43 protein-coding genes (1 of these 43 cut by a window edge) are annotated in these 57,671 nt (G+C 71.1%); 18 read left to right on the forward strand and 25 right to left on the reverse strand.

The annotated features are described in order from the left end of the window. Positions 1-79 precede the first annotated feature (79 nt). Positions 80-271, forward strand: coding sequence for a putative ATP-grasp-modified RiPP (gene tgmA / locus ACZ7M7_RS16915; RefSeq protein ID WP_369275309.1), 192 nt, complete (start codon positions 80-82; stop codon positions 269-271). Between the two features lie 16 nt (positions 272-287). Further along, positions 288-1,262: an ATP-grasp ribosomal peptide maturase gene (tgmB, locus tag ACZ7M7_RS16920; RefSeq protein WP_472117276.1), complete on the forward strand. Its 975-nt coding sequence runs from the start codon at positions 288-290 to the stop codon at positions 1,260-1,262. A gap of 24 nt (positions 1,263-1,286) precedes the next feature. Here tgmB and ACZ7M7_RS16925 read toward each other — a convergent pair whose 3' ends face one another. Together ACZ7M7_RS16925 and ACZ7M7_RS16930 are read right to left on the reverse strand one after the other, a co-directional pair. Beyond that, positions 1,287-1,505 carry a hypothetical protein gene (locus ACZ7M7_RS16925; protein WP_383601868.1) on the reverse strand — a complete coding sequence of 73 codons (219 nt, stop codon included), beginning with the start codon at positions 1,503-1,505 and terminating at the stop codon, positions 1,287-1,289. A 178-nt stretch (positions 1,506-1,683) separates the two neighbouring features. Further along, a complete protein-coding gene (locus ACZ7M7_RS16930) occupies positions 1,684-2,145 on the reverse strand; it encodes a DUF2269 family protein (protein WP_383601865.1) in 462 nt (153 codons plus the stop codon). A 156-nt stretch (positions 2,146-2,301) separates the two neighbouring features. Here ACZ7M7_RS16930 and ACZ7M7_RS16935 point away from each other — a divergent pair, with 156 nt between their 5' ends. Beyond that, positions 2,302-3,264: a GlxA family transcriptional regulator gene (locus ACZ7M7_RS16935; RefSeq protein ID WP_451168509.1), complete on the forward strand. Its 963-nt coding sequence runs from the start codon at positions 2,302-2,304 to the stop codon at positions 3,262-3,264. A gap of 109 nt (positions 3,265-3,373) precedes the next feature. Then, positions 3,374-3,721, forward strand: a complete 348-nt coding sequence (locus ACZ7M7_RS16940; RefSeq protein WP_383601859.1) for a hypothetical protein — start codon at positions 3,374-3,376, stop codon at positions 3,719-3,721. A 58-nt stretch (positions 3,722-3,779) separates the two neighbouring features. Here ACZ7M7_RS16940 and ACZ7M7_RS16945 read toward each other — a convergent pair whose 3' ends face one another. The 6 genes from ACZ7M7_RS16945 to ACZ7M7_RS16970 all read right to left on the reverse strand — a co-directional run bounded on the left by ACZ7M7_RS16945 (position 3,780) and on the right by ACZ7M7_RS16970 (position 20,298). Continuing rightward, positions 3,780-11,084 (reverse strand): MupA/Atu3671 family FMN-dependent luciferase-like monooxygenase, encoded by a 7,305-nt coding sequence (locus ACZ7M7_RS16945; RefSeq protein ID WP_472118011.1) that lies wholly within the window; start codon positions 11,082-11,084, stop codon positions 3,780-3,782. Positions 11,085-11,131: 47 nt separating this feature from the next. Then, the gene (locus tag ACZ7M7_RS16950) at positions 11,132-14,470 is read right to left on the reverse strand and encodes a type I polyketide synthase (protein WP_472117281.1); all 3,339 of its coding nucleotides are present in this window, start codon (positions 14,468-14,470) and stop codon (positions 11,132-11,134) included. Further along, positions 14,470-15,729, reverse strand: coding sequence for an MFS transporter (locus tag ACZ7M7_RS16955; RefSeq protein WP_451168507.1), 1,260 nt, complete (start codon positions 15,727-15,729; stop codon positions 14,470-14,472). The genes ACZ7M7_RS16950 and ACZ7M7_RS16955 overlap by 1 nt, the downstream gene beginning before the upstream one ends. Positions 15,730-16,310: 581 nt before the next feature. Next, a complete protein-coding gene (locus tag ACZ7M7_RS16960) occupies positions 16,311-18,218 on the reverse strand; it encodes an acyl-CoA synthetase (protein WP_472117284.1) in 1,908 nt (635 codons plus the stop codon). Continuing rightward, entirely contained in the window at positions 18,215-19,174 is a 960-nt protein-coding gene (locus tag ACZ7M7_RS16965; RefSeq protein ID WP_472117287.1) for a fumarylacetoacetate hydrolase family protein, read from the reverse strand. Before ACZ7M7_RS16965 ends, ACZ7M7_RS16960 begins: the two co-directional genes overlap by 4 nt. Further along, positions 19,171-20,298, reverse strand: coding sequence for a VOC family protein (locus tag ACZ7M7_RS16970; protein WP_472117290.1), 1,128 nt, complete (start codon positions 20,296-20,298; stop codon positions 19,171-19,173). The genes ACZ7M7_RS16965 and ACZ7M7_RS16970 overlap by 4 nt, the downstream gene beginning before the upstream one ends. A gap of 137 nt (positions 20,299-20,435) precedes the next feature. Here ACZ7M7_RS16970 and ACZ7M7_RS16975 point away from each other — a divergent pair, with 137 nt between their 5' ends. Together ACZ7M7_RS16975 and ACZ7M7_RS16980 are read left to right on the forward strand one after the other, a co-directional pair. Next, positions 20,436-21,086 carry a TetR/AcrR family transcriptional regulator gene (locus ACZ7M7_RS16975; protein ID WP_472117293.1) on the forward strand — a complete coding sequence of 217 codons (651 nt, stop codon included), beginning with the start codon at positions 20,436-20,438 and terminating at the stop codon, positions 21,084-21,086. 125 nt (positions 21,087-21,211) lie between these two features. Further along, positions 21,212-21,838 carry a TetR/AcrR family transcriptional regulator gene (locus ACZ7M7_RS16980; RefSeq protein WP_451168502.1) on the forward strand — a complete coding sequence of 209 codons (627 nt, stop codon included), beginning with the start codon at positions 21,212-21,214 and terminating at the stop codon, positions 21,836-21,838. A gap of 15 nt (positions 21,839-21,853) precedes the next feature. On the opposite strand, the gene ACZ7M7_RS16985 is transcribed toward ACZ7M7_RS16980, so the two are convergent. Genes ACZ7M7_RS16985 through ACZ7M7_RS16995 form a run of 3 tightly spaced genes read right to left on the reverse strand, consistent with a single transcriptional unit; the run spans position 21,854 to position 24,868 of the window. Then, positions 21,854-22,711: an NmrA family NAD(P)-binding protein gene (locus ACZ7M7_RS16985; protein WP_472117296.1), complete on the reverse strand. Its 858-nt coding sequence runs from the start codon at positions 22,709-22,711 to the stop codon at positions 21,854-21,856. Positions 22,712-22,736: 25 nt separating this feature from the next. Beyond that, the gene (locus tag ACZ7M7_RS16990) at positions 22,737-23,591 is read right to left on the reverse strand and encodes a transferase (RefSeq protein ID WP_472117299.1); all 855 of its coding nucleotides are present in this window, start codon (positions 23,589-23,591) and stop codon (positions 22,737-22,739) included. Then, positions 23,591-24,868, reverse strand: a complete 1,278-nt coding sequence (locus ACZ7M7_RS16995; protein ID WP_472117302.1) for a glycosyltransferase family 4 protein — start codon at positions 24,866-24,868, stop codon at positions 23,591-23,593. The genes ACZ7M7_RS16990 and ACZ7M7_RS16995 overlap by 1 nt, the downstream gene beginning before the upstream one ends. A 582-nt stretch (positions 24,869-25,450) precedes the next feature. Between ACZ7M7_RS16995 and ACZ7M7_RS17000 the strand changes: the two genes are divergently transcribed. Beyond that, positions 25,451-27,928 (forward strand): CBM35 domain-containing protein, encoded by a 2,478-nt coding sequence (locus tag ACZ7M7_RS17000; protein ID WP_472117305.1) that lies wholly within the window; start codon positions 25,451-25,453, stop codon positions 27,926-27,928. Between the two features lie 22 nt (positions 27,929-27,950). On the opposite strand, the gene ACZ7M7_RS17005 is transcribed toward ACZ7M7_RS17000, so the two are convergent. Both ACZ7M7_RS17005 and ACZ7M7_RS17010 read right to left on the reverse strand, forming a co-directional pair. Beyond that, the gene (locus ACZ7M7_RS17005; RefSeq protein WP_472117308.1) at positions 27,951-29,720 is read right to left on the reverse strand and encodes an ABC transporter ATP-binding protein; all 1,770 of its coding nucleotides are present in this window, start codon (positions 29,718-29,720) and stop codon (positions 27,951-27,953) included. A 116-nt stretch (positions 29,721-29,836) separates the two neighbouring features. After that, positions 29,837-30,694 carry an aldo/keto reductase gene (locus ACZ7M7_RS17010; protein WP_383601825.1) on the reverse strand — a complete coding sequence of 286 codons (858 nt, stop codon included), beginning with the start codon at positions 30,692-30,694 and terminating at the stop codon, positions 29,837-29,839. A gap of 256 nt (positions 30,695-30,950) precedes the next feature. Here ACZ7M7_RS17010 and ACZ7M7_RS17015 point away from each other — a divergent pair, with 256 nt between their 5' ends. Then, on the forward strand, positions 30,951-31,838 hold the full coding sequence (locus ACZ7M7_RS17015; RefSeq protein WP_472117311.1) for a Gfo/Idh/MocA family protein: 888 nt from the start codon (positions 30,951-30,953) through the stop codon (positions 31,836-31,838). Positions 31,839-31,925: 87 nt separating this feature from the next. Here ACZ7M7_RS17015 and ACZ7M7_RS17020 read toward each other — a convergent pair whose 3' ends face one another. Next, positions 31,926-32,687 (reverse strand): SDR family NAD(P)-dependent oxidoreductase, encoded by a 762-nt coding sequence (locus tag ACZ7M7_RS17020; protein WP_472117314.1) that lies wholly within the window; start codon positions 32,685-32,687, stop codon positions 31,926-31,928. A 148-nt stretch (positions 32,688-32,835) separates the two neighbouring features. Here ACZ7M7_RS17020 and ACZ7M7_RS17025 point away from each other — a divergent pair, with 148 nt between their 5' ends. After that, on the forward strand, positions 32,836-33,741 hold the full coding sequence (locus tag ACZ7M7_RS17025) for an AraC family transcriptional regulator (protein WP_472117317.1): 906 nt from the start codon (positions 32,836-32,838) through the stop codon (positions 33,739-33,741). Positions 33,742-33,941: 200 nt separating this feature from the next. On the opposite strand, the gene ACZ7M7_RS17030 is transcribed toward ACZ7M7_RS17025, so the two are convergent. Then, positions 33,942-34,847 (reverse strand): GNAT family N-acetyltransferase, encoded by a 906-nt coding sequence (locus ACZ7M7_RS17030; protein WP_472117320.1) that lies wholly within the window; start codon positions 34,845-34,847, stop codon positions 33,942-33,944. A gap of 476 nt (positions 34,848-35,323) precedes the next feature. On the opposite strand from ACZ7M7_RS17030, the gene ACZ7M7_RS17035 reads away from it, so the two are divergent. Then, positions 35,324-36,532: a beta-1,3-glucanase family protein gene (locus tag ACZ7M7_RS17035; RefSeq protein ID WP_472117323.1), complete on the forward strand. Its 1,209-nt coding sequence runs from the start codon at positions 35,324-35,326 to the stop codon at positions 36,530-36,532. Positions 36,533-36,663: 131 nt separating this feature from the next. Further along, on the forward strand, positions 36,664-36,870 hold the full coding sequence (locus ACZ7M7_RS17040; RefSeq protein WP_328430330.1) for a hypothetical protein: 207 nt from the start codon (positions 36,664-36,666) through the stop codon (positions 36,868-36,870). Positions 36,871-36,956: 86 nt separating this feature from the next. Here the strand turns inward: ACZ7M7_RS17040 and ACZ7M7_RS17045 are convergent, their stop codons facing one another. Then, entirely contained in the window at positions 36,957-38,090 is a 1,134-nt protein-coding gene (locus ACZ7M7_RS17045) for a sulfite oxidase (RefSeq protein WP_472117326.1), read from the reverse strand. A 211-nt stretch (positions 38,091-38,301) separates the two neighbouring features. Here ACZ7M7_RS17045 and sthA point away from each other — a divergent pair, with 211 nt between their 5' ends. After that, the gene (sthA, locus tag ACZ7M7_RS17050) at positions 38,302-39,705 is read left to right on the forward strand and encodes a Si-specific NAD(P)(+) transhydrogenase (protein ID WP_472117330.1); all 1,404 of its coding nucleotides are present in this window, start codon (positions 38,302-38,304) and stop codon (positions 39,703-39,705) included. A 15-nt stretch (positions 39,706-39,720) separates the two neighbouring features. Here sthA and ACZ7M7_RS17055 read toward each other — a convergent pair whose 3' ends face one another. Further along, positions 39,721-40,224, reverse strand: a complete 504-nt coding sequence (locus ACZ7M7_RS17055; protein ID WP_472117333.1) for a DUF5709 domain-containing protein — start codon at positions 40,222-40,224, stop codon at positions 39,721-39,723. Positions 40,225-40,537: 313 nt separating this feature from the next. On the opposite strand from ACZ7M7_RS17055, the gene ACZ7M7_RS17060 reads away from it, so the two are divergent. Together ACZ7M7_RS17060 and ACZ7M7_RS17065 are read left to right on the forward strand one after the other, a co-directional pair. Beyond that, positions 40,538-42,022, forward strand: coding sequence for an APC family permease (locus ACZ7M7_RS17060; RefSeq protein WP_383627418.1), 1,485 nt, complete (start codon positions 40,538-40,540; stop codon positions 42,020-42,022). An 11-nt stretch (positions 42,023-42,033) separates the two neighbouring features. Further along, positions 42,034-42,993, forward strand: coding sequence for a hypothetical protein (locus ACZ7M7_RS17065; protein ID WP_472117336.1), 960 nt, complete (start codon positions 42,034-42,036; stop codon positions 42,991-42,993). A gap of 79 nt (positions 42,994-43,072) precedes the next feature. Here the strand turns inward: ACZ7M7_RS17065 and ACZ7M7_RS17070 are convergent, their stop codons facing one another. From ACZ7M7_RS17070 to ACZ7M7_RS17080, 3 genes are all read right to left on the reverse strand, one after another. Next, complete coding sequence (locus ACZ7M7_RS17070) at positions 43,073-44,017, reverse strand: lysylphosphatidylglycerol synthase domain-containing protein (protein WP_472117339.1); 945 nt, start codon at positions 44,015-44,017, stop codon at positions 43,073-43,075. Next, positions 44,014-45,510, reverse strand: coding sequence for a hypothetical protein (locus ACZ7M7_RS17075; protein ID WP_383601793.1), 1,497 nt, complete (start codon positions 45,508-45,510; stop codon positions 44,014-44,016). The genes ACZ7M7_RS17070 and ACZ7M7_RS17075 overlap by 4 nt, the downstream gene beginning before the upstream one ends. Before the next feature lie 170 nt (positions 45,511-45,680). Then, complete coding sequence (locus ACZ7M7_RS17080; protein WP_472117342.1) at positions 45,681-46,079, reverse strand: YybH family protein; 399 nt, start codon at positions 46,077-46,079, stop codon at positions 45,681-45,683. 124 nt (positions 46,080-46,203) lie between these two features. On the opposite strand from ACZ7M7_RS17080, the gene ACZ7M7_RS17085 reads away from it, so the two are divergent. Beyond that, entirely contained in the window at positions 46,204-46,884 is a 681-nt protein-coding gene (locus ACZ7M7_RS17085; protein ID WP_472117345.1) for a nucleoside/nucleotide kinase family protein, read from the forward strand. Positions 46,885-46,913: 29 nt separating this feature from the next. Here the strand turns inward: ACZ7M7_RS17085 and ACZ7M7_RS17090 are convergent, their stop codons facing one another. The 5 genes from ACZ7M7_RS17090 to ACZ7M7_RS17110 form a co-directional block, all read right to left on the reverse strand. After that, positions 46,914-48,761, reverse strand: coding sequence for a hypothetical protein (locus ACZ7M7_RS17090; protein ID WP_472117348.1), 1,848 nt, complete (start codon positions 48,759-48,761; stop codon positions 46,914-46,916). 5 nt (positions 48,762-48,766) lie between these two features. Next, on the reverse strand, positions 48,767-49,654 hold the full coding sequence (locus ACZ7M7_RS17095) for a carbohydrate ABC transporter permease (RefSeq protein ID WP_383601783.1): 888 nt from the start codon (positions 49,652-49,654) through the stop codon (positions 48,767-48,769). Positions 49,655-49,672: 18 nt separating this feature from the next. After that, positions 49,673-50,653 (reverse strand): carbohydrate ABC transporter permease, encoded by a 981-nt coding sequence (locus ACZ7M7_RS17100; RefSeq protein WP_472118014.1) that lies wholly within the window; start codon positions 50,651-50,653, stop codon positions 49,673-49,675. Between the two features lie 197 nt (positions 50,654-50,850). Continuing rightward, positions 50,851-52,182 (reverse strand): ABC transporter substrate-binding protein, encoded by a 1,332-nt coding sequence (locus ACZ7M7_RS17105; RefSeq protein WP_472117350.1) that lies wholly within the window; start codon positions 52,180-52,182, stop codon positions 50,851-50,853. A gap of 270 nt (positions 52,183-52,452) precedes the next feature. Beyond that, positions 52,453-53,574: an ROK family protein gene (locus tag ACZ7M7_RS17110; RefSeq protein WP_472117353.1), complete on the reverse strand. Its 1,122-nt coding sequence runs from the start codon at positions 53,572-53,574 to the stop codon at positions 52,453-52,455. A 269-nt stretch (positions 53,575-53,843) separates the two neighbouring features. Between ACZ7M7_RS17110 and ACZ7M7_RS17115 the strand changes: the two genes are divergently transcribed. The 3 genes from ACZ7M7_RS17115 to ACZ7M7_RS17125 form a co-directional block, all read left to right on the forward strand. Further along, on the forward strand, positions 53,844-54,752 hold the full coding sequence (locus ACZ7M7_RS17115) for an N-acetylglucosamine kinase (protein ID WP_472117355.1): 909 nt from the start codon (positions 53,844-53,846) through the stop codon (positions 54,750-54,752). Between the two features lie 169 nt (positions 54,753-54,921). Then, a complete protein-coding gene (locus ACZ7M7_RS17120) occupies positions 54,922-56,844 on the forward strand; it encodes a phosphatase PAP2 family protein (RefSeq protein ID WP_472117358.1) in 1,923 nt (640 codons plus the stop codon). A gap of 37 nt (positions 56,845-56,881) precedes the next feature. Next, positions 56,882-57,671, forward strand: partial view of an ArnT family glycosyltransferase gene (locus ACZ7M7_RS17125; protein WP_472117361.1) — the beginning only. It continues 998 nt past the right edge of the window; the window shows 790 of its 1,788 coding nt (coding positions 1-790); its start codon is at positions 56,882-56,884; its stop codon lies off the right edge, out of view.

Consider the following 57,671-nt stretch of genomic DNA (forward strand, 5'->3'; position numbering starts at 1 on the left):
AACCGAAGGGCGTCGGCGGGCCGAGGGGCGCCCCTGGGTGACCAAGCTCGATCGGAGCGGCACCTGTGAGGGAGAGACGATGCAACCGTTCGCGCTCAACTATGCACGGCCGGCAGCGGAGTTGGAGGTCACCGCTGCGTATGCTTACGACTCCGGTCTGCAGTTGAACGTGCTGCGTGACGGGCGAATAGCCGCTTGTGATCACGCGCTCTTGCGGGAGTTGGGGACCACTACCTCCACGGCGGGCTCGAAGACCCACTTCGACGACTGAACGCAGGTCGCCGACGATGACGGTCTTGATTGTGACCAACGAAGAGGACGTGACGGCCGACATGGTGGTCGTGCACCTGAACGCGTCCGGTGTTCCGGTGGTCCGGCTCGATCCCGCCGACGTGACCGGCGGGGTCGCGCTGTCGGGTGAGTATGTGCACGGCTCGTTCCGTGGCCATCTGTCGTCCGCGGGACGCCTGGTGAGCGTCAACGGCCTGCGGTCGATCTGGATGCGCAGGCCGGGGGCCGCGGCGGCGCGGGCGGCGGCGCCCTCCGCCTGGCTGACCCAGGAGGCGGAGCAGGCGCTGTACGGCATGCTGCGCGGCTGCGACGTGCGCTGGATGAACCACCCCGACGCGGCGCGCCGGGCTCGCTACAAGCCCTGGCAGCTGCGGCTGGCACAGCGCTGCGGTCTGCCCGTTCCGGCCACGTTGATCACGACTTTCCCGCAGGCCGCCCGCGAGTTCGCCGAGCGCTATCCGGATCTGGTGGTCAAGCCGGTGTCCGGCGCGCATCCGCAGGATCCGCCCCGTGCTGTGCCGACCAGCAGGGTGGGGCCGGACGCGGACTTCTCCGCCGTCGCGTTCGGGCCGACCCTGCTGCAGCGACGCGTGGCCAAGCGTGCCGACATCCGCCTCACGGCGGTGGGTGAGCAGCTGCTGGCGGCCCGCAAGGCGACCGGCGCCGAGGCCGAGGTGGACGTCCGGTTCGCCGCGTCCGACGCGCCGTGGTGTCCCGTCGAGGTCGCGCCGCGCGTCGCCGAGGGCGTCCGCGCCTATCTGCGGGACGCGGAACTCGCCTACGGCGCCTTCGACTTCGTCGAGGACGCCGACGGGACATGGTGGTTCCTGGAGTGCAACCAGTCGGGGCAGTTCGGGTTCATCGAGGTGGACACGGGCCAGCCGATCGCCCGCACCCTCGCCGAGTGGCTCGCGCAGCCGGCCTCCGGGGAGCACACGCACGCCAACGGGGCGAGCGCGAAGGTGCCGTGACCGGTCCGCCCGGCCGTCCGGGGCTCAGCGCGACTGCGGCCCCGGCGGCAGGGCGCTGCGCTGCCAGGTCGGGGCGGGGGGTGCGGGGCGTCCGGGAGGGGGTACGTGGCCGCCGGACTGCAGCAGGGGCTGCATGGCGAACTCGACTTCCCTGCTGACGCGTTCGGCCTCCCTACGCACCTGGGTGGGGATGTCGCCGCGCTCCGCGATGAGCCGGTCGTAGATGGGGGAATCCTGGAACACCCGTCAACGCGCCTTTCATGTCGTGGCCCTGTGTGCAGATGGGCACGGCTGTCGAGTCTAGGCGCCGACGCACACTGAAGTACGAATTCTGCCAGAGCGCTTGACGTGCGACGAACGGGCGGTTCCTCCCCGACGCATGGTCGCGGTGCCGCCCGTTCCCCGCCGGCTCCACCGGGTGTCAGGCGCCCGTCGTGGAACCGGGCCGGACGATCATCAGCACCGTGACGGTCGCCCACAGCAGGTTGAAGATGCCGGTGAACATGGCGAGTTGAACCGTGGCCGAGTGCTCGACGGGCTTCTCGGCGCTCAGTTGGCCGACGAGTTCCTCCTGGCGGGGCAGGACGAAGGCGATCAGGATGCCGGCGGCCGCGGCGGTCAGGGCGATGGAGGTGATGAGCCATCCGCTGCCCAGCACTCCCATCGCCAGGCCGGTGGCCAGGCCGAGGACGGGGACCGAGACCCCGACGGCGCCGTAGACGCGGCAGATGCGGTGCAGGAGCCGGACGGTGCCCACCGCCACCGCCCCGTCGGTCGCCGGGACGCGGCGCGCGGCCGGGGGGAACATGCTGGCCGCGACGGTGACGGGGCCGACCGCGACGATGGCGGCCAGGACGTGAAGAGTGAGGAGGATCTTGGTCACCCGCCCCACGCTAGGGATCTCCGGGGTGATCGCACAGGGGCTGAAACGACAGCTTCCAACGGATTCCCGCCAACCGATCTGCCCGCTCCATCACCGCAGTCCACCTGAGCCACCTGCGCTTATGTCCGTGGCGGGAATCCGCCTAGGGTGTCACTCATGCACACCGTGGCGATCCTGGTTCTCGACAACGTGGTGCCGTTCGACATGGCGACACCGTTCCAGATGTTCGGCTGGACACGGCTGCCGGACGGCCGCCGCCCCTACCGCGTCCGGCTGTGCGCCGAGTCGCCGGAGGTACGCACGGAGGGCTTCGCCCTGCGGATCGACCGGGGGCTCGACGGGCTGGAGGACGCGGACACGATCATCGTGCCGGGCTGCGACGAGACCGGACCGCCCTCCCCCGGCGTGACGGCGGCCCTTCGCGAGGCGGCACGGGCCGGCACCCGGATCGCGTCCGTCTGCGTGGGCGCCTTCGTCCTGGCCGAGGCCGGGCTGCTGGACGGACTGCGCGCCACCACCCACTGGATGGCGACCGACGAGCTCGCACGGCGCTTCCCGGACGTCCATGTGGAACCGGACGTGCTGTACGTCGACAACGGGCGGATCCTCACCTCCGCCGGGGCCGCCGCGGGGATGGACATGTGCCTGCACATGATCCGGCGCGACCTGGGCTCGGCCGTGGCCGCGCACACCGCCCGCATGTCCGTCGTACCGCTGGAACGGGAGGGCGGACAGGCGCAGTTCATCGTGCACGAGTATCCGCCCGTGCCGCGCGGCTCGGCGCTCGAACCGCTGCTGGCGTGGATCGAGGACAACCTGGCCGGGGAGATCACCCTGGGGGCACTGGCGGGGCGCTCGGGGATGAGCGAGCGCACCTTCAGCCGGCGGTTCCGTGAGCAGACCGGCACCACGCCGCTGCAGTGGCTGCTGCGGGCGCGTGTGCGGCGGGCCCAGTATCTGCTGGAGAACAGCGACCATCCGATCGAACGGATCGCGCGGCAGGCGGGGTTCGGGTCGCCCACCGCGTTCCGTGAACGCTTCCGCCGGGTGGTGGGCACCACGCCGCACGCCTATCGGGCCGCGTTCCAGGCAAAGGCCGTGGTCGGCGCCCCGTCATGACCGTGCCGGACCTGCTGTCAGGTCACGGTGGGATAAATCACCCGAGTCCACGCGGGCCGTCAGCAGTTGGACAAGGGTATCGATCCCGCCCCAAGGACGGTGTACGCCCATGAACTGCTCCAGCCGCCTGCTCTGCGTCCTCTACATCGCCACGAGCGCGGGGCTCGCCTGGACCTCGATCCTGGAAATCCGGTACGGGCCCGCGTGGGCGGCGTGTCTGTTCGCCGCCGCCAGCCTCGTGCCGGTCATCGCCGTGGTGCGGGAGACCGTGATCGGCGAACAGCGCCGGTGGCTCCTGGAGTTGGTCGCACGGGCCGGGCGTGCCGGCGATGCCGCCGAGGCGATCGTCCGTGCGGAGCTGGACTCCGCGTGCTGCGAGCGCTGGTGGACGAGCCTCGGCAGTGAGCACGAGCTGACGTGCCGGCACTGGATGCCGCGGAGCAGCAGCGCCGCGTGAACGTCCGTGACGCCGTCCCACGCACCGAGCCGGCGCGGGGCGGCGTCACGGACGGGCGTCACCGCCCGAGCGCCCGGTCGACCTCCTCGCTCAGGAGGGCGACGTAGTCGCGGGTCCAGCCCTCGATCGTGCTGCGGTCCCACAGATCGGCCGAATACTCGACGAAGCCCTTCAGTTCGTCGCCGGCCGGGACGAGCCCGAAGGTGAGTTCCGTGCGGGCCGCGGCGGGCGCGAGGTCCTCGATGGCCGTGGTCAGACCGGGCAGTTCGACCTCCGCCTCCAGCGAGCTCTGGTAGGCGAAGCCGACGTCCAGCCGGTCCGGCACGTCCACGCCCGTGCGCTCCCTCATCGCGGGGGCGATCCGGCGCACCGGCAGGGCCCGGTCCATGCACTCCACGGTCGTACGGGCGACCTGGTCCGTCAGAGTGGCGAAGGAACCGCCGACGCCCTGCCGCACCGGCAGCGCGAAGCCGGTGACCGTGCAGGCCAGCAGGGATTCGAACGCGCGGCGCTCGCGGTTGGCGTAGGAGACGTTGAACACGACGTCGGACTGCCCGGACTTCCGCGCGAGCATCCGGCCCAGGGCCGCGGCCGTGACCACGAACGGCGTCGTCCCCCGCTCTCTGGCCAGCCGCTCCACGGCGGCCCGTGCCCCGGCCGGCACGGTGAACATCACGGCGCCGCCCCGCCCGCTCGCGCTCTGCGGCCGGGGCCGGTCCAGCGGCAGGTCGACGGTGAACGGCATCCCGTCGAGCTCGCGCAGCCAGAACTGCACCTTCCGCTCCTCGGCGGCGTCGTCCACCTGGTCCTGCTGCCACCGGGCGTACGCCACGGGCTGGCACTGCACCGGCGGCAGGGCGTGGGGCTCGCCCGCCGCGGCCGAGCCGTAGAGCGCGGCGAGTTCCTTCAGCAGCAGGCTGACGGACCATCCGTCGCAGGCGGAGTGGTGCAGGACGAGGAGCAGCGACCAGGTGTTCTCACCGGTACGCAGCAGGCGCAGCGCCACCGGAATCCCGCCGGTGGGGTCGACAGGCGTCTCCGCCGCCTCGGAACTGGCCCGGTCCAGGGCCGCCTGCCGTTCCGGCGCGGGCAGCCCGGTGAGGTCCTCCACCGGCAGTTCGACCGGGCGGGGCCGCAGCACCTGCTGCTCCCAGCCGTCGCCGCTGCGCGCCAGCCGGGTCCGCAACCCCTCGTGCCGCTCCACGAGCCCGGTCAGGGCGGTGCGCAGGGCTGCCACGTCCAGGTCACCGGTGAGGGTGAATCGCAGGGCGACGTTGAAGACCTGCGGGAGGCGGTGGTCGGCGTGCACGGTGGCGAAGCGGGACTGCTGCACGGTGGCGGGGGCCCGCTGCTCCACCGTGCCGGGTCCGTCGTCGTCGGCCTCGAGCGAGGGACTTGCGGAACCCGGCTCCACCGTCCCGCGCGCCGCCGCGGCCAGTTGGGCCGTCATGGCCCGCAGCGTCGGCTCCTGGTAGAAGCTCAGCATCGGGTACTCGGTGCCGAAGTCCTCCCGGACCCGGTTGACCAGCCGCATCGCGGTGATCGAGTGGCCGCCCAGGTCGAAGAAGGAGGCGTCGGCCGCGATGCCGTCGGCGTCGACGCCGAACTCCTCGGCCCACAGCTCCCGAACCCGTCGCTCGATGCCCGTCAGGTGCCCGGCGGCGGGTGCTTCGCCGACGGCACCCGTCGTGCGGGTGGGGGCGGAGGTGACGAGGTCGGGTGCCGGCAGCGCGGAGCGGTCCAGCTTGCCGTTGCCGCTCACCGGCAGGGCGGTCAGGACGCGCCACGCACGCGGTACGAGGTACTCCGGGAGCCGGGCCGCCAGTTCCTCGGCCAGCAGGTCGGCGTACGCCTGCCGGTCGTCGGCTCCTTCGCCGATTGGGTCGGCGGGGACGGCATAGGCCGCGAGGTACGCGTCACCGCGGTCGTTGCGCCGCGCCAGCACGGCCGCCTCGCGCACGCCGTCCAGAGCGTTGAGCGTGCGGGAGACCTCCTCCGGCTCGACCCGGAAGCCCCGGATCTTCACCTGGTCGTCGGCCCGGCCGCAGAACTCCAGCGTCCCGTCCCCGGTCCAGCGGACCAGGTCGCCGGTTCGGTACCTGCGCGCGTCCGGGCCGCCGTCCGGGTCCGGCAGGAACCGCTCGGCGGTGAGTTCGGGGCGGTGGAGATAGCCGAGGGCCACGCCCGGTCCGCCGACGTACAACTCCCCGACCGTGCCGACGGGTACCGGGCATCCCGACGCGTCGAGCACGCTCAGCCGTACGTTGTCCGCCGGGCGTCCGATCGCGATCGGCCGAGTGGGGTCGTCGCTGTGCGCGGCGACGGTTTCCGTCGTGCACAGCACGGTGGTCTCGGTGGGCCCGTAGACGTTCACCGTCTCGTACGGCGCCTCGGGGCGCGGCCTGGTGCGCAGTACGTCTCCGCCCAGCAGGAGGTGACGCAGGGGCGGCTGCTCGTGCGAGGGCAGCCCCAACAGCTGTTCGCCCAGGGCGGTGGGGAGGATGGAGAAGGTCACGTGCTCGCGGGCGTACCAGCGGGCCAGGGTCAGTGGATCCCTGCGGACGTCCTCTTCGGCGATGGTGACCGACGCGCCCGCGGTCAGTGCCGGCCAGATCTCCAGGATCGAGGCGTCGAAGCTCTGGCTGCACACGACTGCGCTGCGGTCGGCCGACGTGAACGCGAAGCGCCGGTGGTGCCACTCGCACAGGTCGAGGACAGCACGGTGCGCCAGCACGACGCCCTTGGGTGTGCCGGTGCTGCCCGAGGTGTAGAGGACACAGCACGGGGCCTGATTGTCGGTGGCGTGCGCGGAGCACGGCGGGTGCGCTGCGGTCGCGTCGGGGGATACGACGGTCACGTCCGGCGGCAGCTTCAGAACGGCCGCCTCACCGGGCGCCGACACCACCGTCCGCGCCCCGCACTCGGCGATGACCTGCTCGGCGCGCACCCGGCCGAGCGACGGATCCAGCGGAACGTAGGCGCGGCCCGCTCCGAGTGCGGCGAGCATGGCGACGACGAGGTCGGCGGAGCGCGGCAGCCACAGCGCCACGACCTCGGCACCGCCGTCCGTGGCGGGCTGTTCCCGCAGGACGGCGGCCAACTGCTCGGCGCGGTCGTGCAGTTCGCGGTACGTCAGCCGGGTGTCGCCGCTGATCACGGCGGTGCTGTTCGGTCGGGCAGCCGCCTGCCGGGCGACCAGGTCGTGAACGGTGATGTCCGCGAGCGGGCGGGACGGGCCGTGCTGCCAGGAGCTCGGTACGGGCTCACCGTCGGCGGCGGTGTCGACGGGCGCCGGGGCGAGCCGGGACAGCGGCGTGTCAGGAGTGTCGACCGCCGCGGCGAGCAGGTCCCGGAAGGTGGCGAAGAACCCGTCGACCGTCTCCTGGTCGAAGAGGTCGGTGTTGTACTCCAGGTGGCAGCGGATGCCCTCGGGCTGGTCCGTGAAGTAGACCGTGAGGTCCGTCAGGGACTTGTCCGGGCCGGCGTCCAGCGGTGTGGCCTCGATGCCGGGCAGGTCGAAGCGGAACGGTTCGGCGCGCTGGAACTCCGCGAACGCCTGGAACACCGGTGTCCGGTCGACGGCCCGGGGCGGGGCGAGCTCGCGCACCACGGTTTCGAAGGGCACGCGCGCGTGGTCGTAGGCGTCGAGAGCGACCGTGCGCACGCGGTCCAGCAGTGTGCCGAACGCCGGGTCGCCGGACAGGTCGAGGCGCAGCGCGAGGGTGTTCACGAAGAACCCGAGCAGGTGCTCGGCCCGCTCGGGCCGGTCCGAGATCGGGGTGCCGACGACGAGGTCCGTCTGCCCGGTGACCCGGCGCAGCATGGCGCCGTATCCGGCGAGCAGGGTCATGAACAGGGTGCTGCGGCGGGCCCGACTCAACTCCCGTAGCTGTGCGGAGAGTTGGGAGTCGAGGGTGTGGAAGACCGCCCGGCCGTTCGAGGTCATCGTCGACGGGCGGGGCCGGTCGGTGGGCAGGGCGAGGACGGGCAGGTCGCCGCCGAGGGTGCGGCGCCAGTAGGCCAGGTCCTCGCCGGCCTCGGGGCTGTCCGCGGAGGCCGCCTGCTCCCTGGCGTGGTCGGCGTAGCTCCAGGTGAGCTCGGGCAGGTCGGGGGTGGTGCCGGCGCGTTCGGCGCGGTAGAGCGCGGAGAGGTCGCGGGCGAGGACGGTGGCGGAGGCCGCGTCGACCACGATGTGGTGGAGGGACAGCACGAGGACGTGCTCCGCGTCGGCGAGCCTGACCAGCCGGGTGACGAACAGCGGGCCGCCCGCCAGGTCGAAGCGGCGTGCGCTCTCCGCGGCCAGGACGTCCCGCAGGGCGGTCCGCGGGTTGCCGGTGCCGTCGACGACCTCGAAATCGGGCTCGACCGGCGCCGCTTGCACCACCTGGCGTGGCTCGCCTCCGCTCTCGCGGAAGACGGTACGGAGCCCCTCGTGCCGTACGACGAGGCCGCGCAGTGCCGCGCGCAGAGCTGGTACGTCGACGGGGCCTTCGAGGCGGATCGCCTTGACCTCGTTGTAGGCGGTACGGCCCGGGAGCAGGCGCTCCAGGAACCAGATCCGTTCCTGGCCGGGCGACAGGGGCGCGTCGGCGGGGGCGGAAACGGGTGCGGGCCGGTACGTGCGGCGCAGTGCGTCCAGGTGGGGCAGGCCCTCGCGCAGTTCGTCCGGGGCGACACCGAAGTCGACGAGGGCGACGATCTCGTCGGCGCCCGCCGCGGTGACCGCGTCCACCACCGGGCGGACGCTGTCCACGGTGCCGATCAGCGCGCGCTGATCGCAGTAACGGCCGTAGGCCCGGCGGAACACCGCGTCCAGGTCGTCCTCGCTGAGCTCGGCCAGGTCGACGTTGTGCCCGAGGCTGTTGGTGACGCCGCTGAACACGGACAGGGACGCGCGCATGTAGCGGGACAGCGGTTCGTAGGCCTCGGTGCGCGCGGTGTCGTGGTCGTCGGCGAGGTAGGTGTGCAGCAGGACGGCCACCCGCCCGGCGTCCGGGTCCAGGCCGTGCTGAGCCCGGGTACGCCGGTAGCGGGCGATGTTCTCCCCCAGCTGTTCGACGCTCTGGGTCATCAGGTTGGTGACGATGCCGAGGTCGTGGCGGGCGGCGAGTTCGAAGGAGGCGGGGTTGCCGACCACTGCGGTGTACATGGGCGGGGTGTCCTGCACGGGACGCGGGAAGAGGCGTACCTCGGCCTCGCCGTCACCGCTGGCCCGGCGCACGGCGTCGCCACGCCAGAACTTCCTTACCTGCTCCAGCTGTTCGTACATCAGCTCCTTGTGCCGGCCGAAACGGTCGGGGAAGAACACGAAGTCCTTGGCGCTCCAGCCGCTGGCGACGCCGATGCCGACGCGTCCGCCGGAGAGGTTGTCCACCATCGACCACTCCTCGGCGACCCGGATGGGGTCGTGGAGCGGCAGGACGACGGAGCCCGCGTTGAGCCGGATGCGCTCGGTCTCCCGGGACAGCGCGGCGGCGAGCACGGCCGGGTTGGGGAAGAGACCGCCGAAGGAGTGGAAGTGGCGCTCGGGCATCCACAGCGCGTGAAAGCCCTGCTTGTCGGCGAACCGGGCCACGTCCATGAGGAGTTCGTACTGACCGCCCTGCCTCGGCGTGGAGGAGTCCTGGGGATAGTCGCCGAAGAAGTAGACGCTGAAGTCGGTGGTGCGGGCGGCGGGTTCGCTCGCGGATCGCGTGCGGGAGTCCGTGACGGCTGCGGCGTTCCAGGCCATGGCGGCGACCGGGGCGGGCGCCGCCGCGGGGACGGCAGGGTCCGGTGTCGGTTCCGCTGCCTGGCTCGGTGCCGGTGCCGGTGCGGGTGCCGGTGCGGGTGCCGGTTGCGGTGTGGGCGGCGCAGCCTTCGGCGCCACCGGCCGCCCGCCCGGGAAGAAGCCCGCCGTCCGCAGCTCGCGCAGCGAGTCCCGTACGGCGTCCGCCACGAACTCGAGGTCGCCGTCCGTGTGGGCGGTGGACAGGAAGAAGTTGCGCCACTCCCAGACATGCACGCCGCGCAGCATCAGGTGGTGGTAGAGGAGTTCCATGTCGGCCCGGTGCTCGAAGCGGAACTGGGAGCCGAAGTGGCTCATCCGCAGCGGGAATTCCTCGGCCTCGAAGAAGCCGTTGAGCGACGCGGCAAGTTCGGCGGTACGCGCGTTGAGCCGTTCCTGGAGGCGCGGGCTGTGCTCCTTGAGGTGGGTCAGCACGGCGCGCGCGGCGACCATCGACACCGGGTGCTGGATGTACGTACCGCCGAAGAACGTGGTGTCGGCAGGCGGATAGCTGTCGTCGCCGTAGGACCAGTGGCCGCCGTCGACGCCGTCCATGATGTCGGCGCGGCCGGCGATGGCCCCGATGGGGAAGCCACCGCCGAGCAGCTTGCCGTACGTGGCGAGGTCCGGCGTGACGCCGTACAGGTCCTGCGCGCCGCGCAGCGCCGGGCGGAAGCCGGTCAGCATCTCGTCGAAGAGCAGCACGATGCCGTGGCGGCGGGTCAGCTCACGCAGCTTTCGTACGAACTCGACGGGTCGCAGGGAGGGGTGCCTGCTCTGCACCGGCTCCACGACGACCGCGGCGATGTCGTCCGCGTTCCGGGCGATCGCCTCCAGGGCGGCGTCGGTGCCGTAGTCGAGGACCAGCAGATCGGAGACCGAAGCCTGCGGGATGCCTCGGGAGACGGGCACCGTGACCTGATCGGTGCCGCTGCCCGAGGTGCGGCCGAGGACGTTGTCGGCGTGGCCGTGGTACGCGCCCAGGAAGGTGACGATCTTGTCGCGGCCGGTCGCGGCGCGGGCGAGACGGATGGCCGCGGAGTTCGCCTCCGTACCGGAGTTGGCGAAGGCGACCCGTTCCAGACCGGTCAGTTCGGCGAGGAGTTCCGCTGCCTCGCCGGTCTCGACGTTGCGCGGGCCGAGCTGGATGCCCCGGGACAGGTGCTCGCGCACGGCCTCGGTGACGAAGTCGGGTTCGTGGCCGAAGAGGAGGACGCCGAAGCCCATCGTGATGTCGACGTACTCGTTGCCGTCGACGTCCTGGAGCCGCGCGCCACTGGCCCGGTGGCCCGCGATCGGGTAGAGCATCTCCTTCGTACCGCTGCGGAAGCCCACGACGGCACGGCTGTCGGCCAGGACGCGGCGATAGCGCTGGGCGATGCTCTTGGAGGTCGGGGTTTTTGCGGTGTAGCGGCGTACGAGGTCGGCCAGGTGCTCCTGCTGGGAGTCCGGTGAGACGTCCTGCACCATGCCGGAGGTCCTCGCGACCGTCACCCGTGGGCCGTGCACGCGTGGTGCCTGCGGCGACCGCTGCTCCGGGACGGCGGCGTCGGCTCCGCCCATCTGCTCGGCGATGCGCTGCGAGAGTTCCGCCATCGCCGCCAGGTCCTGGTCCAGTGCGGCGGATATGCCGTGCAGCCCGGTCACTTGGCCACCTTGCCGTTGAGCCGCTCGGTCACCGAGGCCGTCTGGAGGGCCAGCAACTGGGAGAGCTGGGACATCATCTGCAGCTGTATCTGCGATATCTGCTGGAGTTTGCGGGCGAGGTCCTCCAGTTCCTCGCGGGTGGCGTACTCGGGGGCGGCTGCGGGGGTGATGGGCGCGGGTGCGGGAACCGGTGCGGGTGCGGGTGCGGGTGCGGGTGCGGCAACCCTGGGCGGCGCGAGGGGCTCGGGAGCGACGGGCTCCGGAGCAGCGCGCGGCGCGGGAGCTGCGGGCGCGGGGGCAGGAGGCTCGGGAGCGACCGGCTGCGCCAACCCCGCCGCCCCCGGCATGCGGGCGACGATGAACTCCGCGAGCCGCCGTGGCGTACCCGTCTCCTCGAACAGCTGCCGCATCGTCACCTTGACCCGATGTTCCTGCTCCAGCTCCCGCAGCACGCTGATCATCTGCAGCGAGTCGGCGCCGAGGTCGAAGAAGGACGCGTCACCGACGATCGCCGACGGCTCCTCGCCGAGGTGCCGCGACGTCGCCTCGACGATGCTGTGAAGTACGCGCGCCACCGCTGCCTCTTGCTGAACCACTTCGGCTCCTTCTCTCGCTGGTGTTTCTGTGCTGAGGGCCGTCAACTCCGGCCCTGTCCAGTGGTCCTTGTGCTGGAACCGGTATCCGGGCAGCGGGATACGCCTGCCGCCGCTGCCGGCCAGCAGCACCCGCCAGCCGACGTCCGCCCCGGCACAGTGCAGGCCCGCCGCCGCACCCCAGAGGGCGCCGAGCGCGGTGCCGCGCCGCAGGGACGGCAGCGACCGCGCGGCGGGCAGTGCCCGGCGGGCCAGACCACTGAGGGTGGTGTGCGGCCCGATCTCCAGCAGGACGTCGGGCTGCCCGGCTCCGATGCCGCGCAGTGCCTCGTCGTAGCGGACGGGCTCGCGGGTGTGCCGGAGGAAGTAGTCGGCGTCCGGGGTCCAGCCGGGCGCGCGGGGCATGCCGTCCAGGGCGCTGACGAACGGGATTCGTACCGGCTGGAAGTCGACGTCGTCGAGGATTTTCCGGAACTCCTCCAACATGGGTTCCATCAGCGCGGTGTGGAAGGCCCGGGTCACTTTCAGCCGCTGCCCCGGCGTGCCGCGCTCGTCCAGCAGGGCACACGCCCGTTCCACGGCCTCGACCGGCCCGGCGAGCACCTGTGCGCGTTCTGCGTTGATCACGGCGAGCTCCAGGCCGGGCACTTCGGCGGCCAGGGCGAGGGCGGCCTCCCGGTCCAGCGCAGCGGCCACCATCGCGCCGGGGGCACAGCGTTGCTGCATCAGCCGGCCGCGCTCGATGGTCAGACGCAGACCGTCGTCGAGCGACAGGGCTCCGGCCGCGTACAGCGCGGCGTACTCCCCGACGCTGTGCCCGGTCACGGCGTACGGTTCGATGCCGGCGTCACGCCAGAGCCGGACCAGGGCGCACTGCAGGGCGTACAGCGCGGGCTGCGCGGTGTCCGTGCCTGGGAGCGGCCCGTCGGGCGTTCGGTCCGGCGCCTCTTCCCCCGATGCGTCTGACGCCCGCGGCGCCGCGAGCAATGAGTCGCCGGTGAGGTCGCGGTAGTGGTCGTCGCAGGCGTCGAGCACCTCGCGTACGACGGGAAAGCGCTCGTGGAGGGCGTCGGCCATACCCGCGTACTGGCTGCCCTGCCCCGTGAACTGGAACGCCACCCGCGTGGGGCCCTCCGCCGGCGTGGTCCCCGCCGTCACCGTCGCCCCGGCCGTTCCTGCGAGCCAGGCGTCGAGGGCGTCGGCGAGGGCGGCCGGGGTGGTACCACGGACTGCCAGCCGGTGGCGGCCGTGGACGCGGCCGAGGGCGGCGGTGGTGACCAGGTCCGCCGGTCGGGGTGCCGGCGGCTGCCGTAACCGGTCGCGGAAGGCGCGGGCGTTGTCCGCGAGGGCGGCCTCGCTGCTCGCGGAGACCAGCAGCACGTCCGCGGGGGCGGCGGCGTCGGTCCGGGGAGCGGGCTCGGGGGCCTGTTCCAGGACCAGGTGGACGTTGGTGCCGCCGACGCCGAGCGAGGTGAGGCCCGCGCGGCGGGGCACGTCGCTCTCGGGCCAGGGCCGGGCGGTGCCGGGGATGTAGAAGGGGCTGTGGTCGAGGTCGAGGCCGGGGTTGGGCTCGCTGAAGTTCGCCATCGGGGGGATGACGCCGTGCTTCAGGACCAGCAGGGTCTTGACGAGTCCTGCGAGGCCGGAGGCAGCGTCGAGGTGGCCGATGTTGGCCTTGGCCGAGCCGAGGGCGCAGTAGCCGACGCGGTCGGTGTCCTCGCGGTAGGCGCCGGTGGCACCGTCGAACTCGATCGGGTCGCCCTTGAGTGTGCCGGTGCCGTGGGTCTCCAGGTAGCCGATGCTCTCCGCGCCGACGCCGGCGCGCCGCAGGGCCTGGCGGACGGCCACGCGCTGGCCCCGTGCGCTCGGGGCGGTGAACGCCTTCTTGTCTGCGCCGTCGTTGCTGATCCCCCAGCCGCGGACGACCCCGTGGATCGTGTCGCCGTCGGCGACCGCCCGGCCCAGCCTCTTCAGTACGACGGCCAGGACGCCCGTTCCTCCGACGGTGCCGTCGGCTCCGGCATCGAAGGCGCGCAGGCGGCCGGACTTGGAGAGGATCGAGCCCTTGACGTAGCGGTAGCCGACGACCTGCGGCACGTGGACGGCGGTGGCGCCGACGAGGGCGATGTCGCAGTCGCCCATGAGCAGGGACTGCGCGGCGGCCTGCACGCCGACCAGCGAACTGGAGCAGCCCGTCTGGATGTTGACCGCGGGGCCGGTCAGGCCCAGCCGGTAGGCGACCCGGGTGGCGGTGAAGTCGGCGTAGTTGCCGACCGTGATCTGCATGCCGGCCATCCAGTCGGAGGCGGCGTGGCTGGGCAGGACGTTGTTGAGGAGGTAGTTCTGCAGGGTGTAGAGGTGATATCCGGTGCTGGCGTAGACGCCGACGCGGCTGCCGTCCCGTTCGTCGGGGTAGCCGGCGTTCTCCAGGGCGTGCTGGGCGCACTCCAGGAGCATGCGGTGCTGGGGGTCGGTGAGCCTGGCCTCGCGGGCGCTCATGGCGAAGTGCTGGGCGTCGAAGCCGGCGATGTCGTCCAGCACCCCGGAGGCGCCGACGAAGTCGGCCGCCCGGTACTCCTCGGCGGGTACACCGGCGGCGTCCAGCTCCTCGTCCGTGAACCGGGTGACGCAGTCCGTGCCGTCATGGATGACCCGCCAGAACTCCTCGGGCGTGTTCGCGCCGGGCAGCCGGAAGGCCATGCCGATGACGGCCATCCGCGGGTCGGGGTCGCTCATGGTCATCAGCTGCGTCCCTCCGTCACCGTCGGCTTGTCCTGACTGACCGTTTCTTCAAGGCCTTGGTCACCTGTGCGTCCCCGGCGCAGAAGCAGCAGGAGCAGCGCGCCGCACAGGACGATCGCGAGGCCGTGGAAGGAGGCGACGACCTGCAGCGGCGAGAACGTCTCCAGCAGGGCGCCGCTCACGAGCATGCCGAGGCCGAAGCCGGTGTTCTCGGCCGAGGCGGAGAGTCCGAAGAGGCGGCCGCGCTGCTCGTCCGGGGCGGCCTGCAGCCGCGACACGTAGACGATCTCCGTGAACCCGTCGGCGGCACCGGCGACGAGCGCGGCGATGACCGCGGGCACCGTCGGCAGCCCGCTGAAGACGACGATGAACCCGGCCGACATCACACAGGCGCCGAGCGCGAACGCCCGCTCCCCGGGTGTGCGCCCGGTCTTCTTGGTGACCCGTCCGATCACCTGCTGGACGACGATGTTGCCGATGGCCCAGGTGGCCCAGAACTGGCTGATGAACGTGGCCGGATGGTCGGGGTCCAGGCCGCTGGAGTAGATGGGCAGGGCGACGTTGTGGGAGGAGGAACCCAGCCCGTCCACCGCCCGGATGGCGATCATCGCCATCAGCAGCGGAGCCGTGGCCAGCAGCATCCGCGCCGTCCAGCGCGCGGCGCCCGAGGTCTCCGCGGAGCCGCCGCCCGCGGCGTCCTTCACCGCCCTGGTGCGTACGGGCAACAGGAACAGCACCGTCGCGGAGACCAGGAAGGACGCGGCGTCCAGGGCGAACGCCGCGGAGTAGCCGAGCTGCGCGACCACCACACCCGACGAGGCGAACCCGGCGATCATCGCGAGCGAACGCCCGGTGACCAGCAGCCCGTTGGCACGCACGCGGTGCTCGGCGCCGACAATCTCCGGGATGCTGCTGCGCAGGGCGACCTGGGAGAGCGTCGAACAGCCGCCGGTGACCACGGCAAGGACGTAGAGCAGCCCCACGCGGGTGGCGTCCGGTGCGATCAGCAGTGTCAGCAGCGCCACGGCCTGGCACAGGTCGGCGCCGACCATCAGGCGCTTGCGGTCGTAGACCGAGACGAGACGACCGCTCACCCAGCCCGACACGACACTCGTCGCCAGGCGTACGGCCATGAAGAGGCCGGCGGCCAGCGCGCTGTCCGTGGCGTCGTAGACGAAGACGTTCAGCGCCACCATGTTCAGGTAACTGCCGTACGCCGAGATGCCGTTGCCCAGGACGAGCAGCCGGAAGTACCTCATGCACCTTCCTCTGGTCTGCAAGAAGCGTGTGAGTGGTGTGCGAGGCCGGGGTGCGGCGCCCGCGCGCTCAGCGGCGGGGCGGAGTCGATGCGGACGGCAGGCACCGGGACGTTCGCCCGTCGCGTCCGCCGCGCGGGAAGCGATGCCGCGGTGTCCGATACCCGTTCATCGGCCCCGGCCGCTGTCGACCCGGCAGGGCGCACACCGTTGACGCAGGGCACGTCCATGCCCCCTTGCCGGCCCAGCACAAAAACCATTCCCCCTATGCGCCGCCGGTCGGCGGCCAATGGTCCGTCAGCCAAGCAGACCCGGACACGGGGGTTCAAGGCTCCGGGGGAGGTCTAGACGACTTCAGGTCCAGATTTGGCGAGTTCGGGCATCAGATTGCGCCAAATCTTCGGGGCGTCGCGCCTCGGCACGGCGATCGTACGGTTCAGGACAGACCTTGACCGTGAGTGGAACGCCCGTGTCGGACGATGGAGCCGCCGACCGGCCGTCCCCGCCGGCACCCTCGTCAAGGTCGACTCGTCAAGGTCGAATGAGGGCACTCCGGAAACGGCCGGTGCGCGCGAGGAAGTGCCTCAGCCCTCTCCCCGCTGCCGTCCGGCGATGCGGCAGGGCACCGCGAAGTGGGCGACCCGGCGCTCGACTTCGGCCCTGGTGGCGGCGGGCGCCGAGGCGCGCAGCGTGACGGTGACCGTCACCGATCCGGAGTCGGCGTCGGAGCTGACGCCCGCCACGTCGTCGATACCGGTGAGGGCGTCGGTCAGTACGCGGCGGGCGGCGTCGGCTCGCAGGGGAAGCTTGTACGGCTTGCCGACCGCGGTGACGGGGAGCGCGTCGAGGACGTGGACGGCCTTGGGCGCGGCGGCTGCCTCACCGACGCGCTCGGCGGCCCAGGCACGGAGGTCGTCCTCGGTCACCGTGGGGTCGGCCAGCGTCACGTACGCCACGGGCACCTCCCCCGCCCGCCGGTCCGGCTGTCCGACGGCCTGGGCCCCGGTGACCGCGGGGTGCGTGAGCAGGGCGTCCTCGACGATCCGCGGGTCGATGTTGTGTCCGCCCCGGATGATCAGGTCCTTCGCGCGCCCGGTGAGGTGGAGGAAGCCGTCCTCGTCGAGGTAGCCGAGATCGCCCGTGTCCAACCAGCCGTCAACCAGCCTGCCCTGACCGCTGATCAGGTAGCCGTCCCCGTCGCGGCCCTGGACGTACCCGGGGAAGACCGTGGGGCCGCTGATGAGGATGGCGCCCACCGCACCGCTCGGCCGCTTCTCGGCCGTGGCCGGGTCGACGATCCGGATGCCCTGGTACGGCAGCCGCCTGCCGACCGAACCGGGCCGGCGGACCTCCAGGAAACCGCGGACGCTGGCGCAGGTCGCCTCGGTCAGGCCGTATCCCTCCAGCAGCGGAATTCCGGTCGCCGTCTCGAAGTCGGTGCGCACGCCGTCGGGCAGCGCGGAGGCGCCGACCATCGCGCACCGCATCGAGCCGATGTCGGCCCCGTCGACCGGACACGTGGCGAGGACCGCGTACACCGTGGGGACGGCGCTCATGGCGGCGATCCGGTAGTGCTCGACGATGCGCCAGAACTCCGCGTACAGCGTGAGGTCGCGGTAGCCCAGCGGTCCGGCCCACACGACCTGCTGGCCGCGCAGCAGCGGGGCGAGCAGGGTGACGACGAGTGCGTTGACGTGGAACAGCGGCAGGGCGGCGAAGACGACCGAGTCCTCGTCCAGCACGGAGTTGGCCGCGATCATCCACGCGTCGCTGACCTCGTTGGTGTGCGTGTGCGCGGCGAGTTTGGGCGCCCCGGTCGTGCCGCCGGTGTGGAAGAAGGCGGCGAGGTCGGTGGCGGTGGGCGGCTCGCCGACGAACCGGTCGCGCGGGCGGTCGGCCGCGACGTCGGCGAGGCGGGCCACGGTGGCGTTCTGCGCGGTGGGCGGTGCGGCGGGCTCCTGCCGCTCGCCGGTGGGGCGCAGGACGAGCACGTGGTCCACCAGTCCCTGGCGGGCGAGTTCGGCGCTGGTGGCGAATGCCTCGGGGTCCAGCTCCGGCGAGGCGGTGATGATCACCCGGGCGCCGGCCCGGCGGACCAGTTCGGCCACGTGGTCGCGGGCGAGCGCCGGGTTGACGGGGGTGGCGATGCCGGCGAGTTGGGCGGCCAGGAGCGCGGTGACGAGCTCGTCGCAGTTCGGGGAGAGCAGCGCGACGGTGTCGTGGCGGCGGACGCCGAGGCGGTGCAGGGCGTTGGCCGCCTGGTGCACGTCGGCGAGGAGGTCCGCGTAGCTGCGGTTCCTGGGCGTGCGCCAGGACGCCGCGTCGGGCAGGACCGTGAGCGCGGTCCGCTCGGGCCACTGCTCGGCCGCTCGCCGCAGCACGTCGTACGAGGTGCCGGGCAGCCCGCGTGCGGCGAGCGGCGTCGCCTCGATGACGGCCAGGTCGTCGGGGTGGTCGTAGCGCGGCCACGCCATGGGGGTCTCGGTGGTCACGCGTACCTCACCTTGTTCTGCTGGGTGCCGAGGCTGACGGCGCCGTCGGGGGTTCCGATGGACAGCTCGAGTACGTCGCCGTCGTGGAGGTATTTCGGGTTCTTCGCCTGGGAGTTGAAGAACGCCTTCCACTTCATCGCCGGCGGCAGGAGAGCGCCGATGATCTCCACCGGCTTGGGCGGCGCCTTGAGGGCGGTGCCGCCCGGGGTGCCGGTGAGGACGAGGTCGCCCGGTGCGAGGGCCTGGAAGCGGGAGAGCTCCTGCAGGGCCTGCAGGGGGCTGTAGATCATGTCGGTGAGGTCGCTGTTCTGGCGGATCTCGCCGTTGACCTTGAGGACGAGCCTCAGCTCGGACAGACGGTCGAGTTCCGCGGCGTCGAGCAGGACCAGGGCGGGGCCGACCGGGGTGAAGGTCGGGTAGGACTTGGCCTCGTAGAACTGGGTCTTGGGCAGCTGTACGTCGCGTGCGGAGACGTCGTTGGTGATGACGAGGCCGGCGATGTGGTCCTTCCAGTTGGCGTCGCTCACGGTGGCGCCGACCTCGAGTGGACGTCCGATGACCAGGCCGAGCTCGATCTCGTAGTCGAGGAACCGGACGTGGGCCGGCTTCACGATCTCGTCGAACGGCCCGCTGATCGACCCGGAGGTCTTGCGGAAGAAGGTCAGCGGGACGGTCTCGGGGTTCATGCCCGAGTCGCGTACGTGGGAGACGTAGTTGGTCATCTGCGCGACCACCCGGCACGGCGCGCTGACCGGGGAGACGAGCGGGAGTTCGGCGATGCGGCGCGGCTGCGCCGACCCGTTGCCCGAGCGGGCCTCGGCCAGGGCCATGTGGACGGTGACCACGTCGTCGAGGAGTTCGGCGGTCGTCGTCGCGGAGGTCTCGACCGGGACGGCACGGTGCTCGTCGAGCGCGACCCACCAGGCGTCGGAGGTACGGAGGACGGAGAGGGTCATGAGGAAGCAACTTTCAGCAGGCCGCGCAGGCGTTCGAGGTCGAACTCGTTGTCGTCGTTCCGGAGGGCGGTGATGATCGAGCGGAGCTCGGCGAGGGATTCGCGGCCGGGGGCCATGCCCATGAAGTCCTTGGTGGCCGGCGGCCCCCACTGCGCGAGGCCGGAGGCCGTCATGGGCGCCCAGCCGGGCTCCAGGGTGTTGTCGAACATGTCGCTGTCGGTGAAGTGCTCGACGAGGAGGCCGTCGGGGTCGCGCCAGTAGTCGAAGATCTGGCTGCCCTGGATGTGCCGGCCGATGCCCCACGAGCGCCGGTAGCCCGCGCCGAGCAGGTGCTCGCCGCCGGCGGCCAGCGCGTCGAGGTCGGTCACCTCGTAGGCCGAGTGCACATACCGGTTGGAGGGGCCCAGCGTCAGGGCCAGGGTGTGGTGGTCGGTCAGGGTCCGGCCGCGGTCGCAGCGGATGAAGCTCATGGTCGGGCCCCTCTCGCGCTGGCCCTCGTAGTAGAGGAAGTCACTGACGATCAGGCCGAGGTGCTCCAGGTACCAGTTCAGCGTGCGCAGGTAGGTGGTCGTCTGGAGGACGACGTGCCCGAGGCGCCGTACGCCGGCCGGTTCGCGCGGCGGCCGCTGGGTGGTGTTGGTCCGGTCGAGGCCGCCGCCGAAGTTGAACGACTGCGACCGCTGCCCGGGCACCGCGGGCAGCTCGTCCGCGTCGGTGACGACGCGGACCCGCAGGCCGCTCGGGTCGAGCAGGTCCACGACCGACCCGCCCAGGGGCTCGGGCAGCGGGTGCACCCGGGTGCCGGCGGCGTCGGCCAGCCGCAGCAGGTCGCGGGTGTCGGCCGCGCGGAAGGCAGGGCCGAGGAACCGTGACTTCCGGCCTCTGCGGACGATCACGCAGGGGGCTCCTGCCCGGGTGCCCCGCAGGTGCAGCTCGCCGCCGTCGCGGTACGACGTGACGAAGCCGAACGCCCGGGCGAAGGCCTCTGCACGGTCCAGGTCGGGCTTGCAGAACTCCAGCCACGCGATGTCGTGGACCTTGATCACCGGGTTCGCCGCCCGGCCCGGATGCTCTCCGGGGAGCGCGCCCTGCTCGGAGTGCAGGTCGTTGTGCGTGCCACCCACGGTCACCACTCCTGAAGAAATATTCACTTCCGAACTTGCCGTCAGTCAATAGAACTGAAGAAATCTTCAGGAAACAAGTGCGGGGCGGCTAGAGTGCGAGGTGAAGCGAGTGACGGGGTGGCATGGAGGATGGTGTGATGGCCGAGCGGACCGCATCCGGGCGCGTCGACCGACGCAGGGCACGGACGCGCACGGCACTGGTGGGCGCGGCGCAGCGACTGCTGGCCGAAGGGCGGACGGACGTTCCGATCCTGGAGATCACCGAGCTCGCCGACATCGGGGTCGGCTCCTTCTACAACCACTTCGACAGCAAGGAAGAGCTCTTCCGCGTCGCGGTCGAGGAGGCCCTGGAGTGGTGGGGATCGCTCATGGACCGCCTCACCGCGGACATCGAGGACCCCGCGGTCGCCTTCGCCCAGAGCTTTCGGCTGACCGGCCGGCTGCACCGCCGCCACCCGGAGCTGAGCCGCGTCCTGCTGAGCCAGGGGCTCGAACTGGCCCACTCCCGGCGCGGTCTGGCGCCCCGCGCGTTCCACGACATCCGGGTCGCGGTGGACGCGGGGCGGTTCGAGGTGGAGGACCTGGACCTCGCCCTGACGATGACGGCGGCCGCGGTACTGGCGCTGGGCTCCTTGCTGCACGCCCAGCCGGACCGCGACGACGCCCGGTCCGCGGACCTGGTCGCCCGAGGCCTGCTGCGGCAGTTCGGGATCCCCGACGCCGAGGCCGCGCGGATCTGCTCACTCGACCTGCCGGACCTCGATGTGGTGGACACCCTGGTCGGCTGACCCGGCACCACTCCTGCTTCACCGGCACCAGCCCTGCTGTAGGGGATGCTCCAATTAGAGTGGACGCTTCAGGACATGATCGTTCACAGGGGTCCGTCGGCCCTGTACGACCGGAGGGGCACCCCATGACCAGGCCGGAGACGGCGCGCAAGAAGCGCGCCAACGGGGTGGAGTCACGTCAGCGCATCCTCGACGCCGCCGTGGAGATCGCCGGTGAGCGCGGCTACGACGGCACGTCCATCGCGGCCGTCAGCGCCAAGTGCGGGCTGCCGGCCAGTTCCATCTACTGGCACTTCAAGGACAAGGACGACCTGATCGCGGCGGTCATCGAGCGCAGCTTCGAGGCCTGGCTCACGGCCGTCGAACTGCCGGGCGAGGAGAGCGGTACGCCCCTGGAGCGAGTGACCGCCATGGCCGCCAACGTGGCCAAGTCACTCGTCGACGCACCGGACTTCCTCCGCCTCGGCCTGATGCTCGCCCTGGAGCGACGCCCCACCGAACCCCGGGGCCGCACGGCGTTCCTCCAGGTCCGGGATATCACCCACCGGAAGATCGCCGAGGTCGCCGCCACCCTGTTCCCCGACCTGGACGAGCACGCCGTGGACACGCTCACCACGTACGCCATCGCCGGCGCCGACGGCCTGTTCGTGCACCGCGAGGTCAAGGGCGAGACCGTCGACCTCGTGGCGTTGTTCGAGCTGCACGCACAGGTCGTCCACGACGCGGCGACCCGGATGTCGGCGGGGCGATAGCAACCTGCGCGAGGCCTACGACACGGCCCCGCCGGAGCCGGCCGTGAACGCGCGGGCGTGTTCCGCCGCCCACTGTCCGAAGGTGCGGGCCGGTCGGCCGGTGACCTTCTCGACCGTGTCGGCGACCGTGCGGCCCACCTCCGGGGTGTTGCCGTACGCCTCCAGCAGGAAGCCGATCACGTCCTCCGGGTGACCCGCCGCCCGCCACTGGGCGACGGCCTGCTCCTCCGTCAGCTCGACGAGAGCGATCTCCCGGCCGCGGGCGGCGGCGACGGCGGCCACCTTGTCGGTGACGGTGAGCAGTTCGGGCCCGGTGATCACGTACTCCTGGCCCCCGTGCCCCTCCTCGGTGAGCGCGACGGCGGCCACGGCGCCGATGTCGCCCTCGTGGACCATGGCGCTGAGCCGGGAGACGAACGGCTCGCGGACCTCGTCCGAAGCCACGATCCCGTCCGCCCACTCAAGGGCGTTGGCCATGAATTCGACCGGCATGAGGACGGTCCAGTCCACCCCGTCGTCCGCCCGTACGGCGTCCTCCAGCAGGGACGGCCCGCCGCCGTGCAGCACGGTGACCCGGCGCACGCCGGCCGCGCACGCGAGCTCCAGGATGCGCGGACCGGTCTCCAGCGGGGCGAAGTAGGCCCCGCCGAAGGTGATCAGATGGAGGCCGGTGACGCCGTCCAGGGCCGGGACCAGGCTGTCGGGCTCGGTCAGGTCGCCCTGGACGACCTCGACGCCGGCCGGGAAGTCCGACCTCGCCGGATCCCGGGTGAGCGCCCGGACCAGGTGGCCGCGGGCGAGCAGCTCGGCGACGACCTGACGGCCGACGGTTCCGGTGGCACCGGTGACAAGGATCTTCTGCGTCTCAGTCATGGAACGACCGTACGGAGGCTTGCGGTCAGGTTCTGTCCGCAAGTACGGAGAGGTCGTTGTCGACCGTGTAGTAGGGGCGCACCACCGAACCACCGACGTCGGTCGCGGGAAGGACGAAGATCTCTTTGCGGTCCGCCACGTCGTCCAGCAGGCGACCGATCCGGACGCTCGCCGTCCCCTCGGCGGGTCCGGCCTGGACGAACAGGTCCCAGACACGATTCCAGGTGCCGCCGTCGGCGACCAACTCGCCGAACGCCACGGTGAACCGGAACCCGTTGCCGTCGTCCTCGACCTGCGGCACAAGGTTCAGCACGGTGCCGCCACCACCCCGCAACCGGAGTCGCACAGAGGCTCCCTCGGCGAGCGAGACGCCGTGCAGCCTGGCCCTGACGGTCATCGACCGGTCCCTCATGTCGATGCCCTCGACCTCCGCGTGAGCGGCCCGCAGCCACGCCCGCACCGCGAGGTAGCCGTCCTTGGTGGCGTACGGAATCCGCACGGCGACCGGCGCCTGCCGGTCACTGCGGTGGCCGTCGACCAGGGTCCGCAGGTCACGCAGCCCGGGGCGCAGGCGCTGCCGTGGTGCACCGGGCTCGGGGAGCAGGTAGACGTCCCAACGGCCCTCGGCGAGCGCGGGCTGCGGATGCAGTACGGCACGAAGTCGCCCGTCCTCCGCAGGTTCCAGGTCGAGGGCATGGAGGGTCTTCTCGGGCTGTCCCTTCTTGGGGCGAAGCCTCAGAAGCAGGTGGGCGGTGGCCGACGATGACTGGAGGGCGGCGGTCGACGACGGCTGGAGGGCGAAGGTGATCCGGCCGTCGGCGTCGACCGTGCAGTCGGCGCGCAGGTTCGTGCCACTCGCCGTCCCGAGTTCCATGATCATCACTGCCCCTTCCGTACCGTACGCAGCGCGCGTGAGGCCACGGCATACGCGGAGTCACGCGCGGCGAAGCCCTGACTGACCAGGGCCCGCTCTATTCGGCGCCCTATCGGGCCGCCTTCCGGTGCCGGGGCCGCTCGCCCGGTCCCGCGCGCCGCCATGGCCTCGTCGATCAGGCGCTCGGCCTGCTCGAGGACGGGGACCGGGGCGAACCGGCCCGCGTTCCGGACGGCGGTACGGCCCATCCGCCGGCGCCCTTCGTCGTCGCGGACGAGGTCGAGCAGTGCGGCGGCCAGCGCGTCGGGGTCGCCGACCGGGACCAGCCGGCCGTCGACGCCGTCCTTGATGATCTCGCCGGGCCCGTAGGGGCAGTCGGTACTCACCACGGGCAGGCCGCAGCGCATGGCCTCGACGATGGTCATGCCGAACGGTTCGAAGTTGGACGCGCTCGCGGCGATCGAGCCCTTGACCCACTCCGCTTCCATGGGGGCTGCCGCCCCCATCAGAAAGGCCTTGTCGTACAGGCCGAGACTCTCGATGAGCTGCCGGAGCCGCGCGTGTTCCTCCCCTTTGCCGTAGATGCGCAGGCGCCAGTCCGGGTGTGCGGCGGCGACCTGGGCGAACGCCTCGATGAGCAGGTCGTAGCGCTTCACCGGGACCAGCCGGCCGGCCGCGACCACCACCTTCGCGGTGCCGTCCGCAGCGGGCAGCACGGGATCGGGGACGCTGTTGGGCAGTGCCTCGACCCGGACGCCGGGCAGCCGCATCTTGCGCCGGTAGGCGGCGGCGTCCGCCTCCGTGACCGTGGTCAGCACGTCGAGCCGGCGGTAGGCGCGGCGCAGTGTGGTGCGCAGCCGGGGCGGGTGGTTGTCGAGGGTGAGGTGCTCCTGCCCGATGCGGATCACGTGCTCCGGTGCCTGGCGGGCGAGGTGCACGTTGAGTCCCGGGCGGGTGCCGATGACGACCTCGGCGTCGGTCGCCGCCAGGCTCTCGCCGATCCGCCGGTCGGTCAGCTCGCTGTACTGCCGGTAGCGGTACTCGGCGACCGGGAACACCTTCGCGGGTCTGAGATGCAGGGGGTGTTCCTTCTCGTGCCGCAGGTCCACCAGTGGCTTTAAGGACACTCTCGGGTCCAGGGCGAAGTTGGGGCGTTCCCGGTGCCGCAGCACCGAGACGATCTCCACCTCGTGACGGTCGGCCAGGGCGTGGGCCAGGTTGAAGGTGGTGGCGATCGTGCCTCCGATCCCGTAGGCGTTGTGCAGCAGGAATGAGATCTTCATGGCGGACTAGACCGCGGCAAACCCCCTTTAGTTGCCTGTTGTTATATCTCCGTTGCCTTGCAGATCATCGCGGTGCCGCCGGCCACACGCCGAGACGGACCAGCACGACGGCGGGCGTGCGCGGCAGCGACACCCGCGGCGCGTCCCCGCTCCGGACGACCGAGCCGGCCGCCGCGGACGACGCGTGCAGGATCTCCACGCGAGCGTCTCGGCCCGCCAAGTGGCCCGCAGGCAGGCGCAGTTCCGGGTTGCCGCCGCGACGCCACACCCGGCCGAGCAGGCCCCCCGAGCATGAAGGCGATCGGATCGTCGTCGAGGCGGGCTGCGGGTACGCCCGTACGGCGCCTGGTGCCCACGCCCCAGTCACCGACGAGGCGATTCCACCGTCTTGTCGAGGTGCGCGCGGGCCGCCGCATGGCGCAGGTCGAGCTGGTGGCACAGTGCGCTGGAGGAGGCTGCGCAGATCGCCCGCATCCCGTGTCCGCCACCGCCTGCCACAGTCTGAACACCCCACGCGGGCACAGCTGTTCTGGTACCTACAAGAGAACGACCGTGCCATCAGCCGCACTTGGAGCAGCCACCATGGCAGCCACTCTCCCCACCACGGGCCCCGCGACCGCTGCCGATGCCGACCCGCAGCGCCTCATCGTCGACCTGTCCGCCTCCGAGGGGCCGGTGATGCTCGGCGCCAACGGCGCGCTGTACGGGCTCAGCGACGACGGTGTGCCCAGCGACGCCGCACTGGAGCCCCTGAAGGTCACCAGCGTCTCGCAGAAGCCGGAGGGCGGTGCGCAGCATCCGAACGGCGACGCGCTCACCGTCTCCAGGTCGTTCTTCCGCAACGGCGGCGGTGAGGTCCTGGTGATGATGCAGGACATCTATGCCCGGTGGCCGTACGAGGATCTCGGCATCGACGACTATCTCCTCAAGGTCGACGAGATCGTCAAAGGGGTGGCGGCGGATCCGAACCGCGACCGGTTCGTCCATATCCCGTTCAACGAGCCCGACCAGATCTGGTACCAGCTCGGCGTCTCCGACCAGGTCCGGTACGAGGCCGGCCGAGACCGGTTCTTCAAGGACTGGAAGACCGTGCACCAGCGCATCCGCGCCATCGACCCGGACGCGCGGATCGCGGGCCCGAACGAAGCCGCCTACGACAGCCGCCTGATGCGGGACTTCCTCGCCTTCGCCAAGCGGGAGGACGTCCTGCCGCAGGTGCTGACCTGGCACGAGCTGGACTCCGGCTCGCTGCGCGACTTCCAGGCGCACCACGACGACTACCGCGCGCTGGAGCGGGAGTTGGGCATCCCACCCTTGAAGATCAACATCGATGAGTACGCCAACCGCCGCGATCTGTCCGTGCCCGGCCAACTCGTGCAGTGGGTCTCCATGTTCGAGCGGAACAAGGTGTACGCGAACCTGGCCTACTGGGACGCGGCCGGCAACCTCGGCGGGCATGTCGTACGCTCCAACATCCCCAACGGCGGCTGGTGGTTCTTCCGCTGGTACGCCGGGCTGACCGGCGAGACGGTGAAGGTGACCCCGCCTCGACCCGACACCATCGACACCTTGCAGGGCCTGGCTTCCCTGGACACCTCACGGCGCCAGGCACAGGTGCTGCTCGGCGGCGCGGCTGGTGACTCCGACGTCGTACTGGAGAACGTGCCCCGTTCCGTCTTCGGCCGCACGGTCACCTCGACTGTCGCCGAAGCCGCCTGGTCCGGCTACGAGGGGCGGCATGCGACCCCGCGGGTCCACGCCCGTACGAAGGTGAAGGTGGCGGACGACGGCTCGGTGACCGTCCCACTGCGCGGCATGCAGAAGATGTCCGCGTACCGGATCGTCCTGACGCCCGGCGGTTCGGGCACCCCCTCCCCCGCCGCCGTCCCCTGGTCGGCGTCGTACGAGGCCGAGGCCGCGGCCGTCACCGACGGCGAGGTCCGCACCCAGGGCACGGTCGACCACGCCAACGGCTATGCGGCCTCCGGCACCAAGGACGTCGGTTCGCTCAACTCGGCCGGCAGCAAGGTCGACTTCACGGTGACGGTCCCGGCGGACGGGACGTACGACCTGGCGATCCTGTACGGCAACCAGTCCGGCGGCCCCGCCACCCAGAAGCTGTCGGTCGACGGCGCCGAGACCTGGACGGTCACCTATCCGTCCACCGAGAACTGGACCTACCGCGCCAAGAAGGACCTCACCCTCCGGCTCGAGGCCGGGACACACACGCTGACCCTGGCCAAGGGCGACGCCGAGGTCACCCTCGACCGTATCGACCTCACCGCCCGCGGTGGCGTGCCCTCCGCGTCGTACGAAGCCACGCTCGCGGACATCAGCGGGCATCCGGCGTACGACTACTCCTCCTCGGCGGGGGTGGGCACGGGCGACCTCGTGCTGCGCGCCGGCGACAAGGCGGTATTCGACGTGTACGCCAGGCGCGACGGCTACTTCACGGTGGTGCCGCAGGCGACGGCGCCGGTGGAACTCGCCCTGCACGGTGAGACGGCGACGGCGGCGCCGGGCCGGCCGCTGCGGTTGTACCTCGTCGCGGGCAACAACCGCGTCACCGTGACCTCACAGCACGCCGCAGTCCGCTCCCTGGAGGTCTCGGGCTCCGGATCGAGCTCCGGCACACTGTCGTACGATGCCGCGTCCGCCGTCCTCAAGGGCGGGGCCGAGCTCGTCGACTCCGTCCACGCCTCCGGCGGCTCGTACATCGGCCGACTCGGCAACAGCCCCGAGAGCACCGCCGAGTTCACCGTGCGGGCGGCGAGCGCGGGCCGCTATCTGCTGGTCGTGCACTACGCGCACAACGACCGGCGGGACAACGGCCACGCCTACAACACGGACATCATGTCCCGCACGGCAGACGTCGCCGTGGGGAACGCCGAACCGGTGAAGGTCACCTTCAAGAACACCTGGAGCTCGGACGACTACTGGACGGTGGGCATCCCCGTCGTACTGAGGAAGGGTTCGAACCAGGTGACGTTAGGCAATGCCGCGGCGTGGGCGCCGGACATCGACCGGATCGAACTCGGCCGGGTGGTGGACGGCCGGTAGTCCGGCCCTCCGAGCGGGTGCGTCAGGCGACCTGCCCGCTGTGCAGGGCGGCATACGCCCCGTTCCGGCGCAGGAGTTCCTCGTGGGTGCCGATCTCCTGGATCCGGCCGTCCTCCATGACCACGATCCGGTCGGCGCCGCGCACCGTGGACAGCCGGTGTGCCACCACGAAGGTGGTGCGGCCGTGCAGCAGACGGGCGAGGGCCTGCTGCACGAGCGCCTCCGAGTGGGTGTCCAGGGCCGAGGTCGCCTCGTCGAGCACCAGCACCCTCGGATCCCGGATCAGGGCCCGCGCGATGGCCAAACGCTGGCGCTGTCCGCCGGACAGCCGTGCCCCGCGCTCGCCGACCACGGTGTCGAGGCCCTGCGGCATCCGGTCGACGAACTCCAGCGCGTTGGCGTCGCGCAGCGCCGCACGCACCGACTCCTCGTCGGCGTCGTCCATGCCGTAGGCGACGTTCTCGCGGATGGTGCCGTCGAAGAGGATCGACTCCTGCGGCACGACCGAGAGGAAGCGGCGGTACGTGCGCAGGTCGAGGGTGTTCATGTCCGTGCCGTCGAGCAGGAGTTGGCCGGATGTCGGGCGGATGAAGCCGATGACGAGGTTCAGCACGGTGGACTTGCCCGCACCGGACGCGCCGACGAGGGCGATGGTCTCCCCCGGCGCGACGGTCAGGCTGAAGTCCCCTACGGCGGGCCGGCCACTGTCCTCGTACGCGTACCCGACCTTGTCGAAGGTCACGGCGCCGTGCAGTGAGGCGAGTTCGGCCTTGCCCTCGTTGTCCTCCAGTTCGGGCGCCTGGAGCACCTCTCCGACGGAGCGGACGGACTCCAGGCCCTTGGTGATGACCGGGGCCAGTCCCGCCAGCGTGGTCGTGGAATTGGTGAGGGTGGTCAGGAACGCGCTCAGCATGACGACGTCGCCGGCGGTGACGCCCCAGACGTCGTAGTACGAGATCAGCGCCGCGCCGGCGAGCACGAGCACGCCGACCACGTTCAGCACGACCCAGGCGAGCGAGCCGAAGCGGCCGTTGACGAGGTCGAGGCGCATGCCGGAGGTCAGCAGCCGGTGCAGGGTGCCGTCCATGCGGCGCAGCGCCTTGCCCTCCAGGCCGTGGGCGCGGGTGACCGGGATGAGGCGGGTCATCTCCGTCACCCGGGACGACAGGGTTTCGACCTCGTGGCGGAAGTGCTCGTTATGGGTGCGCAGCCGCGCCCTGAGGCGGGCGACGACCAGTGCGGCGGCGGGCACGACGACGAGGAAGACGGGCACGAACTCCGGTGTCCGTACGGCGATGATGACGAGGCCGCCGATCAGCACGGTGCCCGCGCCGAGCCCCGTCTCAGCCGTCTGCTGCACCATCTGCTCGACGGTCTCCACGTCGCGCACGACCTTGGCCTGCAGCACTCCGGCGCTGACGCGCGAGTGGTAGCCGATGGAGAGCTGCTGCATGCGCGTGCACAGCGAGGAACGCAGGCTGGTGCCCATCCGGCGCACGCTGCCGTACAACAGACGGACGTACAGCACGTGCAGGGGGTAGTTGACCAGCAGGATGAACATGATCACGCCGGTGCTCAGCCAGAGCCTGCTGATCGGCTGGTGCTGGACGACGGTGTCGATGATGGACGCGGTGATCAGCGGCAGCAGCCAGACCGGGCTGTGCTTGACGGTGAAGACGCCGACCGCCGCCGCGAGGCGGTGGCGGTCGGCGCGGAACAGATAGGCGAGGGTGTGTACCGGGTGTTCGCCGCGGTAGCGGTGGTCGAGCGGTCTCTCGTGCGACGACGCCATCGGCGTTGTCCTTCCCAGGGTTCCGGATGACTTTCAGACACCTGCAGTACAGCAAGCGCTTTCCCATCCGTCCCGAGAGAGTACACACGCGTCGGGGAACGGATTCCCTGAATGGTTCAGACCGCGTCCAGCTCCGCGATCTCCTGTGCGGTGAGCGTGAGTTCGGTCGCGGCGAGCGAGTCCAGGATCGTTTCCGGTCGGCTCGATCCGGGGATCGGGACGACGACCGGCGACTTGGCGAGCATCCAGGCCAGGCAGACGCGCTGCGGGCTCACCCCGTGGGCCTCGGCCACCCGCGCGAACGGGGCGTAGGCGGAGCCCAGTTCACGGGCGCGGGAGATGCCACCGAGCGGGCTCCACGGCAGGAACGCGACACCCAGTTCGTCGCACAGGCGCAGCTCCGGCTCGCTGGAACGGAACGCCGGGGAGAACTGGTTCTGCACGGAGACCAGCCGACCGCCGAGGATGTCGTTCGCCTGCTTGATCTGCTCGGGGTTCGCGTTGGATACCCCGGCAAAGCGGATCTTGCCCTCGTCGAGCAGGTCGCGTACGGCACCGACCGACTCGGCGTACGGCACCCTAGGGTCGGGGCGGTGGAACTGGTAGAGCCCGATGGCTTCCACGCCGAGCCGGCGCAGCGATGCCTCACAGGCCTCCTTGAGGTACCGCGGGCTGCCGTCCAGCGTCCAGCTGCCGTCGCCGGGGCGCAGATGGCCGCCCTTGGTGGCGACCAGGACGTCCGTGCCCCGGTCGTGAGAGGCGAGAGCCTTGGCGATCAGGGTCTCGTTGTGACCGACCTCGTGGGCGTCCCGGTGGTAGGCGTCCGCGGTGTCGATCAGGGTCACGCCCGCGTCGAGCGCGGCGTGGATCGTGGCGAGGGATCGTGCCTCGTCCGGGCGCCCCTCGATGGACATGGGCATGGCGCCCAGGCCTATCGCGCTGACCTCGGCATCCCCGATGCGGCGGGTGTGCATGGGCTCGTGACCTCTTTCGGCTGTCGCGCGGAAACGATGTCGCCCGGCGAGCGCACGATGGATCGCACGCGGTACCGGACCGACTCCAGGGTGGCTTTCGGGTCGCTCAAGGTCCAATAGAAGAAAGCGAATGCATTCAGTGCTGCCACCGCTGAATCCTCGCCGCCGGTATCGCCCACGTAAGTGCTTGCGCCGCCTCCGGGTTGATGTGACACGCTCACCTCGATCTATCGACGGCATTGTGAGAGGCGGCGGCATGCGCATCGGACTGCTCGGCACCGGCCCGTGGGCCCAGATGGCCCATGCTCCCGCCCTGGACCGGCACGCCGAACTGGACTTCGTGGGGGTGTGGGGCCGCCGTACGGCTCCCACCAAGGAGCTGGCCGACAGCTACGGCGTCCGCGCCTACGACGAGGTCGACGCGCTGCTCGCCGACGTGGATGCCGTGGCCGTCGCCCTGCCGCCGGCCATTCAGGCCGACTTGGCGGCGCGGGCCGCGCGGGCGTGCTGCCATCTGCTGCTGGACAAGCCGCTCGCGCCGACGGTGGAGCAGGCACGGGCGGTCGTCGAGGCGGTCGAGGAGGCCGGCGTGGCCTCCGTCGTCTTCTTCACCACCCGTTTCCAGCCGGAGACCGAGGCGTGGATCACCGAACAGGCGGCTGTGGAAGGCTGGTTCACGGGTCGGGCGGAGTGGCTCGGCGCGGTGTTCAACGGTGACGGCAACCCGTTCGCGGCCTCGCCCTGGCGGCAGGACAAGGGCGCGCTGTGGGACGTGGGCCCGCACGCCCTGTCCGTGCTGCTGCCGGTCCTGGGCGACGCGAGGCAGGTGACGGCGGCCGCACACGGGCCCGGCGACACCGTCCACCTGGTCCTCGACCACGCAGGCGGCGCGTCCAGCACCCTGGCCCTGAGCCTCACGGCACCGGCCGCCGCGGCGGGAGCCACCGTGGAGCTGCGGGGCACAGCCGGAGTGACACTGCTGCCGGAGAGCACCGAGAGCGCGGTGTCCGCCCTGCTCCGGGCCGCGGACGCCCTGCTGGCGGCCTCCCGAACCGGCCGCCCGCACCCATGTGACGCGGCGTTCGGCCTACGGGTCACCGAGATCCTGGCGACGGCCGAGGCGTTGTTGAACGCCGACGTCTGACGGGTGGCGGCGGGTGAACCCGGCCCTGGAGTCGGGTGGACCGGCATTGGAGGCGAGTGGGCCGGCACTGGAGGCGGGCGACCCGACCTAGAGGTTGTAGCCGCCCGACACCTCAAGGTTCTGGGCGGTGACCCAGCGGCTCTCGTCGGAGACGAGCGTGGCGATCATCGCGCCGATGTCGTCGGGTTCGCCGACGCGGCCGAACGCGGTCTTCGCGGCGAGGGCCGGGACGACCTCGGGGAACCGGGTGAAGGCGTCGTCGCCGAGGCGGGTGCGGGTCGCCCCGGGCGAGACCGAGTTGACCCGGATGCCACGGCCGCTGAACTCCTTGGCCATGTAACGGGTCAGCACGTCCAGGCCGCCCTTCATGCTCGCGTACACCGAGTAGCCGGGCTCCAGGCCGGTGGTCGTGGACGCCGAGTTGCTGCTCGTGTTGACGATGGCGCCGCCGTCCGTGATCAGCGGCAGCAGCTTCTGCGTGAGGAAGTACGGACCCTTGAGCAGGACCCGCATCAGCCTGTCGAACGTCTCCTCGGTCGTGTCCTCGATCAGCGAGGTCTGCGCGAAGCCGGCGTTGTTCACCAGGTGGTCGAAGGAGTCGCGCTGCCAGGTGTCCCGCAGCACTCCGGCCACGGTGTCGCGGAACGCGTCGAAGGTGCCGGTCTCGCCGACGTCCAGCGGCAGCGCGACGGCCGTTCCGCCTTCCTTCTCGATGAGGGCGACGGTCTCCTGCGCACCTTGCGCGTTCTTGCCGTAGGTCAGGATGCCTCCGACTCCGCGCTTGGCGATCTCGATCGCGGCGCTCTGTCCGATGCCGGAGCTGGCGCCGGTGACGATGGCGACCTTCATGGTGGTCCTCCCGGGTGCGGTCGTATGGAGCTCGATGACTCCATTCAACCGGTCTGACCTGCGGAAACGTTAGAACGATGCTCGCTCGCGCTTGCACGATCCTCGCGTCCTCGGGAGCTGTGGCACGTGAGAGTGCTGCAATGGAGGCATGCAGCTGGAAGAACTCCGCACCCTGCTGGACCGGCACGTCCGGCCCGACTGGACGACCGCCGTCGACGGCGTCCTGATCTCCAAGGTCGACCGGCCGGATCCGCCGGCGCCCTCCATGTCGGGCACGGTGCTGGCGGTCATCGCCCAGGGCGCCAAACGCCTCGCGCTGGGCGACCGGGTCTTCGAGTACGGTCCCGGGCAGTACCTGGTCGCATCCGTCGACCTACCTGTCACGGGACAGTTCACCCAGGCCGGCCCCGAGCAGCCGGCGCTGGGGTTCGGGCTCGTCCTGGAACCGTCCGCCGTCGCCGAGTTGCTGCTGCGGGCCGGGCCCGCCGACAATTCGCGCACGACCGGAGGTGCGCCGTCGGGGATCGCCGTCAGCGACGCCTCGCCCGCCCTGCTGGATGCGGTGATCAGGCTCCTGCGACTGCTCGACGAACCCCGCGACCGGGCGGTACTCGCCCCGCTGGTCAAACGGGAGATCCTGTGGCGCGTCATCACCGGTGAGCAGGGCGCGACGGTTCGCCAGCTCGGCCTCGCCGACAGCAGTCTCAGCCATGTCTCGCGGGCCGTGCGCTGGATCCGCGAGCACTACGCGCAGCCCTTCCGGGTCGAGGACGTGGCGCGGATGTCCGGCATGAGCGTCTCCGCCTTCTACCGCAACTTCCAGGCGGTGACGGCGATGAGTCCCATCCAGTTCCAGAAGCAGATCCGGCTCCAGGAGGCCCGGCTGCTGCTCGCCACCCACCCGGGCGACGTCACCGGAGTGGGTCACCGCGTCGGCTACGACAACCCGTCCCAGTTCAGTCGCGAGTACCGCCGCCAGTTCGGCGCCCCGCCCAGCCAGGACGCCGCCCGCCTGCGCGACGCGGTGCGCACACCGGCGGGCGCCCTGCCCTGAGCCTTCTGCCGAGCATCCGGCGGACCGGGTTCCTGCTCGCGGCGAGACCATCACCCAGTACGGGTACGGGGGCGAGCGCCCCGAGAGCCCCTGGTCCCTGACATCTGTCAGGGACCAGGGGCTTGGACCGGGGGCAATGCTTGGCCACTTGGAAGCGGCCGGGCCGACAACAGCCGCCCGGTATCCCCTACGACTCGGGGCTACTGCTCACTACGGCCACCCGCCACGTGGAAGTTGATGCGCTCCTTGACCACGGGGAATCCGGCCTTGGCGAAGTTCCGGGCCATGGGGAAGTTGCCCAGGTCCGTTGCTCCGGTGACGAACTCCGCGCCCTGCTCGACCAGGAAGTGGGTGCACTCCGCGAGGAGGTCGTAGGCGTAGCCGTGGCCGCGCTGTTCCGGGACGACCCCGATGAAGCCGATCGTCGGGCCGGAGGGGTTGTGTGCCGGGATGTGGATGCCGGCCAGGTCGCCCTCCGGGGTGTGCGCGACCTGCCACCACTCCCGTGGGGACGGGCACCAGTGGAAGAAGTCCAGCTCTTCCTGTGCGGCTCGGTCAAGGCCGCCCTCCTCGATGTCCCGCAGCGCGTGGGCGTCGAGGGTGACGGAGTGGATGCGCCGCAGTGCGTCGAAGAAGACGGCGTCATCGGACTCGGCGCTGAAGCGGAGCCGTCCGGGCCGTTCGGGCAGCCCGAGGTCCGGGGTCCAGCGGTACAGGAAGCGTTCCACCAGGAGTTCGTAGCCGGCCGCACGCGCGGCACCGAAGCGGGCCTCGGCTGCGGCCTTCAGGTCGGGCTTCTCCCGCCAGCCGCCGGGCAGGTTGATCTCGAGTTCGACGTGCCAGGGAGCGGAGCGCAGCAGTTCGGCGCCGGCCTCCTCCTCGCCCTCGGCGACATCGAACCAGTTGATGTTGATGGGCTCCGAGTCGTCGGGGCCGCCCCACCAGGCGCCGCGAGCGACGACCGTGCCGTCGCGCAGGGCAACTCGCTTCCACTCGGGGCGAAAACGGGTCCGCAGGTGGCCCTCACGGGCGCCCAGCGGGTCGGGGTGTGCGTCGAACAGATGCGCGTCGCTCGTCGAGAGCGCGCGGATGACCAGATCGGTCACGGATTCCTCCGGGATACAGGCTGCTTGGAGCGCTCCCGGTCAGATCAGACGAAACACGCCGGGGCAACGGAAAGGGAGCGCTGGAAAGGTGTGGACCGCACGGCACTCGCCTCCTTCCGTCCGTCTCAAGGCGTGGAACCACACCGTACGTGATCTTCGCCTGGTCCGTCCATGGGTTTTTCGAGTGGGTGTGCGGGATCGTCAAGAGCGCTCTCACGGCTCCTTCGGATGCCCGCGGAGCTTAAGCGGGACTTAGGAGAGAGTTAAGCGGTCGTGGTCATTCCGTGGCTTTTCAAGTTCCCGCAGTTCAGGGGCGTTTGCTCACGATGCAGACCCGTTGGCCGTCGCGGCGAGCGTGCGTAGCATCGGGGCCCATCGGTGGCGTCGAGGCGCGTTCCGAGAGCGCTCTCACAGCTACGTGCCCCCTCGCCACCGCGGCCCAAGTACCCGCACAAGTACTCCGGGAGACCCCCCACATGACACCCCGTCACCAGCGCACTCTCGGTCGACGCAGGCTTCTCTTCGCCCTCGGCGGCACGGCGGTGGCCGTCCCCGCCATCGCCGCCGTGGCTCCGTACGCCCTCGCGGATACGCCCTCGGGCGGTGCCGCGTCGGCCGCGGCGGACTCGATGCCGCTGACGATCGTCAACGACAGCGGCTCCTTCGACAACGCGAACGTCCACGTCTACATCGTCGGCAACCAGGACGGCAGGCAGGTGCGCGTCACGCCCGACGGTACCCTCGCGCCGATCGCCCTGGCGGACAACGGCCCCGACGGCTTCACCGACTACGCCATCAGCCTGTCCGGCGGCGGCGAGACCCGGCTGTCCCTCCCCCACATGTCCGGCCGGATCTATGTGTCGCTCGGCGCGAAGCTCAAGTTCAAGGCCGTCGCGGACGGCAACGGCAATGCCGCGCTGCAGTATCCCGCGGGCTGGGTGACGTCGGACCCGAACTACCCGGTGCTGCACGACTGCGCCGAGTTCACCTTCAACGCCGCCGGGATGTTCTGCAACACCACGATGGTCGACATGTTCAGCGTGCCGCTGAGCCTCCGGCTGACCGGGGCCAAGGACCAGACGACGGGCAAGCTGAGCGCCGGTGGACGCGCGGCCGCGTTCGCCGCCGTGCGCCAGGTCGAGGAGTTCGCGCGGCTCGTCGTGGACGACACGCGCATCGTCGCCCCGGGCCACGGTCTGGACGCCGGCCTGTTCGCCAAGGACTACTTCGCCCCGTCCATCGACGAGGTCTGGAGCACGTACACCGGGCGGGACCTCACCGTCACCACCAACGCGGGTGCGTTCACGGGGCGGGTTCGCGGTGAGCGGTTCACCTTCGACGGGCCCGCTCAGGTGTCCTTCGCCAAGCCGTCGACGCGGGACGTGCTGTTCTGCGACGGCAATCTCGCCGCCCCCAACGACGGCACGACCGGTCCCGTCGCCGCCGTCCTCGGTGCCGGCTTCAACCGCTCGACGCTGATCGGCCACCCCGCCCAGCCGACGACCGACGCCGCCACCTTCTACCGGGCCGACGTGACCAACCACTACGCCAAGGCGATGCACGCGGCCCACGAGGACGGCAAGGCGTACGGCTTCGCCTTCGACGACGTCGCGGACTTCGCCTCGTACATCCAGGACACGGCACCGACGGGGATCAGGCTGACACTCACGCCGTTCGAGGGCTGACGGGGGCCCGGGCGCGGGGGGCTCCCCCGGCGGCTCCGGATGCAGGGTTTGCTCGGGCGTTGAATGGTGTTAACAGACCCGATGACCGCACCGGGCCCGAAGAAGTCACCCGGATCCGAGGAGCAGAGATGATGCCGACGTCCCAGCCCGAAGCGTCCGGGCCGTCCGGGGAGCGCGTCACCCCGGACGACCTGCTCCACGCCCGCACCGGCACCGATGTGTCGCCCGAGGACATAGTCCTTGCCTCAGGCAAGGACCTCACCCCGCGCAATCTGGAATGGGCCAAGCGCAAGCTGGCTGCCGAGGGGCCCTCCGCCCTCGACAAGCTGCTGCCCTAGCCTGACCGGTCAGGTTCGCACGGGCCGCCTCCGGGTGTGCGACGGCACCCGGGGCGGCCGCGTGCGGCCGGCCCATGCCCGCAGCCTCACTGACCGGCCTCGCCGTCGTCCAGGCACAGCACCGGCACCCGCTGCACGACGTTGTTGGCGAAGCCTCCGCGATTCCAGGGCTGGTCCAATGGCTGGGTGTGACCGTCGGCGTCGGTGGCCCGGGCACTCAGCACGTGCTCGCCGGGGAGCGCCGCCCAGCTGTGCCGCCACCGGCGCCACGCCCACCGATGCCCGTCACCCGGGTCCAGCCCGGCCTCCTGCCAGGTCCGCCCCGCGTCCGTGCTGACCTCTACGCGCGTCACCGGGGCGCGCCCGGACCAGGCCCGCCCCTCCAGGGTCACCGTCCCGGGCCGGACCACGCGTGCCCTCGACATGAAGTCGGGGAAGCCCGGCGGGACGAGCAGGGCGCGGGGGGCGATACGGGTGACCGGCTCGCCCTGGTCCTCGGGGTGCCGGCGGAGCCGGTAGGCCACGGCCTGCTGGAATCCCGTGAACGGCTCGTCGACGACGGTGACCTCGTGCAACCACTTCACATGCGCCATGCCGTACCAGCCGGGCACGACCAGCCGGAGCGGGCGGCCGTGCTGCGGGGGCAAGGGGGCGCCGTTCATCGCGTGCGCCACCAGCACCTCGGGATCGTCGCCCATGGCCACGTCAAGGGGCAGCGCGCGCTGGTAGTCCTGCTCGACGCCGCGCTCGACACCGTGGTCGGCGCCGGTGAAGACGACCTCGACCGCGCCGGGCTCGATTCCTGCCTCGGCGAGCAGCAGCCGCAGTGGCACGCCGGTCCACTCGGCGGTGCCGACCGCCTCGACGAGCCAGGGCTGGCTCACCGGCCGGGGTGTCAGCAGGGCCCGGCCGTTGCCGGCGCATTCCAGCGTGACCCGTGTGGTGACCTGCGGGAACGTACGAAGGTCGGCCTGGTTCAGTCGCAGGGGGCGGCGGACCCGGCCGCCGAGGGTCAGGTTCCAGGAGGTGTCGTCGGGGACGTACGGGATGTCGTAGTGGGTCAGTACGTAGTGCAGCCCGGGCGGGGTGATGTCGTGGCGCAGGGCTTCGAGCGGCAGGCCGTGGTTTCTGGCCGCGAGCGCCAGTTCGTCCCGGCCGATGCCCTCCTCGGGGGCGGCCAGCCTGGCCGGTGCGCTCGCGTCGGCGAGTCGATGCCCCATGTCTGCATTATCGACCTATGGCGAGCATTTCCGCTTCGGGTCCGGCATGCTCTCCCGGCGGTGGGCGGGGGCCTTGCGGCATCGGCAGGGTGTCGGCGCAACTTCCCTGTCTCCCACGGCACTTCATGTCGTCGTCCCCCGGCACTTCACGTCGTCAAAGGTTTCCGGCTCACCCTTTCGAAGGGGTCTCGCGGCTGCCAGACTCCTGAAGGTGCCCGACTTCGACATGCTCGTCATCGGATCCGGCCCGGGTGGCCAGAAGGCCGCGATAGCCGCGGCCAAGCTCGGCCGCCGGGTCGCCGTCGTCGACCGCCCCGACATGGTCGGCGGCGTCTCCATCCACACCGGGACCATCCCCTCCAAGACCCTGCGCGAGGCGGTGCTGTATCTGACCGGCCTCACCCAGCGCGATCTGTACGGCCAGAGCTACCGGCTGAAGGAGGACATCACCGTCTCCGACCTGACGGCCCGCACCCAGCACGTGGTCGGCCGCGAGGTGGACGTCATCCGCAGCCAGCTGTCCCGCAACCACGTCGCCCTGTACGCCGGAACGGGGCGCTTCGTCGATCCCCACACCGTCGCCCTGCGCGAGGTCACCGGCCAGGAACGGCTGCTGACCGCCGAGCACATCGTCATCGCCACCGGCACCCGGCCCGCGCGGCCCGCCAGTGTGGAGTTCGACGGGCGGACGATCCTGGACTCGGACAACGTCCTGGCGCTGGAGCGGGTGCCGCGCTCCATGGTGATCGTGGGTGCCGGAGTGATCGGCATGGAGTACGCCTCGATGTTCGCCGCACTGGGCAGCAAGATCACCGTGGTGGAGAAGCGTGCCGGGATGCTCGACATGTGCGACGTCGAGGTGATCGAGTCGCTCAAGTACCACTTGCGGGACCTCGCGGTGACGTTCCGCTTCGGTGAGACGGTCGCCGCCGTCGAGCGGCATTCCCGTGGCACGCTGACCATCCTGGAGAGCGGCAAGAAGATCCCCGCCGACGCGGTGATGTACTCGGCGGGCCGGCAGGGCCTCACCGACGAACTCGACCTGGACAAGGCCGGGCTGACCGCGGACCCGCGCGGCCGGATCACGGTCGACGAGCACTACCGCACCGAGGTGGCGCACATCTACGCCGTCGGCGACGTCATCGGCTTCCCCGCGCTGGCCGCGACGTCGATGGAGCAGGGGCGGGCGGCCGCGTACCACGCCTGCGGGGAACCCGTCGGGCGGATGCACAACCTCCAGCCGATCGGTATATACACCATCCCGGAGATCAGCTTCGTGGGGAGGACCGAGGACCAGCTCACCGAGGACCGGGTGCCGTTCGAGGTCGGCATCTCGCGCTATCGCGAACTGGCCCGCGGGCAGATCATCGGCGACTCGCACGGCATGCTGAAGCTGCTGGTCTCCCCCGAGGACCGCACGCTGCTCGGTGTGCACTGCTTCGGTACGGGGGCGACGGAGGTCATCCATATCGGGCAGTCCGTGATGGGGTGCGGCGGAACCGTCGACTATCTGGTCGACGCGGTCTTCAACTACCCGACGCTGGCGGAGTCGTACAAGGTCGCCGCCCTCGACGCCACGAACAGGCTGCGGCAGATCGACCACATCGGGGACTGAGCCTCCCGGACCTGCTCAGGTGTCCACGCCGCCCTCGGGAAGGTCGGCGTCGTCCTCGACCACATGCATCGCGGCTTCCTCCGCGCCTGCCGCTCCGCCGTCGATGCCCTGGTCGAAGGCGACCTGCTCCTTGGTGGTGTCGGCGTGGGCACCCTCGTCCGGTGCGACCAGGCGGCCCGCACGCTCGGTGCCCGCCTCCGGGTCGACGGGTTCGCCGTCGCCGCCCGGCAGGTCACCGACGCCGTCGCCGACGGGCTCGGTCACGTCGGGGACCTCCTGGGTGAGCCGCTCGTCGAGGGTCTCACCGGCGTGCTGTTCGGCGGCCGTGGTGCCGAACTTGGTGACGCCCAGCGGCTTCTCGGGCGGGGAGTAGCCCTCGTCGAGGGTGTCGTCGTAGGTCCGCTCGCCCAAGGCGTCCTGGAGGTCCGGCGGAGCCGCGTCCTGCTGTTCCTCGTTGCCTCCGGTGGGCTGGTACGCGTCGTCGGCCATCGATTCTGCGGGCGTGTGTTCGGTGCCCATGGCTGCCTCCTCACTCGCGCGCGGCGGCGGGTTGTGCCGGTGCATGTCCTGAACCGCGTTTCCCGTTGTGCGCTCTCCAACCCCGGAAGATCTCATGGCCCTTGAAGCATCAAGGAGTGTGGCTATCATCACTCGCACACACGGCGTGACTGCACGACGACGCAACGGCGTACAGTGTCCGCCACCCCCGTTCGGCCGCCCCTGACCCGAGGTCATCCCTCTCCGGTTCGTGGCGTTGTTCCACCCCCCACCCCCCTTACGCCGTCGGGGCCGGCTCGCCCCCACGTCGTGCACGACGGAAAGCAGCGCATCCATGAGCAACAACAGGGGAAGAGGGCTGCAGGCCAATGCCCTCGGTACGTTCGACACGGTGGTGATGGCGATCGCGGGCAGTGCCCCCGCGTACTCGATCGCCGCGACCACGGCGGTCCTCGTCGGCGCGGTGGGCCTGGCAAGCCCGGCCGCGCTGCTGTATTGCGCGATACCCATGCTGGGCATCGCCCTGGCCTACAGCTATCTCAGCCGGATCGACGTGAACGCGGGCGCCAGTTACTCCTGGGTCGGCCGTACCCTGCATCCCTTCCTGGGCTTCATCAGCGGCTGGGCGCTGGTGATCTCAGCGACCATCTTCATGGTGGCCGGTTCGCTGCCCGCCGGATCGATGACGCTCGCCGTCTTCGACGAGGACCTCGCCGACAACACCGCGCTGTCCACAGTGGTCGGCGCCGGCTGGTTCCTGATCATGCTGCTCGTGGTGCTGGGCGGCGCGCGGCTGACCGTCCGCGCGCAGCTGGTGATGTCCGGCGTCGAGCTGGTGATACTGGCCCTGTTCGCGGTACTCGCCCTGCTCCACGCGGACAACGCCCGGGCGTTCGACTGGTCCTGGCTCGGCTTCGGCCACTTCGACGGGGTCACGGGATTCGCGTCGGGGGCGCTGATCGCCGCGTTCTACTACTGGGGCTGGGACGTCACCAGCAACCTCAGCGAGGAGACCCGCAACAGCCGCCGTACGACGGGCCTGGCGGGGCTCATCGGAGTCGGCATCGTGTTCCTGCTGTTCGAGGTGTTCACGATCGCGGTGAACGTCATCCTCTCCTCGAAGCAGATCCAGGACAACGACGCCAACGTACTGGCCGTGCTCGGTGAGGAGGTGTGGCCGGGCTGGGGCGGCAAGCTGCTGATCGTTGCGGTGATGCTGTCCACCATCGCCACCCTGGAGACCACGCTCATCCAGGTCACGCGCTCGCTGTTCGCGATGGGCCGGGACCGTACGTTGCCGTCCGCGCTGGGCCGTGTGCACCGCCGCTGGAACACGCCGTGGGTGGCGATCGCGGTGGTCGGCGTGGTGGCGCTGGGGATGTTCGTCGCCGCCAACTCCCTTGGCACGGTGGGCGAGATCCTCTCGGACGCCATCTCGGCGATCGGGCTGCAGATCGCCGTCTACTACGGACTGACAGGGCTCGCGGTGGTCGTCGCCTACCGCAGGATGCTGCTGAAGTCGGTGGGCAACTTCGTACTCGGCGGTGTGTGGCCGTTGTTCGGTGCCCTGTTCATGTTCTGGATCTTCGTCGAGTCGCTGGGCGAGCTGAGCACGTCCGCGATCACGATCGGCATCGGCGGTCTGGCTGCCGGGCTGATCCCGATGCTCTGGTACTGGCGGCAGGGCAGCGACTACTACCGGCCGGCGAAACTGGACGCCGCCGAGACCGTCGAGGCGGACTACGTTCCCGCCGGCGGTGACGGCACCAGGTCCGGCACCGACTCCCTTGTCCACGAGGGTCTTCCCACCGATTTCTGAGAGAGCCCTCGATGGCGAAAGACCGCTTCGTTCCCGACTTCGACCCCGACTGCGGTGACGCCGCCCTCACCTGTGCCCGCCAGGACATCGTCATCGGCCGCTGGCAGGGGCTGCGGGAGCTGCTGCGCGTAACCGGCCCCGACTGGCTGGTCCGCGGGCATCGGACCCGGCTGCTCGCGCAGGCGTGCGCGAGCAGTTCGACGGCGGAGTCGTGGCTGGCCGCCGAGCCGCACAGCGCCGACGCGCTGGTGCTGCGGGCGGCGACGGAGACGGCCCGGGCGTTCAACCTGGCGATCACCGCGGGCCGGGGCGTGCCGATCGACCGGCAGCGCATCGACACCGCGGTGCTGTCGTGCCTGAAGGCCGCCGACTCCTACCCGGACGATCCGACGCCGTGGATCTCGCTGATCTCCGTGGCGCGGCTGTATCCGTCAGGCGTACGGCGGCAGGAACTGGCGCGCTGGTGGGACGAGTTGCACCAGCGCGACCCGTTCAGCGTGGAGGGGCACCTCCAGGTGCTGCACTACTACTCCTCCCGCTGGCACGGCACCCACGGCCTGATGTACGACTTCGCCCGGGACGCGGCCGGCGTGGCACCGCCCGGCTGCCCGTTGCCGGTGCTCGTGCAGTACGCCCGGGTCGAGGAGTTCCGCTACGCCCTGGACGCGGCCCGGGGACAGCATGCCTCGGTCGGTCTCGGCCAGCACTGGAGCAACGACGGCGCCGCCAGTGACGTACGCCGGACCTGGGAGCGCTGGATCATGGGCCGCGCCGACAGCACCGTGTCCCCCGGCGAGCTCCGCGACCTCAACCACCTGACCCACGCGGCCTGTCACGCGGGCGCCCACGACATCGCCGCGGCCTTGTTCCGGATACTGCAGCGCCGGGCCACGCGGGCGCCTTGGGCGTACACCGGCGATCCGGACAAGCAGTTCGTCAAGTGGCGCAGGGAGGTGGGGTTGCGGGGGTGATCGGCGATCAGCACGCCGTCGGGGAACGGGCGGCGCACGGGCAGCAGGCCCGGACGGTGTGCCGCAAGGAACCTGCCGCTCACAGCGTCCCGCGCCGGACGAGCACGGCGAGCACGATCAGCCCGGGGATGAGCGGCAGCCACACCGTCAGCAGCCGGTAGCCGAGCACGGCGGAGGCGGCCACGGTGGCCGGGGCGCCGGCCGCGGTGAGCGCGAGGGCGAGCACGGCATCGAGGGATCCGATGCCGCCGGGTGTGGGCAGCAGGGCCGCCGCCGTGCTCGCGGCGAGATACAGCAGCGCCACTCGGGCCGGCGGGAGGGGCAGCTCGACCGCACTGCTGACGGCGATCAGCACGGCGCAGTGCAGGATCACGAAGGCCAGCGAGCCGCCCCACAGGGCCGCCGCCCTCACCGGTCTCGCGTGGACGGCGACGACGTACGCCCAGGCCGCGGCCGGCGCCCGCCGGCATCGGAGCCGGAGGGGACCGCTCAGCAGGACGATCGCGGCGGCGACCGCGGCGCACCCGGCGATCAGGACTCCCCCGCTGACGTGCGGGAGGTGCAGCACACCGGGACTGGCGGCGAAGAGGACGGCGATCAGGGCGCCCCGCAGGATCGCGCCGGCGGTGCCCTTGACCGCGACGGCGGTGGCCGCAGCGGCTATCGGCATGCCGCAGCGTATGAGAAACCGCAGGTTGACCGCGCCGGCGCCGAGTCCGGCGGGCAGCACGTGGTTGGCCGCGGAGGCGGCGAACTGCGCTGCCACGAGTCGGCCGGGCGGCAGCCGACGGGGCACCGCACCCTGCAGGGCGAGCGCCGAGCAGGGCCACGTCACGAGCGTGGCCGCGGCGGCCTGGAACAGCCAGCCCCGGTCGGCGACGGCAAGGCGGACCGCGCCGGTCTCCAGCACGGACCAGTGACGCCGGGCCAGCCACACCACGGCCACGAGGACGGCGAGCGTGAGCAGGGCGTTCCAGTAGGCCCGTCGGCGCCGGGGTGCGGCGAGGAACTGCTCCGACGTCATGCCCCTCCGCCCGCGCCCCGCGCCGGGGCGATGCGGACTTCCAGGCCGTCGAGGCGGTGCAGCTCCCAGCCACGGGCGTACCGGGGAGGTGTGCCGCCGGGATTGGTGAGGGCGCCGACCGGGACCCTTCGGGAGGTCCGCAGGATGTCGGCCGTGGTGGTGTTGGCGTTGTTGCCGCGGGTCGCGCCGGAGTCGCAGCCGGTGTAGTACCCGACCGGGATGGCTTCGTGCCCGGTGAGCAGGCAGGGCGGGCGCACGCCGAGGCGGTGGAGTTCGGCGGCGGAGCGGGCCCATGCCTCGCGGTTGCCGGTGGTGCGGTCCACGGTGTGGTCCAGAACCGCGTACTGCACGGCCAGATGCCCGGCCAGACCGAGCGCGATCACGGCCGCCACCGCCGGCCGCCACCGGCCGGTCGGCGTGGTGGCCAGGCGCAGCAGCGCGTGCGCGACCGGGATGGCGAGAAGGGCGTAGGCGGGCAGCAGGAAGCGGGGGGCGGCGTATCCGATCAGGAACAGGTACGGGAAGGCGGCCGTCGCGGCGCAGAGCAGCGGGACCAGGGTGCGGGTGGTGCGTCCGTCCAGGACGGCGACCGCGAGAGCGTAGGCGGCGAGCAGGGGGAGGACGAACCACCAGGCGTAGACGGCCGGGTCGGGCATCTCGCCGTTGCAGGGCCGGCACAGGGTGTTTCCGACCAGGCTGCGCAGCTGGTCGTCGACGGCGAGGTTCCAGCCCAGGTCGCCCTGGATGCGGGAGGCCTGGTTCAGCCGCTCGCGCAGACCGCCGTAGCTGACGAACGCCTCGATCACCCACGGGACGCCTCCGGCCAGGAGCCCCGCCGCGAGAGCGGCCCCGAGCCGCCAGTGCCGTACCGCAACGACGAGGACGAGCAGGGGCAGCGTGACCCATACGGCGTCGGTGGGCCGCATCCACGCCATCAGCGCGGCACCGGCCAAGACGCCCCACAGGGCCCATCGGTCGAAGCGGTCCGCGCGGGCCCGCAGGAAGCAGCCCACGCAGAGCAGGGCGCCGAAGGCGACCCAGAGGTTGGGCATGGCCTGCGGGCCGTAGAAGAGGGTCACCCAGAGGGAGGCGAAGAGGGCTCCGGCGCCTGCCAGGACCCGGGCCGGGAACAGGCCGCGCCAGACGCGCAGGGTCAGGTACAGGGCGAGTCCGGACAGGATGGCGATGTAGACGCGCAGCAGTGTCGTGGACGACGACCAGGAGGCGATGGGCCACACCAGCAGGGTGACGCCACGCGCGCGTGGCGCGCTGAAGAACGCGGCCGGCGCGTCGGTGCCGACCTGGCTGACGTACACGATCTCGTCCCAGCCGAGGCCCATCGAGGGCCGTACGAGGAGGAGTTGGGCGAGGGTGAAGGCCCCGGCCACCGCCGCGAGCAGGCCGTGGCCGCGTGCCTGCCACGGCCTCCCGGACGCGAGCGCCTCGTCGCGCCGTCCCACGCTCGTGAGCATGGGCTTCGTGCCGTGGGCCATCGTCCACCCCTCACCCCTACGAGTCGTAGGGTTCCGAGCCCCGCAGCCGGGCGAGTTGGCCGACGGGGAACCGAGAAATCATCACAAACACGGACAAACTAGCGCGCAAGGTGCAAGTGTGCAGTGTGATGTTCGGCCAGGTGCCTGACAGGGACGTCCTCGGCTGTGTGTCAGTCGTGCGGGAACGAGTGGTGCTCATGGGCGACCACCCAGCGGTCACCGTCCCTGCGCAGACCGAGCGTCAGACGCAGGCGCAGGGTGGGGCGTTCGGCGAGTTCGTCCGGGGTTCCGCAGCGCAGGAGGGCGTGGGCGTACGCCACGTCGGCGCCCGCGGTGATGTCGAGTGACTCGATCTCGAAGGAGGCGCCCTTGGCCTGCCACTCGAAGAACGGCGGCCAGGTGGCGCGGTACGCCGGCAGGCCGCGGATGCCGTCGTGGGGTGGCGGTACGTCGAACATGACGATGTCCTCGGTGTGGTCGGCGAGGACGCCGTCGAGGTCACCCCGGTGGACCGCGTCGGCCCAGGTGGTGATCAGTGTGCGGATCTGAGTGGTGTCGTCGTCCGGCATGGTGCGCGCCTCCCTCCCCCCTCGTGATGGCCCGTGATGACCTGTGATGAGGAGAACCCCCCTTTCCCAGGAGACTCCACGGACCGCCGGAAGTCATCGCCGACCGGGTGACACACTCAGCTGTGTGGCCCTGACCTTCGACGATCTCCTGACCCGTGCCCGGTCCCTCCCACGCGACGGGCGCCGCGCCGTCCTGGGCATCGCCGGCAGCCCGGGGGCGGGCAAGACGACGCTCGCCGAGCAGCTGGTGCGGGAGCTGAACGGTGCCGGGGATCCCTGGGTCGCGCATGTGCCCATGGACGGCTTCCACCTGGCCGACGTGGAGCTGGACCGGCTCGGCCGCCGGGACCGCAAGGGCGCGCCCGACACGTTCGACGCGGCGGGGTACGCGGCGCTGCTGCGGCGCCTGCGCGAGGACTCCGACGGTGACACCGTGTACGCGCCCGGCTTCGAGCGGGTTCTCGAGCAGCCCGTCGCGGGCACCGTTCCGGTGGAGGCCACGGCCCGGCTGGTGGTGACCGAGGGCAACTACCTGCTGCTGGACACGGGCGCGTGGGCGAGGGTACGGCCGCAGCTGGACGAGGTGTGGTTCTGCGAGCTCGACGAGCCGGAGCGCCTGCGGCGGCTGATCGCGCGGCACGAGGAGTTCGGCAAACCGCACGACGAGGCCGTGGCCTGGGTGCTGCGCTCGGACGAGCCCAACGCGGAGCTGGTCGCCGTGACCCGGGACCGGGCCGACCTGGTGGTATCGGCCACGGTGGTGCCCGTCCCGCACGGGCCGTCGACGGCCCGTGCGGGGGCTTGAGGACCGCCCATACGGTCCGCAGGACCGGCCTATACGGCCTTCAGCGTCAGCTCCGGTTCTCCGTGCGCGTCGCCCGCCGCCTCGCCGACCACGGCGGTGAACGCCTCCGTGCGGACCGTCAGGCCCGGACCGTCCTGGGCGAAGGTGGGCGCGAACGGGCCCGTCGCTCCGTGGCGTCCTGCTCCGTACCGTACGGCGAAGACGTGCAGGTCCTCCGGTGCGCCGGGCGCCGGCTCGGCCTCCAGTGCCGTGGAGCCGACCAGGTGGCTCCAGCCCAGGTCGGGGTTGCCGTAGCCGCGAGGGTCGGCCGCGAGGGCGAAGGCCGCCTCCTCCTGGGTCCGGTCCGCGCGGGCGTCGAAGTGGTCCGCGCCGTCCGACTCCGGGTGCGTCAGGCGCAGTTCCCCGGCCGACGTGACGTCACCGTCCGCGGTCCTGCGCACGCGGTCGGCGTCGTCGGTGGCGTACGGCAGGCCCGCGAGCAGATACGGCGTGCCGGGCAGCCGTTCCACCGCGACCGTGACCCACAGGGCCGTGCCGTCGGTGACGTACAGGGACCGGACGTGCCGCAGGACGTGGTCGGGGCCGACGACCGGCTTGGTGACCAGTTTGGCCGTGAGGCCGTCGGCGCGGACGTCCCGGACGCGGACCTCGCCCATCGGGCGGCAGAAGAGGAAGCGGTCCGTCACGGGGCCGAAGCCGTGCTGCCGGTTCACCGCCGCCGGGAGGTAGTACGTGCCGCCCGCCTCGACCAGGGACGGGGTCATACGGTCGTCGAAGGCCACCGAGACCGAACCCGCGCGGAGCTGGTGGCGGGCCGGGGCCGGGGACGGGGTGCGGTGCCAGCGCGCGGTGTCCTGGATCTGCCAGACCAGCATCCAGGCGAAGTGGCCGTCGACTTCGCCGTCCGCCTTGACCGCGTGCCGGCCCCACCGGGTGTCGCCGCGGTAGCGCCCCAGGTCGGAGCCGATGCGCCGGCTGAAGTAGCGCAGGCCGAGGACCGACTCGAAGCCGCTGTGCTGCTCGCTGTAGCGCGGGCCGCCGTTGTCGAAGCCGCCGCCGGGCAGGCGGGCGTCGATGTAGCGGGCGAGCGCGTCGCCGTCCTCGGCGAAGATCTCCTCGCCGCTGACCCGGTGGGCCTGGGCGAGGAAGGACAGGGAGATCGGGCCGTAGTTGTTGTCGTACGCGCCGCCGTGCTCGGGAGGCAGCAGTGCACCGCGGTCGGCGACCCGGTGGGCGCGGATCTTGTCGCCGTACAGGGCGATCGCGCGCGACCGCACCAGGTCGCGCCGGCCCGGCGGGAGGTGACGGGCCAGCATCAGGCCACCGACGAGGCAGCCGATGGCCTGGTTGCCGGCCTCCTGCGGATTGAAGAAGGTCGCCTCGGTCAGCCAGCGCCAGTAGCCGTGCGCCACCTCGATCAGCTCGGCGCGCTGCTCGTCCTCGACGAGGCCCTCCGCGAGGTCCAGCACGTTGACCGCCTGCAGCAGCGCCCACACCGTGCTCGGCCAGTCACCGATGGGATGGGCGCCGGGGGCGAGGGTGTAGCGGGCGTACGGCAGACCGCAGTTGCGGGCCCGCAGATTCGGGTAGCCGGGGTTGTCCTCGGTGTGGACCCGCTCGCGCAGATGGAAGGCGAGGCTGCGGCGCACCGCCTCCGGCAGGCGCGGGTCCTGGCCGCGCTGCCAGGCCAGGGCGAGGAGTGAGGTGACGCCGAGCGAGGTGTCGCCGATGTCGTCGACACAGTCGGGGTGTTCCAGGTTGCCCTCCGGCGTGAGCCGGGCCAGGGCCTGTTCGGCGACGCCGGCGAGGACGGCGTCGTAGGCCTGAGGGGTGTCCGGGAGGTCGTGCAGGGCGCCGAGCTGGCGAGGGAGATGCACGGGTGTCAGCCCTTCATGCCGGAGGTGGCCATGCCTTCCACCAGCCTCTTCTGGAAGATGAGGAAGCAGATGAGGGTGGGCAGGAGGGCGAGTGTCGACATGGCGAACATCGCACCGTAGGAGGAGCCGCTGGTCTGGTCGAGGAACAGCGTCAGGCCCAGGGGGACGGTGAACTTGTCGTTCTGCTGAAGGTAGACGAGCTGGTGCAGGAAGTCGTCGTAGGTCCAGATGAAGGTGAAGATCGTGGTGGTGATCAGCGCCGGCTTCATCAGCGGCAGGATGATCCTCCAGTAGATCTTCCAGGGGTTGGCGCCGTCGACCATGGCCGCCTGGTCCAGCTCGCGCGGGATGGAGCGGATGAACTGGACCATCAGGAAGATGAAGAAGGCGTCCACCGCGAGGAACTTCGGCACGATCAGCGGCAGGAACGTGTTGATCCAGGTCAGGTTGTAGAAGATCGTGTACTGCGGGATCAGGACGGCCTGGGTGGGCAGCATCAGCGTGCCGAGCATCAGGCCGAACCAGATCTTCTTGCCGCGGAACTCGAAGCGCGCGAAGGCGTAGGCGGCCAGCGAGCAGGAGATGACGTTTCCGATCACCGCGCCGATCGTCACGATCAACGAGTTGGTGATGTAAAGGGAGAAGGAGTTGCCGGAGCCGCTCCAGCCCTCGGAGTAGTTCTCGGGGCGCAGCGCGGTCGGGATGAGCCCGGGGTGGGTGAAGATCTCGGTGTCGGGCTTCAGGGAGCTGCTGAGCATCCACATCAGCGGGTAGAGCATGACGATCGCCACGCCGATGAGCACGGTGTGGATGAAGATACGGCGGCTGCCGGTGGCCGAGCGGAGCTTGTGCAGCGGCGACGTCGAGGACCGGGGCGGGGTGATGGCGGACATGGGTGAAGGACTCCTCGCTCAGTCGTCGTAGTGGACCCAGTAGCGGCTGGCGATGAAGTTGACCGCCGTGAAGAGTGCGATGACCAGGAACAGCACCCAGGCCAGCGCGGAGGCGTACCCCATCTGAAGGTCCGTGAAGCCCTTCTTGTACAGGTAGAGGGAGTACAGCATGGTCGAGTTGAGCGGTCCGCCGGAGCCGTTGCTGATCACGAACGCGGGCGTGAACGTCTTGAACGCGTCGATGATCTGAAGGACCACATTGAAGAAGACGATCGGAGTGAGCAGCGGCAGGGTGATCTTGAAGAACCGGGTGACGGCGCCGGCGCCGTCGATCGCGGCCGCCTCGAACACGTCCTTCGGCAGCTGCTTCAGCCCGGCGAGGAAGATCACCATTGGTGTGCCGAACTGCCAGACGGCCAGCAGGACGAGCGTGTAGAGCGCGGTGTCCGGGCTGGAGATCCAGTCCTGGCCGGTGTTGAGCCCGAACCAGCCCAGGAAGTCGTTGAACAGGCCCTCGCCGCCGAAGACCTGCCGCCACACGATGGCGACGGCCACGGCCCCGCCGAGCAGGGACGGCAGGTAGAAGGCGGCCCGGTACAGGCCGATGCCCTTGAGATCGCGGTTGAGCAGCATCGCCACCGCAAGGGCGAGTGCCAGTTTCAGAGGCACGGAGACGACGACGTACACGAGGGTGGCGTGCACCGAGTCCCAGAAGACCGGGTCGTCGGTGAACATCCGGTTGTAGTTGTCCATGCCGACCCACTGCGCGGGCGTCAGCAGGTCGAAGTTGGTGAACGACAGGTACAGCGAGTCGAGCATCGGGTAGATCGTCAGCCCGAACAGGCCCACGAACCAGGGGGCCAGGAAGAGGTACGGCCACCATCCCCCGCCCCGCCGTCTGGCGAGCCGACGGCGCATACGGTCACGCTCCCGCTGGTCGGACGGGGTCGCGGGAACCGACGGCTCCTTGACGACCTCGCCGGTCTGCGCGGTGGTCATACTCATGTCTCCCTGGCCCTCTCCCGGTATTTCAGATGGGGCGGTGCGTCTCGAAGCCCCGGTTCACTGCCACGCCCCAAGGGGCGCGGGTCCGTATCGATGTGCGGCTCCGCCCCGTGGGCGCGACCAGCCATGACGAAACCGCAGACGAACGACAGCATTTCGCGGCACTTGCGTCCTCGGCTGCCCCAGTGGAGCTAGCCCCCCAGAATCCCCGCCGCCTGGTCGAAGAACTCGGAGAGCTGCGCCTTGATCGACTTCTTGCCGAAGGCCACGGCAAGGTTCGACTGGAACAGCAGGTCCCAGATCTGGTCGGCCCCCTGCGGCGGCGGCACCGGCGCGGGCAGGGCGTTGGACGCCTTGGCGACACGCTGGGAGATGTAGTCCGCGTTCTCCATGTTCAGCTTGTCCGTCTCGGTCAGGCCCGAGGCGATCAGGTTGCGGGCCTTCTCGGTCGGCGGGATGCCGCGGAACAGCTGCATGTCCTTGATCGCCGTGTCGTCCTGGGCGAAGAAGTTCATGATCTTCACCGAGTCGGCGACCTTCTTACTGGCCTTGGTCGCGCACAGCAGCACGCCGCCGTTGACGAAGTTGCCCTCGCGGGCGCCGGAGAAGTCGCCCTGCGGGGTCGGCAGGAAGTCCAGCTGGGCGTCGGTGATGGAACCGCCCGCGCCGTAGACGCCGGAGTCGAAGGTGAACAGCGCCTTGCCGATGACGACCGCGTTCTTGGTGAGGTCGTTGTGCGCGGCGGAGGTGATCGCCGGGGGCGGGGACGCGTTCGTCTTGCGCATCTCGGCCCAGTACTCCCACCACTCCTGGAGGGTGTCGGAGGTGAAGCCGAGCTTCTTGCCGTCGTCCGAGAAGAAGGTCTGCCCCTTCTCGCGGGCGAACACCTCGAAGCACTGGAGGGTGGAGCCGCCGCCGTCGTCGACGCCGTACGTCTTGCCGCCGCTCTTCTTGTGGACGTCCTGGGCGATCTTCTTCAGGTCGGCCCAGGTCCACTCGCGGTCGGGCAGCTTCAGGCCGAGCTTCTCCAGGCCGCTGCGGTTGACGGTGAGCTGGTTGACGCCGATGCCGGACGGAACGCCGTACAGCTTGCCGTCCACGGTGCCGGCGGCGAGGAGCGTCTTGGAGAAGCCCGTCAGGTCGAGGGTCTTGCCGACGTAGGAGTCGAGCGGGGCGAGGACGCCCTTGCGCGCGTACTGCGCCACCAGTGCGGTGTCCATCTGGAGCAGGTCCGGGGCGCTGCCGCCGGCGATGTTGGTGTTGAACTTGTCGAAGTAGCCGTCGTAGCCCTGGTAGGTCTCACGGATCTTGATCTTCGAGTTCTGCTTCTGGAAGTAGGCGAGCGACTTCTTGTAGGCGTTGTGCCGGTCGTCGCTGCCCCACCACGTCATGGTCAGGTCGCTGCTGGTGCTGCCGGCGCCCGTGCCGCCGGCGCATGCGCTGAGCGAGCTGCCGAGCGCGCCGGCGACGGCCAGTCCGCTCGCGGTGCGGAAGAGGGTTCTGCGCGAGATCTGGTGACCCACCGGGTCCTCCCTGGATGTGCGTGACGGATTGCCCGGCCGGTCAGCGCGGCTCGGATCCTTCTGTGGATGGCGCCCTACGGCCCGCGACCTCGCCCGGTCGTTCCGCCGTGTCGGACGAAGGTCCACGGCCGTCGTCCTGGCCGTGACCGTACGAGCACGCCCTCGCACGGCTCGCCGTACGCGATGTACGGCGGAGTACCTCGTCCCGAGCCGGGTCCCGCCGGCTCAGAAAGCGCTTGTCCGGACATTGGCAGAAGCGGGCGGAGTCCGTCAATGCTTCGCCTGGACCGCCGCGGTCACGGTTTGGATTCCACGGGCGACGGCGAGGCGGGTGGCTCCGACCACGGTGCCGCTGTCGCCGAGCGCGCTGCTGACGACCTCGGTGGGCCAGCTCAGCCGGCTGAGCTCGGCCCGAACACCCGGCACGAGCTGCGGGTTCGAGCCGACGGCACCGCCCAGCACGATCAGCCCGGGGTCGAGGACGGCGGCCACTGCGGCGGCCAGCCGGCCGATGTCGGCGGCGTGCCCGGCGACCGCGGCACCGGCCGCGCGGTGGCCCGTCCCGGCGAGGGCGAACAGCCGCTCGGCGGTCTCGGGGCACGGCTCGTCGTCGTCCTGCCACGCCTCGGCCGTCCGGCGCAGCAGGGAACGTACGCCCATGCGGTCCTCCAGCGCCTCGTGGCGCGGCTCGCGGCCCTCGTCCCACGGGTACGGCAGCCGGGCCACCTCACCGGCGGCCCCGTTCGCGCCGCGCAGTACCTGGCCTCCTACGACGATGCCGAGACCGATGCCCACGCCGATGCGCAGATATCCGAACGTGCGACGGCCTCGAGCCGCTCCTTCGTGCAGTTCGGCGAGGGCGGCGCAGTTGACGTTGTTCTCCAGGTGGACGGGTACGCCCGGCGGCAGTGCGACGGCCATGGCGTCGAAGACGGGGCCGGCCTTCGCGGTCGCGGGCCGCATCCCGCTGCCGTCCCGGTCCCGGGTCGTGACGTCACCGACCGCGACGACGACGGCGCGCAGCGGGGCTTCGTCGGGCAGCGCGTCGAGGACCTTGCGCACGGTGTCGGCGGCATCGTCGCGGGAGCCGGCGCACTCGGCGAGCAGGTTGCCGTCGAGGGCGCAGCCCCGCACCTGGGTCCGGGCGGGGCCGAGGTCGACGGCGAGCACGGCGCCGGCGGCGGGCCCGAGCCGGTAGACGGCGGCGGAGCGGCCGGTGGCGCCGGAGGCGGTGCCGGAGTGCGCGGCGAGGTCGGCGGCCTCCAGTTCGGCCACGGCGGCGGAGACGGTCGGCTTGGACAGGCCCGCACCGGCCGCCAACTGGGGACGGGTGGCGGTGCCCGCCCCGGCCAGCACCGCGAACACCGCACGCGCGCTCTCGCTCAGGTCCATGGTCTCCCCTGGTCTTGCTGCGGCGGCCGGAACCGCCGAAATGATCGTTCGGCCAACGGGAATTCCGCGCCTCTTGACGCACCCTACTTCGTTAGTTAACTTCCTAACGAACTGATGCGGTACTCGCCTGCCGCCCCGGAAACGAAGCCCGTCCCGGGGCTTCCCTACGCTCAACGGCGCGGATCCACGCCGCTCATCGCGACGTCTCCGCACGCCCAGGCACGGTTCGCCCGCCGTCGCAGCCATCGCGCAACGACGAAAGAGGATCCGTGCAGGACACTCCCCACTCGCCTCCTCTCGTGGTCGGTATCGACGTGGGCGGCACCAAGACGCGTCTGCGCGCACGCGCGGGGGACGTCATGGTCGCCGATCACGTCCGCACGAGCAGCGGCTGGCGGCCGCACGACCCGGTCGCCGCCGCCGGCTGGCTGGCCGCACTGGTCGCCGACACCCTGCCGACCGGCGGGCGTCCCTCGGCCCTCACGGTCGGGGGGCACGCCTGCGAGACACCCCGCCAGTGCGGCCAGATCCGTACCGCGCTCCAACTCCACTTCGACGCACCCGCGTCGGTGGTGGGCGACGCCGAACTGCTCGTCCCTGCCGCCGGGTTGGACAAGGGGGTCGGGCTGGTCGCCGGCACCGGGTCCGTCGCGGTCGGCCGGCTGACCGACGGCACCGCGGTCCAGGTCGGCGGCTGGGGCGCGGCCCTCGGCGACGAGGGCGGCTCGGCGGGTCTCGTCCGTGAGGCCGTACGGGCCGTGTGGGCGGCGCACGATCTCGGCGACGAGCCCGACGCACTGGCGCGCGGGCTCGTCGACGCGTTCGACGTCGCCGAAGTGCCCGCACTCGGCGCGGCGTTGGAGAGCGCCAAGAGCCCCTCCGCCCAGTGGGGCCGGCATGCGCCGGTGGTGTTCGCGGCCGCCCGGGCCGGTTCACCGCTCGCCCGTGCGGTGATCGACGAGGGCGGCCGGTCGCTGGCCGCGCTGGTCGGTCGACTCGCCTCGCGCGGGGTCCCGGTGGACGACGTCGTGGTCGCCGGCAGCACCATTCTCGCCCAGCCCGTCCTGTACGACGCTTTCGCCGCCGCGCTCGCCGACGGCGTGCCGGGGGCCCGGCCGTCGCGCCTGGAAGTGCCGCCGGTCGAGGGTGCCTTGACGCTCGCCCGTTCACTTGTGTGACATCTGCCGGACTCCGCGCCCTCCCGAGTCCGACACAACTCGCCCGTAGATCTTCGCCCGTAAGACTCGATCTCCCTGCGTTTCGTGCGTCTCATGTGCACCAGACGGTCGAGTCGCTCATTTCGATCTCCTCCCGGCCGTTCGGGCCGATGAACTCGAGAGAGGCACCATGCCGGCATCCGTCGGGCACCACGCCACCCCACCCCTCAGTAGAAGGCGCTTTCTCCTGACTTCCGCCGGTGGCGGTGCGGCCCTGCTGGCCGTCCCTGCCGTCGCCGGCTGGCTTCCCGCCGCGGACGCCAAGTCCGCCGCGAAGGCGGCCGCGTTCGTCGACGACTACAAGACGAACGTGGTCGCGAACCTGACGCCCGAGACCAACGCGGTGGTCCGCGTTCTCGGCGGCTTCGCGAAGATATGGAAGACGGGCGGCGCCTGGAACACCGGCACGCCGCTCATGCCCGACCTGCTGCGCGCCAACATGCGCTACAGCGTCCGGATCACCGCCGCGCGCACGGACGCACAGGCGAAGGAATCGTTCATCATCGACCGTCAGCACCAGAGCTACTCGGTGATCGCCGGTCTCGGTCCGCTGGCCGACCTGTACAAGTCGGGCGCCAAGGCGGTCACATCGATCACCAGCGCTCCGGACGGCACTCCCTCGGGGAAGATCAGCGACGCCGTGCCCTCGGACGCCCCGGCAGGTTCCGCGATCGGCGCGGGATCGTACGACTCGGAGCTCGGCCAGGTGGCCAAGCTGGTCGACACCGTGCGCGGCCCCTTCGCCTCCGGCAACCCGGCCAAGTTCGCCTTCCAGTACCCGCGTCCGTGGCGGATGAACGAGGACAGCGAGGTCGTCGACTCCGGCAGGAAGGACGAGTTCGGCTTTCCCGTCCACGAGTCGAAGGTGGTCGTCGCCCCGCAGCTGCTGCGCCAGCGCGGTGAGACCGCGACCGAGGACGGCGGCTTCCCCAGCGGGCACACCAACGCTCTGCACCTGGCGGCCCTGGCGTACGCCTACGCCGTGCCCGAGCGCTTCCAGGAGCTGGTGACCCGCGCCTTCGAGCTCAGCCACACCCGCATCGTGGCGGGCATGCACTCCACGGTCGACGTCCTCGGCGGCCGCATCATGGCCACCGCCCTGGCCGCCGCCGCCCTCACCGACCCGGCCAACGCCGAACTCAAGGCCGCCGCCCGCGCCCAGGCCCTGGCGTACTTCGAGGAGCGGACCGGCACGACGGCAGACACGCTCAACGCGTACGCCCACTCGGCCGGCCGCGACACCGACCCGTACGCCGACCGTGACGCCAACGCCCGCACGGTCGAGCCGAAGCTGACCTACGTGCTGACCCGGCGCGGTCGCGACGAGCCGCCGGCCGTGCCGAAGGGCGCGGAGGTGCTGCTGGAGACGCGGCAGCCGTACCTGACCGCGGCCCAGCGCCGCGAGGTGCTGCGCACGACCGCGCTGCCCGGTGGATACGTCCTGCTGGACGGCTTCGAGCAGTGGGGACGGCTCGACATGTTCACCGCTGCGGACGGCTACGGCGCCTTCGACGCCGACGTGACCGTCACGCTCGACGCGGCGGCCGGGGGCTTCGGTGCGGCGGACAGCTGGCGCAACGACATCCGCGGCGACGGCGGTCTGACCAAGCGCGGCACCGGCACGCTCACGCTGACCGGGCACAACCGGTACCACGGCGGCACGGTGGTCGAGGACGGCGTGCTGGTCGCCGCTTCCGCCAACGCCCTCGGAGAGGGCGACGTGCGGGTGAAGCGTGGCACGCTCCGCGCGGACAAGGTGTTGCGGGTGCGCGGCTCGTACGTCCAGGACGGCGATTCCGTCCTGGAACTGCTGGTCCGCAAGAACCACGGTCCGGCGCTCGAAGTGTCCCGCCGGGTCACCTTGGGCCGGGGCAGCGTCCTGTCGCTGCGCCTCGACGCGGAACGTCCGCCGGTCGCAGGCACCACGGTGCCGGTCATCGAGGCGTCACAGCTGCGCGGCCGGTTCGACCGCGTGGAGCTGAACTCCCGCACACTGCGAGCCGTACCCGTCTACACGACGGACGGTCTGTCGGTACGACTCGTCAAGCGGTAACGCCGTCCCCGGGCGGGAGCTGGTGCAGAGTGGGCCCATGGGCCGGCTCCGGATCAGCACCCGACGCCGCGGGGCCGACGGCGCCGCGGTGCGGAAGATGGCGCTCGAACAGCACTCGGTCCCCGCCTCGGCCCCGGAGGCGCTCTCCGGCGTGCCCGACGGTTCCGCCGGTTCCGACACCTCTGTCGGGTCCGGCGCCTCCGTCACGCAGCCCACGCGGTTGTCCGGCAACCGCTGGCTCGTGCCGCTCCTCGTGGTCCTGCTGCTAGGCCAGATGGCCGTCGCCATGGTGACGACGGCGGTGCAGCAGACTCCGACGATCGACGAGCCCGTGTATGTGGGCACTGCCGCGGAGTATCTGCACGAGCACCGACTGATCCACAACCCAGAGCATCCGCCACTCGGAAAACTGATCATCGCTGTCGGAGTGGCGGCGGTCGATCCACACGTCGACCGCTCCTTCAACGGCGATCAGGGACAGTTGGGGCGGCATCTGCTGTACGAGTCGGGCAACGATCCATGGCGGCTGATGCTCCTCGCTCGGCTCCCTGTGATCGTTTTGACGCTTTCGTTCGGGTTGATCGTCTTCGCCTTCGCCCGTGAACTGGCCGGTGGTGCGGGCGGTCTGGTGGCCCTCGGTCTGTACGCCTTCTCCCCCGACCTCATCGCGCACGGCTCGCTGGCCACACTGGACGTTCCGGCGGCAGGATTCGTGCTGACGTCGGTCTGGCTGCTGTGGCGGGCCCGACGCCGGCCGCGCTGGTACGTGCCACTGGCCGGAGTGGCCCTCGGCGCGGCGCTGGCCACGAAGATGAGCACGCTGGCTG

It is taken from the genome of Streptomyces sp. NPDC111606, from assembly GCF_055656945.1.

Excerpts from the sequence above, each read along its gene's own strand:
- tgmA (WP_369275309.1), top strand. The coding sequence starts at position 80 with ATGCAACCGTTCGCGCTCAACTATGCACGGCCGGCAGCGGAGTTGGAG.
- tgmB (WP_472117276.1), top strand. The coding sequence starts at position 288 with ATGACGGTCTTGATTGTGACCAACGAAGAGGACGTGACGGCCGACATG.
- ACZ7M7_RS16935 (WP_451168509.1), top strand. The coding sequence starts at position 2,302 with ATGCACACCGTGGCGATCCTGGTTCTCGACAACGTGGTGCCGTTCGAC.
- ACZ7M7_RS16940 (WP_383601859.1), top strand. The coding sequence starts at position 3,374 with ATGAACTGCTCCAGCCGCCTGCTCTGCGTCCTCTACATCGCCACGAGC.
- ACZ7M7_RS16945 (WP_472118011.1), bottom strand. The coding sequence starts at position 11,084 with ATGGCGGAACTCTCGCAGCGCATCGCCGAGCAGATGGGCGGAGCCGAC.
- ACZ7M7_RS16950 (WP_472117281.1), bottom strand. The coding sequence starts at position 14,470 with ATGACCATGAGCGACCCCGACCCGCGGATGGCCGTCATCGGCATGGCC.
- ACZ7M7_RS16955 (WP_451168507.1), bottom strand. The coding sequence starts at position 15,729 with ATGAGGTACTTCCGGCTGCTCGTCCTGGGCAACGGCATCTCGGCGTAC.
- ACZ7M7_RS16965 (WP_472117287.1), bottom strand. The coding sequence starts at position 19,174 with ATGACCCTCTCCGTCCTCCGTACCTCCGACGCCTGGTGGGTCGCGCTC.
- ACZ7M7_RS16975 (WP_472117293.1), top strand. The coding sequence starts at position 20,436 with ATGGCCGAGCGGACCGCATCCGGGCGCGTCGACCGACGCAGGGCACGG.
- ACZ7M7_RS16980 (WP_451168502.1), top strand. The coding sequence starts at position 21,212 with ATGACCAGGCCGGAGACGGCGCGCAAGAAGCGCGCCAACGGGGTGGAG.
- ACZ7M7_RS16985 (WP_472117296.1), bottom strand. The coding sequence starts at position 22,711 with ATGACTGAGACGCAGAAGATCCTTGTCACCGGTGCCACCGGAACCGTC.
- ACZ7M7_RS16990 (WP_472117299.1), bottom strand. The coding sequence starts at position 23,591 with ATGATCATGGAACTCGGGACGGCGAGTGGCACGAACCTGCGCGCCGAC.
- ACZ7M7_RS16995 (WP_472117302.1), bottom strand. The coding sequence starts at position 24,868 with ATGAAGATCTCATTCCTGCTGCACAACGCCTACGGGATCGGAGGCACG.
- ACZ7M7_RS17000 (WP_472117305.1), top strand. The coding sequence starts at position 25,451 with ATGGCAGCCACTCTCCCCACCACGGGCCCCGCGACCGCTGCCGATGCC.
- ACZ7M7_RS17005 (WP_472117308.1), bottom strand. The coding sequence starts at position 29,720 with ATGGCGTCGTCGCACGAGAGACCGCTCGACCACCGCTACCGCGGCGAA.
- ACZ7M7_RS17010 (WP_383601825.1), bottom strand. The coding sequence starts at position 30,694 with ATGCACACCCGCCGCATCGGGGATGCCGAGGTCAGCGCGATAGGCCTG.
- ACZ7M7_RS17015 (WP_472117311.1), top strand. The coding sequence starts at position 30,951 with ATGCGCATCGGACTGCTCGGCACCGGCCCGTGGGCCCAGATGGCCCAT.
- ACZ7M7_RS17020 (WP_472117314.1), bottom strand. The coding sequence starts at position 32,687 with ATGAAGGTCGCCATCGTCACCGGCGCCAGCTCCGGCATCGGACAGAGC.
- ACZ7M7_RS17025 (WP_472117317.1), top strand. The coding sequence starts at position 32,836 with ATGCAGCTGGAAGAACTCCGCACCCTGCTGGACCGGCACGTCCGGCCC.
- ACZ7M7_RS17035 (WP_472117323.1), top strand. The coding sequence starts at position 35,324 with ATGACACCCCGTCACCAGCGCACTCTCGGTCGACGCAGGCTTCTCTTC.
- ACZ7M7_RS17040 (WP_328430330.1), top strand. The coding sequence starts at position 36,664 with ATGCCGACGTCCCAGCCCGAAGCGTCCGGGCCGTCCGGGGAGCGCGTC.
- ACZ7M7_RS17045 (WP_472117326.1), bottom strand. The coding sequence starts at position 38,090 with ATGGGGCATCGACTCGCCGACGCGAGCGCACCGGCCAGGCTGGCCGCC.
- ACZ7M7_RS17055 (WP_472117333.1), bottom strand. The coding sequence starts at position 40,224 with ATGGGCACCGAACACACGCCCGCAGAATCGATGGCCGACGACGCGTAC.
- ACZ7M7_RS17060 (WP_383627418.1), top strand. The coding sequence starts at position 40,538 with ATGAGCAACAACAGGGGAAGAGGGCTGCAGGCCAATGCCCTCGGTACG.
- ACZ7M7_RS17065 (WP_472117336.1), top strand. The coding sequence starts at position 42,034 with ATGGCGAAAGACCGCTTCGTTCCCGACTTCGACCCCGACTGCGGTGAC.
- ACZ7M7_RS17070 (WP_472117339.1), bottom strand. The coding sequence starts at position 44,017 with ATGACGTCGGAGCAGTTCCTCGCCGCACCCCGGCGCCGACGGGCCTAC.
- ACZ7M7_RS17075 (WP_383601793.1), bottom strand. The coding sequence starts at position 45,510 with ATGGCCCACGGCACGAAGCCCATGCTCACGAGCGTGGGACGGCGCGAC.
- ACZ7M7_RS17080 (WP_472117342.1), bottom strand. The coding sequence starts at position 46,079 with ATGCCGGACGACGACACCACTCAGATCCGCACACTGATCACCACCTGG.
- ACZ7M7_RS17095 (WP_383601783.1), bottom strand. The coding sequence starts at position 49,654 with ATGTCCGCCATCACCCCGCCCCGGTCCTCGACGTCGCCGCTGCACAAG.
- ACZ7M7_RS17100 (WP_472118014.1), bottom strand. The coding sequence starts at position 50,653 with ATGACCACCGCGCAGACCGGCGAGGTCGTCAAGGAGCCGTCGGTTCCC.
- ACZ7M7_RS17110 (WP_472117353.1), bottom strand. The coding sequence starts at position 53,574 with ATGGACCTGAGCGAGAGCGCGCGTGCGGTGTTCGCGGTGCTGGCCGGG.
- ACZ7M7_RS17120 (WP_472117358.1), top strand. The coding sequence starts at position 54,922 with ATGCCGGCATCCGTCGGGCACCACGCCACCCCACCCCTCAGTAGAAGG.